General features: G+C 70.0%; 57 protein-coding genes (1 of these 57 cut by a window edge). 23 read left to right on the plus strand and 34 right to left on the minus strand.

The features are described from left to right. Together G9C85_RS17285 and G9C85_RS17290 are read left to right on the plus strand one after the other, a co-directional pair. Positions 1-239, plus strand: partial view of a class I SAM-dependent methyltransferase family protein gene (locus G9C85_RS17285; protein ID WP_166042293.1) — the 3' portion only. Its footprint begins 952 nt before the window's first position; the window shows 239 of its 1,191 coding nt (coding positions 953-1,191); the start codon falls outside the window, past its left edge; it ends in the stop codon at positions 237-239. Positions 240-431: 192 nt separating this feature from the next. Next, positions 432-728 carry a hypothetical protein gene (locus G9C85_RS17290; RefSeq protein ID WP_166042296.1) on the plus strand — a complete coding sequence of 99 codons (297 nt, stop codon included), beginning with the start codon at positions 432-434 and terminating at the stop codon, positions 726-728. A 279-nt stretch (positions 729-1,007) separates the two neighbouring features. On the opposite strand, the gene G9C85_RS17295 is transcribed toward G9C85_RS17290, so the two are convergent. The 3 genes from G9C85_RS17295 to G9C85_RS17305 all read right to left on the minus strand — a co-directional run bounded on the left by G9C85_RS17295 (position 1,008) and on the right by G9C85_RS17305 (position 3,513). Then, on the minus strand, positions 1,008-2,834 hold the full coding sequence (locus tag G9C85_RS17295) for an ATP-dependent DNA helicase (RefSeq protein WP_166042298.1): 1,827 nt from the start codon (positions 2,832-2,834) through the stop codon (positions 1,008-1,010). An 84-nt stretch (positions 2,835-2,918) separates the two neighbouring features. After that, on the minus strand, positions 2,919-3,245 hold the full coding sequence (locus G9C85_RS17300; RefSeq protein ID WP_166042300.1) for a hypothetical protein: 327 nt from the start codon (positions 3,243-3,245) through the stop codon (positions 2,919-2,921). A 31-nt stretch (positions 3,246-3,276) separates the two neighbouring features. Further along, on the minus strand, positions 3,277-3,513 hold the full coding sequence (locus G9C85_RS17305; RefSeq protein ID WP_166042302.1) for a hypothetical protein: 237 nt from the start codon (positions 3,511-3,513) through the stop codon (positions 3,277-3,279). 168 nt (positions 3,514-3,681) lie between these two features. Here G9C85_RS17305 and G9C85_RS17310 point away from each other — a divergent pair, with 168 nt between their 5' ends. The 4 genes from G9C85_RS17310 to G9C85_RS17325 all read left to right on the plus strand — a co-directional run bounded on the left by G9C85_RS17310 (position 3,682) and on the right by G9C85_RS17325 (position 7,054). Beyond that, the gene (locus G9C85_RS17310) at positions 3,682-4,281 is read left to right on the plus strand and encodes a hypothetical protein (RefSeq protein WP_166042304.1); all 600 of its coding nucleotides are present in this window, start codon (positions 3,682-3,684) and stop codon (positions 4,279-4,281) included. Between the two features lie 92 nt (positions 4,282-4,373). Continuing rightward, the gene (locus G9C85_RS17315; protein ID WP_166042306.1) at positions 4,374-5,294 is read left to right on the plus strand and encodes a YkgJ family cysteine cluster protein; all 921 of its coding nucleotides are present in this window, start codon (positions 4,374-4,376) and stop codon (positions 5,292-5,294) included. A gap of 78 nt (positions 5,295-5,372) precedes the next feature. Beyond that, complete coding sequence (locus tag G9C85_RS17320) at positions 5,373-6,302, plus strand: NAD(P)H-binding protein (RefSeq protein ID WP_166042308.1); 930 nt, start codon at positions 5,373-5,375, stop codon at positions 6,300-6,302. Then, complete coding sequence (locus G9C85_RS17325; RefSeq protein ID WP_166042310.1) at positions 6,299-7,054, plus strand: hypothetical protein; 756 nt, start codon at positions 6,299-6,301, stop codon at positions 7,052-7,054. Before G9C85_RS17320 ends, G9C85_RS17325 begins: the two co-directional genes overlap by 4 nt. A gap of 22 nt (positions 7,055-7,076) precedes the next feature. On the opposite strand, the gene G9C85_RS17330 is transcribed toward G9C85_RS17325, so the two are convergent. Continuing rightward, entirely contained in the window at positions 7,077-7,250 is a 174-nt protein-coding gene (locus tag G9C85_RS17330) for a DUF5786 family protein (RefSeq protein ID WP_166042312.1), read from the minus strand. 212 nt (positions 7,251-7,462) lie between these two features. Between G9C85_RS17330 and G9C85_RS17335 the strand changes: the two genes are divergently transcribed. From G9C85_RS17335 to G9C85_RS17350, 4 genes are all read left to right on the plus strand, one after another. Further along, the gene (locus tag G9C85_RS17335; protein ID WP_166042314.1) at positions 7,463-8,479 is read left to right on the plus strand and encodes a DUF5784 family protein; all 1,017 of its coding nucleotides are present in this window, start codon (positions 7,463-7,465) and stop codon (positions 8,477-8,479) included. 353 nt (positions 8,480-8,832) lie between these two features. Next, on the plus strand, positions 8,833-9,717 hold the full coding sequence (locus tag G9C85_RS17340; protein WP_166042316.1) for a tetratricopeptide repeat protein: 885 nt from the start codon (positions 8,833-8,835) through the stop codon (positions 9,715-9,717). Beyond that, on the plus strand, positions 9,717-10,010 hold the full coding sequence (locus G9C85_RS17345) for a DUF424 domain-containing protein (protein ID WP_166042318.1): 294 nt from the start codon (positions 9,717-9,719) through the stop codon (positions 10,008-10,010). Before G9C85_RS17340 ends, G9C85_RS17345 begins: the two co-directional genes overlap by 1 nt. A gap of 158 nt (positions 10,011-10,168) precedes the next feature. Continuing rightward, positions 10,169-10,765 carry a DJ-1/PfpI family protein gene (locus tag G9C85_RS17350; protein ID WP_166042666.1) on the plus strand — a complete coding sequence of 199 codons (597 nt, stop codon included), beginning with the start codon at positions 10,169-10,171 and terminating at the stop codon, positions 10,763-10,765. Between the two features lie 91 nt (positions 10,766-10,856). Here the strand turns inward: G9C85_RS17350 and G9C85_RS17355 are convergent, their stop codons facing one another. From G9C85_RS17355 to G9C85_RS17370, 4 genes are all read right to left on the minus strand, one after another. Continuing rightward, on the minus strand, positions 10,857-11,174 hold the full coding sequence (locus tag G9C85_RS17355) for a hypothetical protein (RefSeq protein ID WP_166042320.1): 318 nt from the start codon (positions 11,172-11,174) through the stop codon (positions 10,857-10,859). Positions 11,175-11,176: 2 nt separating this feature from the next. After that, positions 11,177-11,521, minus strand: a complete 345-nt coding sequence (locus G9C85_RS17360) for a winged helix-turn-helix domain-containing protein (protein ID WP_166042321.1) — start codon at positions 11,519-11,521, stop codon at positions 11,177-11,179. A gap of 70 nt (positions 11,522-11,591) precedes the next feature. Next, positions 11,592-12,842 carry a hypothetical protein gene (locus tag G9C85_RS17365; RefSeq protein WP_166042323.1) on the minus strand — a complete coding sequence of 417 codons (1,251 nt, stop codon included), beginning with the start codon at positions 12,840-12,842 and terminating at the stop codon, positions 11,592-11,594. A 106-nt stretch (positions 12,843-12,948) separates the two neighbouring features. Continuing rightward, a complete protein-coding gene (locus tag G9C85_RS17370) occupies positions 12,949-16,155 on the minus strand; it encodes a hypothetical protein (protein ID WP_166042324.1) in 3,207 nt (1,068 codons plus the stop codon). Positions 16,156-16,474: 319 nt separating this feature from the next. Between G9C85_RS17370 and G9C85_RS17375 the strand changes: the two genes are divergently transcribed. Together G9C85_RS17375 and G9C85_RS17380 are read left to right on the plus strand one after the other, a co-directional pair. Continuing rightward, on the plus strand, positions 16,475-17,722 hold the full coding sequence (locus tag G9C85_RS17375) for an aminotransferase class V-fold PLP-dependent enzyme (RefSeq protein ID WP_166042326.1): 1,248 nt from the start codon (positions 16,475-16,477) through the stop codon (positions 17,720-17,722). 101 nt (positions 17,723-17,823) lie between these two features. Then, on the plus strand, positions 17,824-18,483 hold the full coding sequence (locus G9C85_RS17380; protein WP_166042328.1) for an HD domain-containing protein: 660 nt from the start codon (positions 17,824-17,826) through the stop codon (positions 18,481-18,483). Position 18,484: 1 nt separating this feature from the next. Here the strand turns inward: G9C85_RS17380 and G9C85_RS17385 are convergent, their stop codons facing one another. Together G9C85_RS17385 and G9C85_RS17390 are read right to left on the minus strand one after the other, a co-directional pair. Beyond that, entirely contained in the window at positions 18,485-20,206 is a 1,722-nt protein-coding gene (locus G9C85_RS17385; protein WP_166042330.1) for an LVIVD repeat-containing protein, read from the minus strand. A 117-nt stretch (positions 20,207-20,323) separates the two neighbouring features. Next, complete coding sequence (locus tag G9C85_RS17390) at positions 20,324-21,718, minus strand: LVIVD repeat-containing protein (protein ID WP_166042332.1); 1,395 nt, start codon at positions 21,716-21,718, stop codon at positions 20,324-20,326. A 157-nt stretch (positions 21,719-21,875) separates the two neighbouring features. On the opposite strand from G9C85_RS17390, the gene sufU reads away from it, so the two are divergent. After that, positions 21,876-22,325 carry a Fe-S cluster assembly sulfur transfer protein SufU gene (gene sufU, locus G9C85_RS17395; protein WP_166042333.1) on the plus strand — a complete coding sequence of 150 codons (450 nt, stop codon included), beginning with the start codon at positions 21,876-21,878 and terminating at the stop codon, positions 22,323-22,325. A gap of 177 nt (positions 22,326-22,502) precedes the next feature. Here sufU and G9C85_RS17400 read toward each other — a convergent pair whose 3' ends face one another. From G9C85_RS17400 to G9C85_RS17415, 4 genes are all read right to left on the minus strand, one after another. After that, positions 22,503-23,456: an alpha/beta fold hydrolase gene (locus G9C85_RS17400; protein WP_166042335.1), complete on the minus strand. Its 954-nt coding sequence runs from the start codon at positions 23,454-23,456 to the stop codon at positions 22,503-22,505. 206 nt (positions 23,457-23,662) lie between these two features. After that, entirely contained in the window at positions 23,663-24,694 is a 1,032-nt protein-coding gene (radA, locus tag G9C85_RS17405) for a DNA repair and recombination protein RadA (RefSeq protein ID WP_166042336.1), read from the minus strand. Positions 24,695-24,952: 258 nt separating this feature from the next. Beyond that, the gene (locus G9C85_RS17410; RefSeq protein WP_166042338.1) at positions 24,953-25,159 is read right to left on the minus strand and encodes a hypothetical protein; all 207 of its coding nucleotides are present in this window, start codon (positions 25,157-25,159) and stop codon (positions 24,953-24,955) included. Between the two features lie 3 nt (positions 25,160-25,162). Then, complete coding sequence (locus G9C85_RS17415; protein ID WP_166042340.1) at positions 25,163-25,789, minus strand: hypothetical protein; 627 nt, start codon at positions 25,787-25,789, stop codon at positions 25,163-25,165. A gap of 474 nt (positions 25,790-26,263) precedes the next feature. On the opposite strand from G9C85_RS17415, the gene G9C85_RS17420 reads away from it, so the two are divergent. Continuing rightward, positions 26,264-27,118 (plus strand): hypothetical protein, encoded by an 855-nt coding sequence (locus G9C85_RS17420; RefSeq protein WP_166042342.1) that lies wholly within the window; start codon positions 26,264-26,266, stop codon positions 27,116-27,118. An 89-nt stretch (positions 27,119-27,207) separates the two neighbouring features. Then, entirely contained in the window at positions 27,208-28,371 is a 1,164-nt protein-coding gene (locus G9C85_RS17425; protein ID WP_166042343.1) for an acyl-CoA dehydrogenase family protein, read from the plus strand. 134 nt (positions 28,372-28,505) lie between these two features. Here G9C85_RS17425 and G9C85_RS17430 read toward each other — a convergent pair whose 3' ends face one another. Continuing rightward, entirely contained in the window at positions 28,506-28,694 is a 189-nt protein-coding gene (locus tag G9C85_RS17430) for a hypothetical protein (protein ID WP_166042345.1), read from the minus strand. A 25-nt stretch (positions 28,695-28,719) separates the two neighbouring features. Beyond that, entirely contained in the window at positions 28,720-29,625 is a 906-nt protein-coding gene (locus G9C85_RS17435) for a hypothetical protein (protein WP_166042347.1), read from the minus strand. A gap of 256 nt (positions 29,626-29,881) precedes the next feature. Between G9C85_RS17435 and G9C85_RS17440 the strand changes: the two genes are divergently transcribed. Beyond that, positions 29,882-30,871: a phosphotransferase family protein gene (locus tag G9C85_RS17440; protein ID WP_166042349.1), complete on the plus strand. Its 990-nt coding sequence runs from the start codon at positions 29,882-29,884 to the stop codon at positions 30,869-30,871. Positions 30,872-30,912: 41 nt separating this feature from the next. Here the strand turns inward: G9C85_RS17440 and G9C85_RS19040 are convergent, their stop codons facing one another. After that, positions 30,913-31,512, minus strand: a complete 600-nt coding sequence (locus G9C85_RS19040; RefSeq protein WP_240148956.1) for a thiol-disulfide oxidoreductase DCC family protein — start codon at positions 31,510-31,512, stop codon at positions 30,913-30,915. 46 nt (positions 31,513-31,558) lie between these two features. On the opposite strand from G9C85_RS19040, the gene G9C85_RS17450 reads away from it, so the two are divergent. Next, positions 31,559-32,302, plus strand: coding sequence for a DNA polymerase sliding clamp (locus G9C85_RS17450; RefSeq protein WP_166042350.1), 744 nt, complete (start codon positions 31,559-31,561; stop codon positions 32,300-32,302). Positions 32,303-32,359: 57 nt separating this feature from the next. On the opposite strand, the gene G9C85_RS17455 is transcribed toward G9C85_RS17450, so the two are convergent. Continuing rightward, positions 32,360-32,797: a hypothetical protein gene (locus tag G9C85_RS17455; RefSeq protein ID WP_166042352.1), complete on the minus strand. Its 438-nt coding sequence runs from the start codon at positions 32,795-32,797 to the stop codon at positions 32,360-32,362. Positions 32,798-32,891: 94 nt separating this feature from the next. Between G9C85_RS17455 and G9C85_RS17460 the strand changes: the two genes are divergently transcribed. After that, complete coding sequence (locus G9C85_RS17460) at positions 32,892-33,098, plus strand: hypothetical protein (protein WP_166042354.1); 207 nt, start codon at positions 32,892-32,894, stop codon at positions 33,096-33,098. A gap of 493 nt (positions 33,099-33,591) precedes the next feature. On the opposite strand, the gene G9C85_RS17465 is transcribed toward G9C85_RS17460, so the two are convergent. The 10 genes from G9C85_RS17465 to G9C85_RS17510 all read right to left on the minus strand — a co-directional run bounded on the left by G9C85_RS17465 (position 33,592) and on the right by G9C85_RS17510 (position 43,999). Beyond that, the gene (locus G9C85_RS17465; RefSeq protein WP_166042356.1) at positions 33,592-34,197 is read right to left on the minus strand and encodes a hypothetical protein; all 606 of its coding nucleotides are present in this window, start codon (positions 34,195-34,197) and stop codon (positions 33,592-33,594) included. A gap of 56 nt (positions 34,198-34,253) precedes the next feature. Continuing rightward, entirely contained in the window at positions 34,254-35,615 is a 1,362-nt protein-coding gene (locus tag G9C85_RS17470) for an MFS transporter (protein WP_166042357.1), read from the minus strand. Between the two features lie 124 nt (positions 35,616-35,739). Further along, complete coding sequence (locus G9C85_RS17475; protein ID WP_166042359.1) at positions 35,740-36,285, minus strand: redoxin domain-containing protein; 546 nt, start codon at positions 36,283-36,285, stop codon at positions 35,740-35,742. Positions 36,286-36,371: 86 nt separating this feature from the next. Beyond that, a complete protein-coding gene (locus G9C85_RS17480) occupies positions 36,372-37,448 on the minus strand; it encodes a 3-oxoacyl-ACP synthase (protein WP_166042360.1) in 1,077 nt (358 codons plus the stop codon). After that, positions 37,441-38,634: a branched-chain amino acid ABC transporter permease gene (locus tag G9C85_RS17485; protein ID WP_166042668.1), complete on the minus strand. Its 1,194-nt coding sequence runs from the start codon at positions 38,632-38,634 to the stop codon at positions 37,441-37,443. Before G9C85_RS17485 ends, G9C85_RS17480 begins: the two co-directional genes overlap by 8 nt. 352 nt (positions 38,635-38,986) lie before the next feature. Beyond that, the gene (locus G9C85_RS17490; RefSeq protein ID WP_166042669.1) at positions 38,987-40,042 is read right to left on the minus strand and encodes a branched-chain amino acid ABC transporter permease; all 1,056 of its coding nucleotides are present in this window, start codon (positions 40,040-40,042) and stop codon (positions 38,987-38,989) included. Continuing rightward, positions 40,042-40,722 (minus strand): ABC transporter ATP-binding protein, encoded by a 681-nt coding sequence (locus tag G9C85_RS17495; RefSeq protein WP_166042670.1) that lies wholly within the window; start codon positions 40,720-40,722, stop codon positions 40,042-40,044. Before G9C85_RS17495 ends, G9C85_RS17490 begins: the two co-directional genes overlap by 1 nt. Positions 40,723-40,802: 80 nt before the next feature. Next, complete coding sequence (locus G9C85_RS17500; protein ID WP_166042362.1) at positions 40,803-41,651, minus strand: ABC transporter ATP-binding protein; 849 nt, start codon at positions 41,649-41,651, stop codon at positions 40,803-40,805. A 4-nt stretch (positions 41,652-41,655) separates the two neighbouring features. Further along, a complete protein-coding gene (locus G9C85_RS17505; RefSeq protein ID WP_240148957.1) occupies positions 41,656-43,044 on the minus strand; it encodes an ABC transporter substrate-binding protein in 1,389 nt (462 codons plus the stop codon). 250 nt (positions 43,045-43,294) lie between these two features. Beyond that, positions 43,295-43,999, minus strand: a complete 705-nt coding sequence (locus G9C85_RS17510) for a helix-turn-helix domain-containing protein (protein WP_166042366.1) — start codon at positions 43,997-43,999, stop codon at positions 43,295-43,297. A 188-nt stretch (positions 44,000-44,187) separates the two neighbouring features. Between G9C85_RS17510 and G9C85_RS17515 the strand changes: the two genes are divergently transcribed. Continuing rightward, complete coding sequence (locus G9C85_RS17515; RefSeq protein ID WP_166042368.1) at positions 44,188-44,991, plus strand: DUF429 domain-containing protein; 804 nt, start codon at positions 44,188-44,190, stop codon at positions 44,989-44,991. Positions 44,992-45,039: 48 nt separating this feature from the next. Here the strand turns inward: G9C85_RS17515 and G9C85_RS17520 are convergent, their stop codons facing one another. Together G9C85_RS17520 and G9C85_RS17525 are read right to left on the minus strand one after the other, a co-directional pair. After that, a complete protein-coding gene (locus G9C85_RS17520; RefSeq protein ID WP_166042370.1) occupies positions 45,040-46,701 on the minus strand; it encodes an AMP-binding protein in 1,662 nt (553 codons plus the stop codon). Then, the gene (locus G9C85_RS17525) at positions 46,698-47,549 is read right to left on the minus strand and encodes an alpha/beta fold hydrolase (RefSeq protein WP_166042372.1); all 852 of its coding nucleotides are present in this window, start codon (positions 47,547-47,549) and stop codon (positions 46,698-46,700) included. Before G9C85_RS17525 ends, G9C85_RS17520 begins: the two co-directional genes overlap by 4 nt. An 88-nt stretch (positions 47,550-47,637) precedes the next feature. Here G9C85_RS17525 and G9C85_RS17530 point away from each other — a divergent pair, with 88 nt between their 5' ends. Further along, positions 47,638-48,135: a MaoC family dehydratase gene (locus G9C85_RS17530; protein WP_166042374.1), complete on the plus strand. Its 498-nt coding sequence runs from the start codon at positions 47,638-47,640 to the stop codon at positions 48,133-48,135. A 223-nt stretch (positions 48,136-48,358) separates the two neighbouring features. Here the strand turns inward: G9C85_RS17530 and G9C85_RS17535 are convergent, their stop codons facing one another. Continuing rightward, positions 48,359-49,468, minus strand: coding sequence for a hypothetical protein (locus tag G9C85_RS17535; protein WP_166042376.1), 1,110 nt, complete (start codon positions 49,466-49,468; stop codon positions 48,359-48,361). A gap of 158 nt (positions 49,469-49,626) precedes the next feature. Next, on the minus strand, positions 49,627-50,307 hold the full coding sequence (locus tag G9C85_RS17540) for a class I SAM-dependent methyltransferase (protein ID WP_166042378.1): 681 nt from the start codon (positions 50,305-50,307) through the stop codon (positions 49,627-49,629). A gap of 264 nt (positions 50,308-50,571) precedes the next feature. Between G9C85_RS17540 and G9C85_RS17545 the strand changes: the two genes are divergently transcribed. The 3 genes from G9C85_RS17545 to G9C85_RS17555 all read left to right on the plus strand — a co-directional run bounded on the left by G9C85_RS17545 (position 50,572) and on the right by G9C85_RS17555 (position 52,178). Continuing rightward, positions 50,572-51,024 (plus strand): DUF2391 family protein, encoded by a 453-nt coding sequence (locus tag G9C85_RS17545; RefSeq protein WP_166042381.1) that lies wholly within the window; start codon positions 50,572-50,574, stop codon positions 51,022-51,024. A gap of 161 nt (positions 51,025-51,185) precedes the next feature. Continuing rightward, entirely contained in the window at positions 51,186-51,764 is a 579-nt protein-coding gene (locus G9C85_RS17550) for a hypothetical protein (protein ID WP_166042383.1), read from the plus strand. An 18-nt stretch (positions 51,765-51,782) separates the two neighbouring features. Continuing rightward, positions 51,783-52,178 (plus strand): nucleoside triphosphate pyrophosphohydrolase, encoded by a 396-nt coding sequence (locus G9C85_RS17555; RefSeq protein WP_166042385.1) that lies wholly within the window; start codon positions 51,783-51,785, stop codon positions 52,176-52,178. A gap of 44 nt (positions 52,179-52,222) precedes the next feature. On the opposite strand, the gene G9C85_RS17560 is transcribed toward G9C85_RS17555, so the two are convergent. Both G9C85_RS17560 and G9C85_RS17565 read right to left on the minus strand, forming a co-directional pair. Then, positions 52,223-53,053, minus strand: a complete 831-nt coding sequence (locus G9C85_RS17560) for a hypothetical protein (protein ID WP_166042387.1) — start codon at positions 53,051-53,053, stop codon at positions 52,223-52,225. A gap of 233 nt (positions 53,054-53,286) precedes the next feature. Next, positions 53,287-54,831: an MATE family efflux transporter gene (locus G9C85_RS17565; protein WP_166042389.1), complete on the minus strand. Its 1,545-nt coding sequence runs from the start codon at positions 54,829-54,831 to the stop codon at positions 53,287-53,289. Positions 54,832-55,102: the final 271 nt, after the last annotated feature.

A 55,102-nucleotide genomic window follows, 5' to 3' on the forward strand; every position in this document is an offset into this window, starting at 1 on the left:
GCGGCCGCGAGCAGGAGGCATTCGACTACCTCGACGCCGCGCTGTCCGCGCTCGAACCCGGCGGCGTCGTGCACGTCCACGCCGCCGTCCACGAGTCCGACCTCCCAGACGGCCCCGCCGACCGCGTCCGCGACGCCGCCGCCGACCACGGCCGGGACGCGACCGTCGACGCCGTCCGCCGCGTCAAGTCCCACAGCGAGGGCGTCGCGCACGTCGTCGTCGACGCCACCGTCCACTGACTTCGGTTCTCGTCGAGCAGTCCGCGGACCCGCGTTCGTCCCCTGTCAACGCACCGCGTTTCGGTCGTTCAATGCTTCACGAGCGCCGTCGAGCGCGTCGCTCGCGGTCGCACGAACGGTCGCCTGAACCGTCGTGAACGGCGCGAACGACCCCGCCCCTCTTTCGTCGCCACGCCCCGAGTCCGGACCACGATGCGTCCAGAACGAGACCGGTCCGCCGTCCTCGGCGAGGCCGCCACGGTCGTCGCACTGCTCTTCGGCTTCCGACTCGCCGGCGAACTCGCCGCCGGCGTCCTCGAGTGGCTCACCGGCCCGCTCGACGGCGTCGTCGGCGAACTCGCCGCCGCAGTGACGGGCGCGCTCGCCGCCTCCCTTACGTGGGCCGGGATCGTCGTCGCCGCCGCGTACATCTACCTCCGCGTTGCCCGCTACCGGCAGACCACGCCCGACCCCGAGGAGCAGTCCCGCGCGTACGGCACCGACGCCTGACTCGGTATCGAGACCCGACGCGTCCGACTCGCTCCCGGACACGTCCGAATCACTCCCCGAACCGTCCGAATCGTTCAAACCGGTGCGGACAGAACACGCCCGTATGGACCGACAACAGGTGATCGCCGTCATCATGGTCGGCATGATGGTGCTCTCCGGCGTCGCGTACGCCATCACCCTCATCTGAGCGGCGTCTCTCGTCCGACCGCCGATCCTCGTCCGACCGCCGGCTCTCGCCCAATCGTCGTCCGACCGGCGCACTCGCCGCGGCCGGGCCGCCTAGTCGTGATTCCAGACGTCCGCCATCTCCGAGCCCTGCTTGCGCGAGCGCCGCCGTCCCCGCGAGTAGCCGTCGCTCCCGTCGCCGCCGGTCCCGTCGCCGTCGCCACCGCCGTTGCCGTCGCCACCGTCACCGCTCCCGCCGGTCGTCGTCGACGAGGACGACCGCCGGCCGCCGCCCATGCCCGCGAGCGCCTCGCGAGCGGAGAGGTCCGGGAGCGACGGCGTACTCATGCGGTCGACCTGCGCCGCGAACCAGTCCGGCATGTCCGTTCGCGCGCGCTCGAACAGGTCGAGCAGGCTCGCGTCCGCGACGTACGTGTGCCCGACGTCCTCCGGCGACCGCACGACCCTACCGCAGGCCTGAATGACCGTCCGGAGCGCCGCGCGGTAGTACCACGCCCACTGGCCCTGCTCTAAGCGATGTGCGACGCGCGAATCGCCCGTGTTGAGGTAGGGGGCCTTGCAGAGCACCTGCCAGCGACAGAGGTCGCCCTCCAGGTCCAGCGCCTCCTCCATCTTCACCGAGAGGAACAGCTCCGGGTCGCTCCGGGCCTTCCAGACGTCCAGTTCCGCGTCCCGGTCCGCTTTGCCGTGCGCTCGCACGCGCTCGCCGACGCCGAGGTCCCGGAGGTGCTCGCGCAACTGCTCCTGGATCGCGTAGCTGTGACAGTGCACGAGCCCCTTCTCGTCGGGGTGACGCTGCATCAACTGGACGATCAGTCGCGCGACCTTCGGGATGGTCTCGTCGCGGTGCTCGTACGTCATCTTCCCCTGCGTGACGTCGTACAGCGGTCGGTTCTCCACGGGGAACGTGTGCCCGACGTCGACGAGCGCGACCCGCGACGGGTCGAGGCCGACGCCCCGGCAGAACGCGTCCTTGTCGAGCATCGTCGCCGACAGGAGCGCGAACTTGTTCCCGCGCTCCCAGACGGTGTGGCTCAGGTACCGCTCGGGATTCATCGGCTTGACGTTCGCCGGCGATCCCTCGCCGTCGGCCTGGTCGACCACCCACTCCGTCGCGCTCTCGCGGTCGCGGTAGTCGTCCACGAACCACCCGAGTTCGGAGATGAGTTCCTGCAAGCGGTCGCGTTCGGCCGCCTGCTCGGGCGTCAACTCCTTCTCGACGAGCAGGTCGTCCTTCCGGCGGGTCGCGGTCCCGCGGAGGCTGTCAGCGAACCGCGCCGCACGCTCGACGTCCCCGTCGAGGTCCGGGATCTTCAGGTCGTCCCACATCGGGACGGTCTCCGGCGACAGTTCCACGGTCGCGTACATCTCAGCCCACTCCGCGAGCCCGTGGGCCTCGTCGATCACGACCACGTCGCGCTTGCGGAACACCTCCGAGCCCGCGGTCTGCATGAAGTACGCGAGCGTCATCGCCGCGATCGACCTGTTGGAGGCGATCGCGCGATCCGAGAAGTACGGACAGCGGTGCTGGATCGAGCAGTCGTATCCGGACTCGCGCACGCACGGCGCGCGGTCGACGGGCGTCTCGGTCTCCCCGGGGAGGATGCAGTCGTAGTTCGACTTCCCGCGGATGATCGAGAGGTCGTCGAGCAACGCGTCGCCCTCGACGTCGTCGAGCTGGCTGACCTGCGGCGTCGTGTAGTACGCACCCGCCGCCTCGCTCGGCGCGACCTCGTCCACCTTGTCGGCACAGCCCGCGATCGCTCGCGCGAGCAGGGACTTCCCGCTCCCCGTCGGCGCACGCACCAGGACGACGTCGTTCCCCGACTCGAACGCCGCCCTGATGTCCCGGAGCGCCTGCTCCTGGTTCCCGCGGTAGGAGGGCGCGGGGAACGCCTCGAAGATGCGGTCCAGGTCCACTATCGTACCCCGAGCACGCCGACCGCAAAAGCCCTTCTTCCTGCGGGCGGTCCGCCACCGCGCGCCGTCGTCCAGCGAGACCGGTCACTCGGCGTCGCCGTCGCGGCCGCTGTTGTCTCCGGAGTCAGTATCGTCGACGCCGGGCGGGTCCTGCCATTCGTTCGACTCCTCGCGGCGGTCCGCGCCGGTCGGCCCATCGGGACCTTGTGGGCCGCCGGAGCCGGCGAGCGCGTTCGCGACCGCCGCACCCAGGAGGATGGCGACGACACCGACGAACGCCGCGAGCGCGAGCGGCCCGACGTTCGCGACGAACGCCGCGAACGACCCCTCCACGGTCAGCAGTCCGCCGACGGCCGCGGCGAGCACGAACGTCACCGCGAGCAGGAGGACGAACCCTCTCGAGAACACCATACCCCACGTAGCGACCGGACGTCCGTGGACGTTACGGGTCCTCGCCGGCCGCATCGCCGTCCGCCGCGTCTCCGTCGACCGCGGCCACGTCCACCGCGTTTGGGTCGTCGGGGAGCGCCTCGATGCAGTCGAAGCAGAGGAACTCCTCGCGGCCGTCGTCGTACTCGAGGGTCATGCCGCCCGAGGGCCCGGGCGCGTTCCACATGTCGCCGATGCCGCCGGCGACCCGGACGCGCCGCCCGCAGCCCTCGCAGGGGTCCGTCGTCACGTCCGAACGTCCGGTCGCGTCGTGCAAGTGTCTTTCTCCGCACCGGCCGGCTCGGGACGCGACGCCGGGACGCCAGCGCGCGAATGCGACGCGTAGCGATCGCTCGACGTGCACTCGCAGTGACCGCTTGGGAACAGCGTTAACCGCCGTTCGAACGTATACTAATACATGGCAGACGACAAGCAAGGTCGAGAGAAACAGGCGGACGACGCCGACAGACGGCAGCGAGAGCGCGCCATCAGGACGGCGCTCGAGCGAGTCGACGAACCCGAGCCGCCGGTCGACCCCGCCGAGCTCGCGGGGTTCGAGGTGGAACTCGAGTCCGTCGAGTTCCCGGCGACGGGGTCCGACGTCGTCGCCGCCGTCGGCGACCGCGAGATCGAATCGGCCGACGGCACGTACACCGTCGAGGAACTGGTCCCGGACGCGGACGTCGAGACGTTCGACTCGCCCGAGGCCGTCCGCGAACGCGTCCAGCGACCGACGGTCGCCGGCGCGATGAAGCGCGTCGTGGAGGCGGCCAAGACGCTCCCGAACCAGGAGTTCCCGAACTCCCAGCGCGAGGGCTACGAGCGGACGTTCCGGGCGCTCGAGGACGTCGACGCCGACGACGACGACGAGGGCATCCGCACCATCGCCGACTGGATCGTCGAGCGGATCGACGAGAAGGAGAAGCTCCCGGGGAGCCGCGACGTGCGTCGGGAGGCGGCGAAGTTCACCCGGCGGAACGGCTATCCCGTCCGAAACGACGAATGGCTCGGCGTATAGACTGACCCCTGACGCGTCACGGGACCAGGTCGACTCCGGCGTCGAGCGACGGCCGGGGCAGGTATTTCCTCGCTGGCGTCGAAACTCGACGTATGCGCGTGAACTGCGAGGGCTGCGCTGGCTGTTGCGTCGACTGGCGCGCGCTCTCGGCGACGCCAGACGACCACGAGCGCGTCGGCCCGGACCGGCCGCTCGACGACGTCTACAACCTCGTGCCGCTCACTCGCGACGAGGTCCGCGCGTTCGTCGACGCCGGCTACGGCGACGCCCTGACGCCGCGAGTCTGGGCGCACGACGTCGACGGCGAGACCGACGCTGGCTCCGACGAGACCGGCGACGGCCGCGAGGACGACGGCGGTCGGTCGGTGCGCGTCGACGGGTTCGACGTCGCCGCGGTCGCCGGCCGGCCCGCGTTCTTCGTCGGCCTCCGGAAGCCACCGAAGCCCGTCGCACCCGTCGGCGTCGACGACGCCCACTGGCTCCCGACGTGCGCGTTCCTCGATCCCGAATCGCTCCAGTGCCGCATCCACGGCGACGACCTGTATCCCGACGAGTGCGCGACTTACCCCGGCCGGAACCTCCTGCTCGACGTCGAGACCGGGTGCGAGCGCGTCGAAGCCGAGTTCGGCGCGCCCGGCGACCGCCTCGTCGAGGACGCCGTGCCCGACGACGCCGACCCCCTCCTCGGGCCGCAGGCCGTCGGCGGGAAGGTATTCGCCCACCCCGACCCGGCCGCGTTGTCGGGCCGCGTCGAGCGGATCGCAGCGGGCGAGCCGACCGCCGCCGACCGCGCGGAGTTCGTCGCGACCGCCGCCGGCGCCAGCCCCGGCACCGTCCGGCGGAACGACGACGCCTACCGCGAGTACCGCGAGCGCGCGCTCGACGCCGACTCCTGGGTCGGGCAAGCCATCGACGACTGGACGGATCGCGCCGACCGCGACCCCCCCGACCCCGGCCTCGGCGAGGCCGTCGAGGACGACCGCGGCGCCCCCGGCACGCCCGGTTGGGACTGACGGAGAGCGCGCCGGCTGTCGGTTCCACGGCGTCCCGTTGGAGCCATCGTTAAGAGGGCGGCCGTCCCAGTCCGAGGCATGCGCGTGCTGGTGACCGGAGCGACGGGATTCGTCGGCGGCGAGTTGATACCCGCACTCATCGCGGCCGACCACGACGTCGTCGCGCTGGTCCGCGACCGCGAGGACTACCCGGGGACCGAGGTCGAGGTCCACGAGGGCGACCTCCTCGACCCCGAGACGCTCGACGGCGCGTTCGACGACGTCGACGTCGCGTACTACCTCGTGCACTCGATGCGCTCGGGCGAGGACTTCGCCGAACGCGACGAGCGAGCGGCCGAGAACTTCGTCGACGCCGCCGACGCCGCTGGCGTCGAGCGCGTCGTCTACCTCGGCGGCCTCGGCGAAGAGGGCGAGGACCTCAGCGAGCACCTCGCGTCCCGGCGAGCCGTCGAGTCCGTCCTCCGGAGCGGCGAGTTCGGGTTGACGACGCTCCGCGCGGCGATCATCGTCGGCGCCGGCTCCGTGAGCTTCCAGATGATAACGCAACTCGTCGGGCGGCTCCCCGTGATGATCACGCCCCGGTGGGTGAACACGCCGTGTCAACCCATCGCCGTGAGCGACGTCGTCGGCTACCTCACGGGCGTCCTCACCCGCCCGCACACCGCCGGCGAGACCTACGAGATCGGCGGGCCGGAGGTCCTGACGTACCGCGAGATGCTCGAACGCACCGCCGACGCGATGGGGAAACGCCTCTTCGTGATCCCCGTCCCGGTATTGACGCCCCGGCTGTCTGCGTACTGGGTGTCCATCGTGAGCGACGTCCCGAAGTCCGTCGCGTACCCGCTCATCGACGGCCTGAAGAACCCCGTCGTCGTCGAGGACGACCGGCTCGCCGAGGAGATCGACGTGGCGCTGACGCCGTTCGACTCCGCGGTCCGCCGCGCGCTCTCGCGGTCCGGGAGCGGCGGCGGCAGTCCACTCCAGGGCGGGAGGCCGGGCATACAGTGACCGAACCGGCCGACGACGCCGCCGTCACCGAGGATACCGAGTCGGTCAGGTACGGCGACGCGTGGGTGTACGAGAGCATCGTCGGGGCGCTCCCCGGCGTCGACGTGAGTTCGTCGACCGCAATCGGCATCCAGGTGCTCGCGTTCGAGGCCGGCGTCCTCCTCGTCGCCGCACTCTACGGGCTGTGGACGGGCGCGCTCGTCGGCACCGTCGCGGTCGCGGTCGCCGCCATCGGGAGCGCGCTCATGCTCGCCTACGCCCGCCGCATCCGCGAACTCGACGCCCCCGAGGCCTACCGGCGCCTCCTGTTCGGGTCGAACGTCGAAGTGGTACTCGGGGTGCTCGCGTTCGTCGCCGTCGTCACGCACCTGTTCGTCTACGACCCGCGCGTGGCGAGCGAGCCGCTCGTCGAGGTCCTCCTCGGCGCGGAGCCGCCCGTGCTCGCGACGTACCTGACGCTGCTCGTGCTCTGGGACGTCGTCTACCGCATCGGCACGTCGTGGTGGGCGGCCGTCGCCGCCGTCTGGCGCGCGTACGCGTTCGACTTCGACGCCGAGCGACGGCGCGCGTTCGCGAGAGTGGACGCGCTGAACGTCGCGTTCGCGGCGGTCCAGTTGCTGTTCGTGCCGTTCGTCCTCGACCGACCCGTGTTGCTCGTAGTGCTACTCGGGCACGTGCTCGCCGTCGCGACGGCGAGCGCGCTCTCGATCGGACTGACGCTCGCCGACGGCGGCGACGCGGCCGCGACCTGACCGGGCGTGCTCCCTGCGCGGCCTACTCGTCCTGGAGTTCCTTGAACTGGTCGAGGAGTTCCTCGGTGGAGTCCCCGGCGTCGTACTCGACCTCCCCGTGGTAGACCGTCCGCTCGTCGTCGAAGTCCGCGTCGACGTGCGTGGACTTCTCCTCGCGGCGTTCGTATTCGTCTTCGTCGTAAGCACCCATCGACATGGTAACCATCGTCATGCTATGGTATGTCGATATTTGAACCTGTCGGCGGTACGGGCTCACATAGCATGGACGGGTGGGGTGCGCTACCCGAACGCGACTCGGCCGCCGGGAGTCGACACGATCGTCAAGGGAGAGCGCGATCGGCGGGGAAACGCCGTCCCCGGCGAGACGATGCCGTGGCGCTCATGTGGGAGGGGAGCGTATCGGGGAGCGTGGCACGCCCGCTTCGCTTCCGGTACTCGCAGGGCCGCTGGACCGACCAGCAGGTCCGCCAGCAGATCCTCTCGCCGCTCGACGACAACCTCGGCGCGACGCTACGCACGCCGCACTACCGGCCGCCCGACGGGTGGACCGCGAACCGGTTCGAGATGGACAACGGCGACCTGGCGCTGTTCGTCTACGACGACGACGAGGCGTACTGGCTCGGGAATACGGAGACGCCGAGCACGCTCTGGCGGACCGACAAGCGCGACTGGGACGAGGTCCCGTACCCGATCCATCGGTGGGCGCAGCGCGAGCTGCTCGCGGACCTCGCGGTCGAAGCGCCGTGGACGACCGAGTACCCGCACGTCGCGTGGTTCTTCCTCCCCGTCCTGATGAGCAAGGACGGCCGCCATACGACGCGTGAGTTCCTCCACGACCACGCCTGCGGGTTCCCGGACGCCGACCCCGAGGACGCGCTCGCGTTCCTCGAACGCGTCCTGCGGACGGGCATCCTCGACGACGAACGGCACGTGATGGCGGGGAAGCTCGGGACGAGCGAGTACCTGGACCTGACGCGGATGGCGTCGGCGGTCGCGGAGTACGTCGCCGCATGGGTCCTCCACGAGGCAGGGTACGAGGTCGTTCCGGAGATCGACGTCGCCGGCGGGTACAGTCTCGACTATCGAGCCGTCGAACCCGACGGCACGAGCACCCTCGTGGAGGTGACGCGACCGCTCCCGCCCCAGGATCGCTCGGCGAACAACCCCGTCACCGCTGTCCGCGAGACCGCGCAGACGAAGACGACCGGCCAACTGGAGGCCCACGGTGGCGGCGTGACGCTGTTCGTGGACTGCTCGAGCTACCCCGACGACCAGTGGGCGGCCGTCCGCGGGGAGCGCCCGGACGTCCACCACCGGCCGGCGCTCGTCTACCGGACGCGCCCCGACGGCAGCGTCGAGGGGTACACGAAGGGCTCGGTCCCGCTCGACCTCTCGGCCATCGTCGACGTGCTCGCTACCGACTGATACGCACTCCGCGGGCGCTACCGACTGACGCGCACTCCGCGGGCGCTACCGACTGACGCGCACTCCGCGGGCGCTACCGACTGATACGCACTCCGCGGGCGCTACCGACTGATACGCACTCCGCGGGGTTTACTGTCCGTTTCCTGGGGTCGCAATGGGCTGTTTCGGCGTTGCGGTCCGTCATCCGCCCGTTCGGCGTAGGTGCTGGCCCGTGGCGATTCGGTTCTTTGCGGGTGTGGTAGGCTCTCGCTAACCCCCTTTGTTTCGGGTGGAGATGTCGCAGACTGCGTCGGGGTTCGCGTCGTCCGAGGGGAGCGAAGGGCTTACCCGCGTTCATCGCCAAAACCACTCTCATGACCGAGGAGAACCCCGACCGCGACCACGAGTACTCCTCCGGACAGGGGTTCGACGACCCCTACGCCGAGTTCGACATCGACCCGCCCGAACTCGACGTCGACCCGGACAAGGTCGACCCCGTGGACAGTCGCGTCGTCACGGACTTGCTCGACCGAGCGAACACGAACACCGACAGCGTCGACGCGAACGAACTGCTGGACGTCGGCCTGAACTACGTCGCCATCAACCGCTACGAGCAGGCCGTCGACACGTTCGCCCGCGTCGCCCAGTTCACGGACGACGACCGACTCGAACAGGAGGCGTGGGTGAACAAGGGCGCGTCCCACGCGGAACTCGAGGAGTGGGACGAGGCCATCGGCGCGTACAAGCAAGCGCTGGGCATCGACGACGAGAGCGAGCACGCCGCGAGCGCGGAGACGAACCTCGCGTACGCGCTCTGGGAGTCCGGGGACGTCTCCCGGGCGCTCGAGCACGCCGAGCGCGCCGTCGAGATCGACGACCGGTTCGCGCAGGCGTGGTACAACCGCGGGTTCTTCCTCGCGGAACGCGGTCTGTCCGAGGACGCCGTGCAGAGCTTCGACAACGCCATCCGCCTCGGGATGCGTAACTCCCAGATCCTCGAGGAGAAGGCGCGGGCGCTCGAGGACCTCGGCGAGGACGAGCGCGCGGAGGAGGTCGCCGAGGAGGCCGAGGCGCTCCGCGAGACCGCCGAAGAGCAGATGGTCGAAGAGATGGGCGGCGGCGCACCGGGTGCTGGCGCGGGTGCGAACGCCCCGGACGAACTCCGCGGCGAGGACCCCCGACCGGACCCGAACGAGGACTCCCGCACGGGCTCGGGCGACGACTCGCGGGGTGGCCCCGGCGGCGGTGGTCCGCTGTGATGCTGCTCAGCGAACGCGAGACCGACGAGGGCTTGCTCGTCGCGGCCTGCGACAGCGACGTCCTCGGGGAGACGTTCACCGACGGCGAGATCTCGCTGACCGTCACCGAGGAGTTCTACGGCGGCGACGAGGTGGACGCGGACGCGGTCGTCGACGCCCTCCAGCGGGCGGACGTCGCGAACCTCGTCGGGACGACGACCGTCGAGGCGGCCGTCGACGCCGGCATCGTCGACGACGCGGCGGTGCTCGCGGTCGAGGACACCCTGCACGCACAGGTTCTCCGGCTCGGATAGGGCGGACGCGAACGCACTCGATCGGCTCTACGAGGGCGGACGCGAACGCACTCGATCGGCTCTACGAGGGCGGACGCGAACGCGCCGGGTTTCTCCGTGCTGAGGACCGACCTCCGACTTTAACGTCTCGCGCCGCGTAGTCGTGAGTGGTGACACCAATGCCCAAGCAGATACTGATGATCGTCGGGGACTTCGGCGAAGACCTCGAGATCATGGTGCCGTTCCAGGCGCTCCAGATGGTCGGCCACGAGGTCGACGCCGTCTGCCCGGAGAAGGAAGCCGGTGACGCGATCAAGACCGCAGTCCATGACTTCCGCGGCGACCAGACGTACCTCGAGGAGCGCGGCCACGACTTCGAGCTGAACGCGACGATGAGCGACGTCGACCCGAGCGAGTACGACGCCCTCGTCGTCCCCGGCGGTCGCGCACCCGAGTACCTCCGGACGTACGACGAAGTACTGGAGACGGTTCGGCACTTCTTCGAGGAAGACAAGCCGGTCGCGTCGCTCTGTCACGGCCCGCAGATCCTCGCCGCCGCGGACGTCCTCGACGGCTACGAGATGACGAGCTACCCAGCCGTCCAGGCCGAGGTCAAGGCCGCGGGCTGCTCGTGGGTCGACGAGACGACGACCGACGGGAACCTCGTCACCGGCCAGGCCTGGCCCGACCACCCCGAGTGGCTCGCGCAGTTCATGGCCCTCCTCGGTGACGAGGTCACGCACGACGACGCCGCCGTGGCCGCAGACGACGACTGAACCGCTCTCGGTCCTCGGTCGGCCACCGAGCCGCGCTTTTCTCGCGCGCCGGATTCGACGAGGGGCGATCGATGGCGACCGCGGCAGGCGGCTACTCGCCGATGACGAGCGAGTACGCGATGGCGAGCAGGCCCGTGAACTGGAGGGCGCGAACGACGAGGAGGACGTAGTTCTGGTGGAGGAGCGAGATGACGTCGAACCGGACGAGCGCGGACCCGACGAGCGCGGTGAGGTACGCGGCGCCGAACAGGAGGATCATGCCGGTCGAGAGGAACAGCATCTGGCGGCTGCGGTCGCGGAGGACGCCGCGGAGCGCGAGCGCGGCGATGAACAGCCCGACGACCGCTGATCCGGCCGCGAGCACTAGCGTGAGGAGTTCGACGACCTGATAGGGAACGAGCGGTGCCATGGTCAGAACTTCCCCCAGAGGCGCTGCAGTTCGTCGGTCGTGTCCCGGTCCATCCGCGCGACGTCGTGTTCGAGCGCGCCGTCGCGGAGACGGACCTCGAAGCGGTCGAGACTCGCGACGTAGACGGCGTCGTGGTGGCCGTCGCGTCGAGCGCGCGTCTCCTCGCGCACGAGGTCGGCGGCGTCGAGGTCGTCGACGCGACGCGACACCGTCTGGAGCGACGCGTCGCAGTCCGCGGCGAGCTCGGTCTTCGACTTCGGTTCCACGCTCGTCGCCACGAGGATGCGCTGGGCGTGCTCGTCGGCGAGGAGGTCGGCGACGGTCGACAGGTCGGCGGGGTCGGTCATGATGCTGGTGTCGGTCGGCGGGGTCGGTTCGTACCGGTCGCTCGGTTCGTGCCCGTCGCTGGGTCGTCGGTCACGTAGTGCTGGCGTTCTCTGGATCATAGTGGAACAGGAGCGAGGTGCTGTGCTCGGCGTGGCGGTACGCGAACTCGACGTCGTCGCCGTCGGTCATGTCCGCGGTCGCGAACGCGAGTTCGTCACCGGGTTCGAGCGTCGACCCCGGCGCTGGCGGGTCCACGAGCGCGTCCGAGGGCTCGAAGTCGACGTGCTCGACGGGGACGGCCTCGCCCGCGTCGTGCCGGACCGTGATCGCGTCCGGGCGGTCGTCGACGCCCCACGTGACGAAGGGAAGCGAGCGGTAGTCGTCGGCGTCGTCGCCGTTCATGTACACGCTCTCGTCGAGGCGGAGCGCGACGCGCACGAACGGGTCGTCGACGGTGACGTCCACGCGCGTGGCTCGTCGGCCGCGCGTGATGCCGCTGATCTGGCGCTTGACCTCGCCGGCCGACGGCGTCTCGCCGTCGGCGAACGCGTGCTCGTGGACGAAGTACGCGGAGGACTCGTCGAACGTGAACCGCAGGCCGCTCTCGATTGCGCCGTCGAGGAGGCCGAACGCGTCCAGGACGGTCGGTGCGGCGCCGACGTGCTCGGTGTACGCGGCGAACGTCTCGTCGACCTCGTGGCGCCGGTCGACGCGGCCCGCGCCGGCGTCCGCGAGCACGCGTGCTTTCTCGCGCCGGTTCTCGCCGCTGGCGTGGACGAGGGCGTCGTCGGAGACGGCGACGAGCCGCTCCAGGTCAGTGCGGTCGTAGACGTCGTACCCGCGGAAGTCGTCCGCGCGCTCGTAGGTCGTGGCCGCGAGCGTCCGCTCGACGACCGATCGGTCGACGTCGGCCTCCGCGACGGTCCCGATCGGGTCGACGCCGACGAGTCGGTCGTACGCGTCGAGCGGGTAGCCGACGTAGTCCATCGTCGACTGGGCGACGCTCCGCCCGATGTCGAACGGCCGCCCGAGCTGGGCCGCGCCGAGGTCGCCGGGCGTGACGTACGTCCAGTTCCCGTACGGGTCGTCCTCGTCGTGACCCGGTTCGTCGATCGCCGGGAGTTCGGACACGGCCGGGAACCACCGCCGGTAGCTGGGGGTGGCGTCGCCGCGTCTCGGCACGTCGACGTCGCCGTAGCGGATCGTTCGACTCGCCGGCGGCAGGAGGTTCGTGCAGCCGGCGCTCGCGCCGGCGGTCGCCGCGGCGAGCGCGGCGCCGCTCCGGCGCAACACCGCGCGCCGGGACCGGCCGCCCCCACCGCCACCCGTTATCTGTCGCATCGTGAAGGCGCGTACTCGGCCCACCGAGATATAAGCAGGGAGTGGTGGTGACGGCGCTGGAACCCGAAGAAAGATTTAACAACCGAGATGTCAGTTCCGGTGGCCGTCACTCCCGGATGGAGTCGAGCACGCGCCAGGGAGAGAGCCTCGCGAACCAGGAATCGTCCGTACCGTCGGCGTCGCCGTCGGGGTCGGCGATCGGATCGTCGAGGGCGACGGCGACGGCGTCGCGGACGGGGTCCGGGCCGTCTTCGCGGAGGCGCTGGAGCGTCTCGTCGTGCGCGTCTGGCGCGAGGTGGCCGACGACGCGGACGGCGGCGGCCTGCACGCGCGGGTCCGGGTGCCAGAGTCGGTCGGCGACGCGGTCGACGTCGACGCGAGCGGCGGCGTCGGGATCGGCGCCGACGACTGTGGCGAGTGCGTAGAGTGCGGGCGCGACCACGGCCGGATCGTCATCGAGGGCGTCGTCGAGCGCGTCGTCGACGGACGCGACGGCGTCGGGGTGCCGGTCGGCGATGCTGGCGATCGCGCGAGCGGCGGCGGCGCGGACGACGACGGCGTCGTCGTCGAGCGAGTCGACGAGGTGCCGCGGGCAGGTCGCGTCGAGCGTGCCGGCGGCGAGCGCGCCGAGTGCGCGGACCCACGGCCGGTCGTCGTCGAGCCGTCGGACGAGCGCGGTCGCCGGCGACGGCCCCTCGCCGGACTCGCCGTCGGCGCCGGGAGACTCGACGAACGCGACGGCGTCGGCGAGCCAGTCCGAGTCGTCGCCGGTGACGGTCGGGAGCGCGTCGCGCGTGTCCGGCGAGACCGCGACGTCCGACGCGTCGATGTCCGCTAGATCGCCGAGGGCGACGCTCGCGAGTGCGACCGCCGCGCACCCGCGGACCCGGTCGTCGCCGGCCGTCGAGAGGAGCGCGGCGACGTCGGCCGCGACCGGGCTGGCGTCGTCCGGGCGGGAGAGCGCGTTCCGCGCGAGTTCGCGAGCGGCGCGCTCGCGGACCGCCGGGTCGACCGCGTCCGCGTAGTCCAGCAAGACGCCGGTCGCGCTGGTCGCGTCGGCCCGCGCCCTCGCGGCCGCGGCGAGAGCGCGCGTGGCGCGCCGGCGGACGATGGCGTCCGTACCGACGGCCGCTCCCGTGAGCGCGGGCGGGTCGGCGAGCACCGGCTCGAACGCCGCGACGCCGGCGAGCGCGAGCGTCGCCCGCGGGTCGCCCTCGGACGCTCGCTCGAGGAGGACCGAGAGCGGCGTCCGGTCGTCGGTCGCGAGGTCGGCGAGCGCGCGCACCGCCGTCGGGCGGACGGCGTCTTCGGTCACGGCCGCGAGGAGCGCGTCCGTCGCCGCCTCGTACCCGGGCGGCGAGAGGTCGACGTGCCTGAGGCCGCGGGCGGCGCGGCGGCGTTCGGCGGCCGGTTCGGTCGCGACCCCGTCGATCAGGAGCGCGACGACCGGTCGGACGCCCTCGCGTTCCGCGACGGTGGTTCGAGCGACGGCGTCGAGCGCGCACGCGACGCACTCGCGGACCGCCGCGGTGTCGCCGAGCCCGTCGACGAGAGCGGGGACGGCGTCCGCTCGCCGGACCGCGTCCGGGGCGACCGTCGCGACCTCGCCGAGCGCGCACGCCACGCCCTCGCGGACCGCGGCCAGGGGGTCGTCGAGCGCGTCGACGAGCGCGGGGACGGCGGCGACGAGGTCGTGCGGCGTCTCGTCCGCGATGCGGACGAGGTCGGCCGCGGCGGCGGTGCGGACGGCGGCCGCGTCGTCGTCGAGTCGCGCGACGAGTCGACGGAGTGCCGGGGAGAGCTCGACGGTCGTCGCGTCGTCGGCGGCGTTGGCGAGCGCGCGAGCGGCGTGCCCGCGCACCCAGGCGTCGTCGTCGACGAGCGAGTCCGTGAGGGCGTCCACGTCCGCGTCGACCGGGCCGTCGCGGGCGACGGCGGCGAGCGCCTCCGCGAGCGGCGCGCGGACGCCCGGTTCGGTGAGCGACGGCTCGATGGCGTCGACGTGCGGTGCGACCACGCGAGGGGAGACGTCCGCGACGGCCGCGACGGCGACCGACAGGGGTTCGCGGACCGCCGGGACGTCGTCGAGGCTCGCGACGAGCGCGTCCACCACGGACTCGAGCGCGGTCGGGGTGGCGTCGGCGAGCGCGACGACGGCGCCGGCGACGGCCTCCCGGACGTCCACGTCCGCGTCCGCGAGCCCGTCGGCGAGGTCCGCGACGACCGGCGCGACGGCGTCGGCGTCCCGGGCCGCGATCTCGGCGAGCGCGGTCGCGACCGCGCGCCGGACCTCGACCTGGCGGTCCGCGAGGTGGCGCGCGAGCGGCGTCGGCGCGTCGACGACGGCCGCGCGGTCGGTCCCCGCGACCGCGGCGAGCGCGCGGGCGGCGTCCCGTCTGACCGCTGGGTCGGTCGCGTCGAGGTGCGCGGCGAGCGCGTCCGTGCAGTCGGCGACGAGCGCGGGCGCGACCGCGGCGACGGCGGCGAGCGCGGACGTCGCCGCCCCGCTGATGCGTCGGTCGTCGTCGCCGAGCGCCGCCACGAGCAGGTCCGCGTGATCGGCGACCGCGTCCGGGTCGGTCGCCGCGACGGTCGCGAGCGCCGCGGTCAGGCTCCGGCGGACGGTCGGCGGGGCGGCGACGGCCGCCGCCGCGACGGGCGTCGCGACGTCCGCGACCGCCGCCGGAGCACCGGATGCGAGCGACGCGAGCGCGTCCGCGGCCGCGACCGGGGCGACCGAGAGGGCGTCCGCGAGCGCGTACGCCGCCGGTGCGACCGCGGCGGGTTCGGCGTCGGCGACGGCGGCGAGCGCGCGAACCGCGGCCTCGCTCCCGGTCGCGCCGACGCCGGACGCGAGCGCCGGCGCGACCGTCGCCACGGCGGCCGGGTCGTGGTCCGCGATCGACGCGAGCGCGTCCGCCGCACCGTCCGCGGCGGCCGTGCAGTCGTCCGCGAGCGCCGCGGCGAGCGTCTCGACGTCGACCGCGACCGCGCCGGGGTCGGCCGCGGCGAGCGTCGCCACCGCCGTCGCGCAGTGCGCGCGTACCGGCACGTGGTCGTCCTCGAAGCGTTCGAGGAGCGCGGCGCGGGCTCGCTTCACGTCCACCGGCGAGTCGACCGCGAGCGCGGCGAGCTGCCCGGCGGCGTACTCGCGGACGGCCGGGTCGTCCGCCGAGAGGAACGCCGCCAGTCGTTCGACGCTGACGACGACGCCGACGTCGTCCGACGCCGCGGTGGCGTCCTCGCTCGCGTCGGCCGGTGGCAGCCCCGCCTCGACCCCGCCTCGTCCCGCGTCTCCCTCCGCGCTCGTCACCGCGTCCTCAGGGGAGAACAGGGGCGCCCACCTCGGTTACCGGCTCGTCTTCGTTCACCATCCAGCGAACCATGATTAGATACCCAATCCCAACCACCGACAGCACTTAATCATTCGCTGTTCTCGGGGTTCTTACACCATTGAAACACCGATATAGTTCCCGGTGATTGCTATGAATTACAGACCGGTTGGTTACCACTCGCTCTCGGCCGCCGTCGCCCGCGGGCGATTCGTCGCCAGCGGTGCGACCGGCCGCACGACCGACGCGTCACGGCCGGTACCGAAGGACAATAGTTCGCGCAGGCGCTAGGCAGACCTAATGAGTACGCAGGACGCCGACGGACTCGACGTGGCGGCCATCCGCGAGGACTTCCCCATCCTCGAGCGCGAGTTCAACGGCAACGACCTCGTCTACCTCGACAACGCCGCGACCTCGCAGACGCCCGACCAGGTCGTCGACGAGATCGCGCGGTACTACCGCGAGTACAACGCGAACGTCCACCGCGGCCTCCACCAGCTCAGCCAGGAGGCGTCGATCGCGTACGAGGACGCTCACGACACGGTCGCCGAGTTCGTCGGCGCGAGCGGCGGCCGCGAGGAGATCGTGTTCACGAAGAACACGACCGAGAGCATGAACGTCGTCGCGTCGTCGTGGGGGCTCTCCGAGCTCGGTCCCGGCGACGAGGTCGTCCTCACGGAGATGGAGCACCACGCCGCGCTCGTCACGTGGCAGCAGGTCTGCAAGAAGACCGGCGCGGAGTGCAAGTTCATCCGGACGACCGACGACGGCCAGCTCGACATGGATCACGCCCGCGAACTGATCGGCGAGGACACGAAGATGGTCTCGGCCGTCCACGTCTCGAACACGCTCGGGTGCATCAATCCCGTCGGCGAACTCGCCGACCTCGCGCACGACCACGACGCGTACGTCTTCGTCGACGGCGCGCAGGCCGCGCCGAACCGGCCCGTGGACGTCGAGGCCATCGACGCCGACTTCTACGCCTTCTCCGGCCACAAGATGTGCGGCCCCACCGGCGTCGGCGTCCTCTACGGCAAGCAGCACCTCCTCGAGGCGATGGAGCCGTACCTCTACGGCGGCATGATGATCCGGAAGGTCACCTTCGAGGACTCGACGTGGAACGACCTCCCCTGGAAGTTCGAGGCCGGCACCCCCCCGATCTGCGAGGGGATCGCGCTCGGGTACGCCATCAACTACCTCGAGGACCTCGGGATGGAGAACGTCCGGCGCCACGAGGAGCGCCTCGCCGCGTACGCGTACGACCGCCTCACCGAGATGGACGACGTCGACGTGTACGGGCCCAGCCCCGAGCAGGGCCGCACCGGCCTCGTGTCGTTCAACCTCGGGGACGTGCACGCGCACGACCTCTCCAGCATCCTGAACGACTACGCGGTCGCCATCCGCGCCGGCGACCACTGCACGCAACCGCTGCACGACGAACTCGGCGTCGCCGCCAGCGCCCGCGCGAGCTTCTACGTCTACAACACCGAGGAAGAAGTCGACAAGCTCGTCGAGGCCATCGAGGGCGCACGCGAACTGTTCGCCTGACGGCGCTCGCAGTACGTCACGACTGACGCGGACCGTCCGCGACCGTCACGGAACCGTCCGAGACCGCGTGCCTTTTCGTCGTCGCCGCCGGTCGCTCCCGCATGGACGAGACTGCCGTCCGCGACGCCGCCCGCGAGTACTTCGACGGGCTGTCGCCGTGTCACGACGTCCAGCACGTCCGCCGGGTCGTCGCGACCGCGAAGCGACTCGCGGACGCGACCGAGCGCGGCGAGCACGGCCCGGCTCGCGACGTCGACCGGGACGTCCTCGTCGCCGCCGCGTGGCTGCACGACGTCGGGCGAGCGAAGGAGTCCCGCGGCGAGATCGACGACCACGCCGCGTGGGGCGCGAGCGAATCCCGTACCGTCCTCCGCGACCTCGGCGAGCGCGACGACGCGTTCCTGGACGCGGTCGCGCACTGCGTGCGCGCCCACCGGTTCTCGAACGACGTCGAACCCGAGACCCTCGAGGCCGAACTGCTCTGCGACGCGGACAACCTCGACGCGACCGGCGCCGTCGGCGTCGCTCGCGTCTTCGCGTACGCCGGCGAGTACGGGAACACGCTCCACGACCCCGACCTGCCGCCGGCGGCCGACGACTCGCCCGCCGGCGAGACGTCGTTCAACCACTTCCACAAGAAGATCCTCGAGCTCGCGGACCGAACGTACACGCCCGCCGGTCGCGCACTCGCCGCCGACCGGCAAGCGTACGTCGAGGAGTTCCTCGACCGCTTCGAGCGCGAAGCCCGCGGCGACGCCTGACTCACGCGTCGTCCGCGCCCTCGCCGTCGCTCCCGTGACCGTCGCCGTCCGTGTCATTGCCGAGGAGTCGCCAGAGTCCGAATCCCCCGCCCGCGATCGCGGTGAGTGCACCGAATCCGGGGATCGACCCAGAGTCGTCGGCGACCGTCGTTCCATCGCCGGTACTCGTCGTGGTCTCGCCCCCGCCGTCCGCCGTCGCCCCACCGTCGCCGTCCGTCGTCGCCCCGCCGGTGCCGCCAGTCGTCACCGTGCCGGGATCGGTCGACGTGTCCGACGCGGTCGACGTGTCCGGCGCGGTCGTCGGATCCGTCGTCGTGGTTCCAGCGCCCTCGCCCCCATCGTCCTCGAGGTCGGGGAACGCGCGGCGTTCCATCGTCCGCGCCGGTTCCGCGTCCTCGCCGTCGGGCTCCGGGAACACGTAGAAGCGCGCCCCCTCGCCGGCTCGCTGTTCCTCGCGCGAGTTCCGGGGGTCAGCGTAGCTCGCCGCGACGAACCCCGATTCGACCGGTTTCGCCGCCCAGAATGCCGTCGTCTCCGGGTCGCGCCACCCGCCGAGGAGCCGTGGATTCGCGAGGTCGCCGACGTCGTAGACGCGCACGCCGCCGCCGTACCACGACGTGTAGAGGCGGTCGCCGTCGATCCCGAAGTTGTGGGACGTCCACTGGGCGTCCTCGTCCTCGTCCGGGCCGGGCTCGGGCGGCCGGAGCACCGTCCGGAGCGCCGGCTCGCTCCCCGAGAGGTCCCAGCATTCGATGCCGCCCGGGCCGCCGTCGCGGTCGGTCTCCTCGGCGTCCCAGGCCTCCTTCCCGACGAACAGCGCGGACGCGTCCGCGTTCGGCTGCACGTAGTGGCTGTTCCCGGGGAGTTCCCGGAACTCCGGGTCGATCTGACCGAGTCCCGCGAGGTACTCGGGGTCGTGCCCGCCCAGGCGCGCGATCGCCGACGGGTCCGTCGGGTCCGAGACGTCGACGAGCCACGTCCCCGCGTCCCAGTACGCCACGTACAGCACGTCGTCCTGGACGTAGACGTCGTGCGTCTGCCGGTAGTTCCGGCCGGCCTCGGCCCACGCGTCGTCGGCGTCCGCGGCCTTCCAGCGCGCGACCTCCTCGGGGTCGTCGTCGCGCACGTCGTATATCACGGTCGGCGACCCCGATTCGCCGCTCCCCGTGAGGTAGACGAACTCGCCGTCTATGTACGAGTTGTGCGGCCCGAACGACGTCCCGTGGAACGCGACGCGCTCTGGGTTCGCGGGGTCGCTCACGTCGTAGAGGAAGAACCCCGAGAGGGACCCGCCGTACCCGTTCGGCCCGGAGACGAGCAGGCGGTCGCCGGACACCTTCACGTCCATGATGGACTCCATCGGCCCCTCGCCGTCGTGCGTGAGTCCGCGCTCCTCGTACAGCACGGTCGGGTTCGCGGGGTCGCTCGCGTCGACGACGCCGAACCCGTCGACGAGCGAGCAGTACGCCGTCTCGCCGTCGTCGTCGACGACCACCTCCGCGACCCCCTGGAGGTCGAGCGCGCCGGTGGGTTCGAGCGTCGATTCCGTCCCCTCTCGGCGGGACGTAGTGCGGGCAGTGCTACCGTCGCTCGCGGTTCGGGCGGCGGGAGCGCTACTCTCGATGCGGGCATTTGCGGTGCCGACGCCGGCGGTCCCGAGCGCGGCGAGACTCGCGAGCAGGTGGCGACGACGGACGCGACTGGTGGTGGAGGGCCGTGGCATGACGTCGCATTCAGTCCGGCGACGCAAAAGCGTCGCGCTGGCTCAAACGCTCGTTTGTGCCTCGTTCGAGAGCCAGCGTGCCCGTTCGCGGAGCCAGCACCTGCTCGAGCGTCCGGGTCACTCGTCGTCGTCAGCGGCCGCGTCGGCGTCGTCGGTCGCGTCGGCGGGGTCCGGGAACGGTCGGCGATCCATCGTTGGGGCGGGGACCGCGTCGTCCTCGTCGGGGTCTGGGAAGACGTAGAGTCGTGCGCCGTCGCCTTGGCGCTGGGCGCGCAGCGAGTACTGTGGTTGCAGGTAGCTCGTCGCAACGAATCCCGATTCGAGTGGGCGTGCGGTCCAGAACCACGTCCGCTCGGGGTCGCGCCACTCGCCCAGCAGCAGCGGTTCTGCGAGGTCGGCGACGTCGTAGACGCGGACGCCACCGCCGTGCCAGGACGTGTAGAGGCGGTCGCCGTCGACGCCGACGTTGTGCGCCGTCCACCCCGACCCCGTGCGGTCGCCGCGGGGCGCTGGCGGACTGAGCACCGATTCGACCGACGGCTCCACGCCGTCGACGTCGAGCGCGCGGAGGTCCCAGCATTCGATGCCGCCGGGACCGCCCTCGTGGAGCGTCGTCGGGACGTCGTGGGCTTCCTTCGAGACGAACAGCGCGGACGCGTCCGCGTTCGGGAGGACGGAGTGACTGTTCCCCGGGAGTTCGTCGAACTCCGCCGACAGTCCGTCGAGGGCCGCGAGGTACTTGGGGTCGTGCCCGCCGAGTCGAGCGATCGCCGTCGGGTCCGTCGGGTCCGAGACGTCGACGACCCACGTTCCGGCGTCCCAGTACGCGACGTACAGCACGTCGTCCTGGACGAACACGTCGTGGCAGTTCCGGTACGTTCGCGGAACGGTCCCCCAGGCGTCGTCGGCGTCCGCGGCCGTCCAGCGCGCGACCTCCTCCGGGTCGTCGTCGTCGTGTACGTCGTAGACGACGACGGGTTCGCCGAACTCGCCGCTCCCCGTGAGGTAGACGAATTCGCCTTCTACGAAGGCGTTGTGCGGGCCGAACTCGAGGTCCTGGAACGCGACGCGCTCTGGGTCCGCGGGGTCGCTCACGTCGAACAGGAAGAACCCCGAGAGGAACTCCGGCGGCGCGCTCGGGCCGGGGACGAGCAATCGGTCGCCGGACACCTTCACGTCCATCACCGAGACCATCCGCGAGTACGCGTCGCCGTCCGCCCGCAGGTCGCGGTCCTCGTGGACGACCGTCGGATCGAAGGGATTGCTCGCGTCGACGACCGCGAACCCGTCGCCGAGCGCGCAGTACACGGTCTCGCCGTCGTCGCCGACGACCGCCTCCGCGACCCCGTCGAGGTCGAGTCGCCCCGCTGGCTCGACGGTCGGGAACGCCCCGGGCGCGCGCCCGGCATCGCCCGTAGTGTCGTCGACGAGCACGCTCGCCGACCCGGCCGCTGCGAGTCCGGCGAGGACGCACCGCCGCGACCAGCGGCCCGATGCACCACGCTGGCTCATACGCGCCCATACGACCGCTCGCGACAAACGTCTCCCTGTCAGGTACCGACCGGTTGACGACGTCTCCACGACGCGCCCGCGACGCGACTGCGACGGAGCCCTCGTTTCGCATGCTGCGGAACCCTTTTGCGGCGCACGACCCTACTCGGAGGCAACGATGGGACTGGGATCGGACATGTACCGACAGCAGATCCTCGATCACTACAAGAACCCGCGCAACTACGGGGAGATCGAGGAGGCGACGTTCACGCACGTCGGCGAGAACCCGATGTGTGGCGACGAGATCACGGTCGACGTCGTCCTCGAGGACGACGACGAGACCATCGAAGCGGTCGCGTTCCGCGGCGACGGCTGCGCGATCTCGCAGGCGAGCGCGAGCATGCTCACGTCGAAGCTCCGCGGGAAGACGCTCGACGAACTCGACGAGATGGACCGCGACGACGTCATCGACATGCTCGGCGTCGACATCTCGCCGATGCGCGTCAAGTGCGCAGTCCTCGCGGAGAAGGTCGCACAGGACGGCGCCGCCATCTACCGGGGCGACATCGAGGACGTCGACGTCACGCGAACCGAAGAAGACGACGCCGACGTCCCCGACGACGCCTGACCAGTCACCTTTTCGCCCACGTTTTGCGACCCGTGAGCGATAGCGAACGGGTCGACAAAAGGTGGTCGCACGTCACGCGAACCGAAGAGGACGACGCCGACGTCCCCGACGACGCCTGACCAGTCACCGTTTCGCCCGCGTTCTCCGGCAGCGATCCACGAGCGGAGAGCCGCGACGCTAGGCGAGTCCGTCGACGAACTCTCGGATAGCGGCAGTGACGAATCTGGGGTCGTCGACGATGGAGCCGTGGCCGCCACCGGGAACGACGCGGACGTCGACGTCGGCGTTCAGGAGGGTGGCGGCGAGGCGCGTGGACATCTCCCTGAGGACGCCTGGTATCGCGTCGCCGTAGAGCACGAGCGTGGGCGCGGTGATGGCGGCCGGATCGAGGTCGCTGCGCGGGAAGGCGGCGCAGGCGTCGGCCGCCTTGACGAGTTCGCGGTGCGCGATGGGCGGGTCGGCGGCCATGAGGTCGAGGATGGCGTCGCCGTTCCCCGCGGAACCGGGCGCGAGCGTCTCGTAGACGCGCATCTGGAAGCGGTTCAGGGTCTCGTAGGCGACGACGCGGTCCAGCCGGGCGAGTACCTGGACGAATCCCATGACGAGGCGGCCGCGGACGCCGAGCGGCGTCGTGCTGAACGTGTCGACGAGCGCGACGCCGGCGACGTCGTCGGGGTAGGTGGCGGCGTACTGCTGGACGACGGCGCCGCCCATCGACGATCCGACGATGACGGGGCGGTCGACGTCGAGCGCGTCGAGGAGCGCGCGCAGGTCGCTCGCGTACAGGTGCATGTCGTACGACGTCACGTCGGACCCGCCCGTGTGGCCGTGGCCGCGCGTGTCGTACGCGACGACGTCGTAGTCGTCGCCGAGGGCCGCCAGCTGGGGCGCCCAGACCGTGCCGCTCATCCCCAGCGGGTGAACGAACACGACCGGTGGCCCGCTCCCACGCCGGTAGTAAGCGGTGTCGACGTCGTTCGTCCGGACGGTCCCGCGCTCGAGGTCGTCGAGCGCGTCGAACGTCGCGAGGAAGTCGACTGATTCGGTGGCTGGCGACCCGTCGGTCGTCGCGCCGGACACGACCGCGTCGTCGGTCGACCGGTCGGGGTCCGCGGAGTGCAACTCGTCCATGGGAACGATACGCACGCCCCGGGGATAACGATGTCTCGCGGACGGCGGCCCACGTCTCCGACGGGCGACGGCTGCGCTTCGTCGACCCTGACCGCGACGGCGACCGTACTTCGTCGACCCCGACCGCTACGCGTGGACGCGAGGACGCTTCAAAAACGAGGACTTCGACCGGTTCGAACGACGCCGCAGCGTGGCGACGGCCGCGATTATTCCGGCTCGAGACCCTTGTCGGTGACGCGCATCACGGACTCGGCGTCCGCGAGGTTCGGCGCGTCGACGAGCCGCACGATGCGCTTGTCGTTCTTGGACTTCCGGAGGTACATCCGGAACGTCGACTTGTGGCCGAGGATGTTCCCGCCGATCGGCTGCGTCGGGTCGCCGAAGAACGAGTCCGGGTTCGACGCGACCTGGTTCGTCACGAGCACCGCGCAGTTGTAGAGGTTCCCGACGCGGTCGAGGTCGTGCAGGTGCTTGTTCAGCTTCTGCTGGCGTTCCGCGAGCTCGCCACGGCCGACGTACTCCGCGCGGAAGTGCGCGGTCAGCGAGTCGACGTTCAGGAGGCGCACCGGCCAGTCGGTGTCCTCGTGCTCCTTCGCGAGCTCCTGGGCCTTCTCCGCGAGCAGCATCTGGTGGTTCGAGTTGAACGCCTTCGCGACGTGGATCTTCTCGAGGACGTCCTCCATGAGTTCGTCCATCGCGTCCTCGTCGTCGGGCGTCCCCTCGATGCCGCGGTCGTCCATCGTCGCCTGGATGAGTTCGTCGTCGAGTCCGCGCACCATGTCGTCGATGCGCTCCGGGCGGAACGTGTCCTCGCTGTCGATGAAGATGACGCTCCCGCGGAGGCCGCCGTGCTCCTTGGGGAGCTGGACGTTCACGGAGAGCTGGTGCGTGACCTGGGACTTCCCGGCCCCGAACTCGCCGTACACTTCGGTGATCGACTGGGTCTCGACGCCGCCGCCGAGCATGTCGTCCACCTCGTCGATCTGCCAGGAGAGCTTCCCGATCTCGTTCCGTCGCTCCAGTACCTGCGCGCCGCTCTCGAATCCGCCGATGTCCGCCTGCTCGCGCGCCGCCTGCACGATGTCCGACGCGGTGGACTCGCCGACGTCCGCCTGGTTCGAGAGTTCGCCGCTCGCGGCGACGGCGACGCCCTGGAAGGACGTGTAGCCTGCGTCGCGGAGCTTGTCTGCCGTTGCCGGACCCACACCCGGGAGTTCTTCGAGGTCTGCGTCTACCATACACGCTACTGGCGCGGGAAGGGGTATAAACCCTCGTTAACAGGAGAGTGAAAGTGAAAACGCGGATAGGGAACCCGTTCGTCGAGGGGTCGACGCGAGGATTCAAACGAGAAGAACAGATTCGCCACTGGACAGCGACGTGCCACAGCGATCAGCGAGGGCGGCGCGATTCGCGCGCGGGCGGCGCCCACGCGGAGTGGAGACCGACGACGGGAGAGAATGGGCCGAAGTGGCGGGAAGAGTGCCCTCGAAAGCCGCCTACTTCTGCGTGATCTTGAGGGACCCCCAGAGAAGGAAAATGACGGGGGCGAGAAAGCCCTCGACGAACCCGGGGAGGACGAACGACCGGGTGCCGAGAAAGTCGGCGATGGCAGAAGTGAGGAGAGCGAGTCCGGCACCGACGAGAAGGAGCGACAGGCAGTTCTCAGCGAGGGAATTGGCTTCGGGGAAGACGTCGAGCGACATCGCTCACTCCCAAGGGTGGCGACCCTCCCGCTCGGGCCAGTAGGGGTACCAGTACTCCTTGTCGGGTTCGATGCCGAGTTCCGTCCCGAACTGACTCTCGAGCTTGAACTCGACGCCGCTGTCGCGCTCGCTCGTGCCGTTCGGCACGAACGGGTAGTACGCGCCGCGGCGGAACGAGTACACCCAGTACGCGTGCTCGGGTTCGGTGCCGTCCCCATCGACGTTCTCGAACGCGAACAGCGCGGCGAGCAGTCGCGACCCGTAGTCGCGCTCGACGAGCGTGTCCGCGGCGAAGTGCACGCTCGTCACGAGGTCCTCGGGGTCAGTGTCGTCGTGGAGGACGACCCAGTTGTAGCCGTGGCTGTCCTCGTGGAAGTCCGCCTCGGTGCCGGTCTCCTCGCCGCCGGCGTCGAGGATCGCCTTCACCTCGTCGACGGTGTCGGCGAAGTCCGTGCTGTCGACGTCCGCGAAACAGAGCGCGGCGTCGCCCGTGGACTCCCATCCGAGTTCCGCGCCCATCGTGATGTACGCCGTACTCATCCCGAAGAGGTCCTCCGGGTCGGCGCCCCGCGAGGCGTCCGCCTCGGCGCGCGACCCCAGCACCGCACGTAGCGAATCCAGCAAGCCCATGCTCGAACGTGGCACCCCAGGCATCTTTGCCCTGACGGACGCCGGCGGTGGCGTCGGTCGGAACGCGATGACCGCGATCGAGCGTCCGATGCTATCGTTCTTTAAGTCAGTCTGGTCTCAATGGGTCATAGTGAGGCAGTGGACGCCGGCCCGCGGCGTCCTTCTCCGCGCAACCATTCGTCTTCGAGCAGCCGCTTCGTCGCCGAGCAACTACTTCGTCGACGGGCGACGACGCGACGGTCGCGCTCGGGCAGGGTCCCCGGTCGACCTTTAAGTCAGTCTGGTCTCAATGGGTCATAGTGAGGCAGTCGGCGCCGCCCGGCGGCGTCGTTCGTTCTCCGATGGACTCGTCCGCCAGCGTCGGGTTCGCTCGTCGCTCCGGACCGAGAGGCGCGTCGAGAGACCCCCCGAGGACGCAGGTGCGTGGTTCCAGAAGCGTTGACTTTTCATACTGGAACGCCGTTACCGATACTAATGGCAGCGAGTGCGATAGATGCGATCAGGCAGCCCGAGTACACGGGCGAGAATCGGTGCATGGCGTGCACGGCGGTCAACGGCGTGCTCGCGGTTGCGTTCGCGGGCGCCGTGGGCGCCGGGGCGGCCGCCGCGAGCGCAGAACCGTTCGTCGCCGCCGGAGCAGCGGGCGCCGTCCTCGCGCTCTCCACGGCGAGCATCTGGCTCCGGGGCTACCTCGTCCCCGGCACGCCCGAACTCACCAAGCGGTACATGCCCGAGTGGCTGCTCGCGTGGTTCGGGAAAGCGCCCGCAGACGCGAGCGGCCTCGACGGCGCGAGCGACGCCGTCGACCCGAGCGAGGTCGAGGTCGACCCCGAGCGCGTCCTCCTCGACGCCGGCGCCGTCGAACCCTGCGAGGACGTCGACGACCTCTGCCTGAGCGACGCGTTCGCCGACGCCTGGCAGACCGAGATGGACGCCATCGACGACATCCAGGTCGAGGACGCACTCGCCACGTTCGGGTTCGACGACAGCGACTACGAGCTGAGCCGGCGCGACGACGCCGTCCTCCTGAACCGCGGCCCGCACCGCATCGGCCAGTGGCCGAGCGAAGCCGCACTCGTCGCCGACGTCGCCGGTGCGCGCGCACTCGCCGACCGCTATCCGGACTGGGCGGACATGCAGCCCGTCGCCAAGGGTCGCGTCCTCAACGGTCTCCGCGTCTTCCTCGAGACGTGCCCGGACGGCTCCGCCGCCGAGTTCCGCGAGGACACCGTCGAATCCTGCTGCTCGAGCTACGACGTCGTCACCGTCGAATGCGCGGGCAGCGGCGAACGCCTCTTCGAGCAGCGCGTCGACGACCTCCCCGCCTGAGACCGAGGACCGGTTCCGACCCCGAGGACGGACCGTTCCCGGGCTTGAAAAGTAGGAGCGCTTTTCACGAGGTAGACCGCAGTGATCGTATGCTCGATTACGTCGGACTGGAGGCGGACCTCGGCGAGGAGGAACGCCTCATCCGGAACACGGCACGTGACTTCGTCGAGGACCAAGTGCAGCCCGACATCGCCGACCACTGGGAGGCGGGGACGTTCCCGATGGACGTCATCGGCGAGATGGGCGATCTCGGCTTCTACGCACCGAACCTCGACGGGTACGACCTGCCGAACGTCAGCGAGAAAGCGTACGGGCTCCTCATGCAGGAACTCGAGGCCTGTGACTCCGGCATCCGGTCGATGGCGAGCGTCCAGGGCGCACTCGTCATGTACCCGATCTTCGCGTTCGGGAGCGAGGCCCAGAAGGACGCGTGGCTCCCGAAGCTCGGTCACGGCGAGGCCGTCGGCTGCTTCGGCCTCACGGAGCCGAACCACGGCTCGAATCCCTCCGCGATGGAGACCCACGCCGAAGCCGACGGCGACGGGTACGTCCTGAACGGCTCGAAGACGTGGATCACGAACTCCCCGATCGCGGACGTCGCGGTCGTCTGGGCGAAGGACCGCACCGACGACGACACCCCCGTGCGTGGGTTCCTCGTGGAGACCGACAAGGCGGGTGTGACGACGAACAAGATCGAGGACAAGCTCTCGCTCCGCGCGTCGGTCACGGGCGAGATCGCGCTCGACGACGTGCACGTGGACGCGGACGACGTCCTCCCCGGCGTCCGCGGCATGAAGGGCCCGCTGGCGTGCCTCACGCAGGCTCGCTACGGGATCGCGTGGGGCGCGGTCGGCGCGGCGATGGACTGCTTCCAGACCGCCCTGGAGTACTCGACGGACCGCGAGCAGTTCGGACAGCCCATCGGCGGGTTCCAGCTCCAGCAGCGCAAGCTCGCAGAGATGGCGACCCAGATCACGACCGCGCAGTTGCTCGCGCACCGCCTCGCGGACCTCAAGGAACGCGGCGACCTCCGCCCCCAGCACGTGTCGATGGCGAAGCGCAACAACGTCCGGATGGCTCGCGAGACCGCGAAGACGGCCCGCGAGATGCTCGGCGGGAACGGCATCACGGGCGACTACTCGCCGATGCGGCACATGGCGAACATCGAGACCGTGTACACGTACGAGGGCACGCACGACATCCACACTCTCATCCTCGGCGAGGACCTCACCGGAATCGCGGCGTTCGAGTAGCGTCGCAGGCGCTGCGGGAACGTTTGTATCGTCTCGGCTATCGGGTGTGGTCGTTGGCGTCGGGTGAACCGTGGTTGCTGGCGGTGTCGACCGGAAGCCGGAAGGACGGAAGCGGGAAGGGCGGCAGGGGGGTGCTAGTCGAGGTACTGCTTGGCGAGGAGGCCGGCGAGCGACAGGACGCCGACGGTCATGAGGCCGTAGTAGACGGCGTCGCCGGCGGTCGGGACGAGGAAGTAGGCGGCGCTCCCGAGGAGGGCCGCGACGACGACGAGCGCGAGGACTGCACCGTCGATGCTGCCGCCGAAGTCGATTGTCGTTGTCATAACTGTAAGTTGAGACGTCAGTTACTTAGTTGCAATGGACGCACCCGGTGCAGGCGTACCCGGTGCCGCCGCACATCGCCATGATGCAGAGTGCACAGCCGGGTCCGACGGCGGAGCAGGACGCCATGCAGGCGCCACAGCCGCCGGTCGCCATGAGGCACCGCCAGCACCAGTCCGGGCCGCACTTGCCGTTGTGGTTGGCGATGGAGATGCCGTCGTCGTCGCTGTCTGACGTGGTCGAGTACGAGAAGGCGTCGACGTCGGATTCGGTGTAGATGCTGCCGCCCGAGACCTCGACGGTGCGGACGTCGTCGTTCTCGTCGATGTACTTGAGGACGAACGCGTTCGCGGCGGACGACGCGTAGGCCGAGACCGTCTCGGGGTCGAGGTCGAGGTCGTCGAGCATCGTGCGGAGTTCGCGGTCGGTCGCGACGCGCGTGAGGACGACGTCGTCGTCGAGTCCGGTGAGGATGGCGGAGCGTTCGTTCGGGAGCGATCGGTGCTCGTCGGGGAGCAGGCCGCGTGCCCGGACGTCGTCGAAGCGGAACGCTGCCTCGGTGGTGCCGGTCTCGTGAACGCCGTACGCGATGCTCCCCACCTGTGTCGGGACGTACGTGACGTGTATCGTGACGTCCTGGTTGGACTTCGTGGTGCTGGCGGCACGCTTCGAGAGGACCTTCGGGGAGCCGAGTTCGTCCAGGATGGACTGGACTTTCGAGTCGTCGAGTGCGGCCTCGACGTCTTCGTCGGTCGCTCGCCCGGGCGGGGTGGCAGTGGCGGTGCCAGCGGCGGCGGTGCCAGCGGCGGCGGTGCCAGCGGCGACGGCGCCACCGGCGACGCTCATCTGCTGGAGGAACTTTCGTCGAGTACCGGATACGTCTTCGAACGTGGAAGTTCTGTCGTCCGTCATGTTGCGTTCGGTGATGTCCACCGGGAACAATTAAAACCAGTGAAAGTAATATAATTTTTATATTTTAGAGTTCGTCCGAAGAGTGTCGAGGTATCCGTCCCGAACTGAGCGTCACAGTTTTAGTAGATAATCTGCGCGGTGTGTTCGGGCTCGAAACAAAATCAGTGACCCCGACATCGCTCGTCGTTCCAGTCCAGTCACGGCAGCCGGGGGCGAGCGACCGCTGTCGGTCGCGACGCCCCGAACGCACTTCGGTCCACGGGCACTCGTTGGAGTGATGCGCGACGGCGTCGAGCGGGCGTTATCGCGTGCGTTCCCGGAGCGTGCGGTGGCGGAGACGTCGCGGGTATCGGGGTCCGACCGCCCGGGGAACGAGACGGTGCGCGTGCGGTTCGCCGACGACGTGGTGGCGTTCCTGAAGGTCGCGGTCGACGGCGGAGCGACGGCGCGCGAGCGGCTGTCGCGGGACGCGGCGGCGACGCGGTACGCGCGCTGGAACGCGGACGTCCGCGTCCCGGAGGTCCTCGCGGTGGATGCGTCTGGGACGCCCGCGTACGTCGCGACCGCGGCGCTGTCCGGGACGGCGATCGCGACGGACTGGCCGGTCGACTCGACGGTGGCGCGAGCGACGGTACTGCGCGCGGTCGGGCGAGCACTCGCTGGCGTGCACGCCGCCGCCGACTTCGACGAGCACGCTCGAATCCGCGGGGGGAGCGACGACGGAGAGCGCCTGGACCTGGAGCCCGGACCGTGGTCGACGGTGCTCGAGGACGCGATGACCGCACGCGCCGACGCGCTGTTCGCGGACCGGTTCCGGGACCGACTCCCGGACGTCCTCGCAGCCGTGGACGCGGCGAGCGACGGCCTCGACGCGGCGCCGGCGACGCTCGTCCACGACGACCCGCGGCCCGAGAACTGCCTCGTCGACTCCGACGGCCCCGGGCTCGTGGACTGGGAGACCGCGCTCGTCGGCGACCCGGCGCTCGACCTCGTCCGCGCCGAAGCACAGTACGTCGAGCGCGCGGCCATCGCGGACGCGGACGGCGGCCGATTGCGGCGCGCGCTCCGCGCGGGCTACCGCGACCACGCCGGCCGACTCCCGGACGGGTTCGTCGAGCGTCACCCGCTGTACCGCGTCGTGACGTTCCTCGACGCGGTGCGGACGTTCGAGCACTGGGCGCCGGACGCGAGCGAGGACGTCGACGACCTGGCGGCGTGGGTGCGCGGCGAACTCGACGTGCGACTGGACGCCGTCGACGGCGAGTAGGTCCCGTCCGCGACCCCCGAAGTGGTCGCGTCGACGCGGGGTCAGTCCCGTGATGGTGGTTTCTTCGACCGGACTCGCCCGAACCAGTCGCGGTGGTCGGCGACGAACCGATAGACGGGGTCGCGGACGCGACTGCGTGCACCCTCCGGGAGCGTCGCGAACGCGCGAGCGGCGGTTCCCTCGGTCGTGTCGAGGTGCGTGGCGACGAACTCCGCCGCCTCGCCACAGGAGTACGTGTCGTCGCCGTCGAAGACGTGCATGCAGTCCTCGTACTCGTCGGGGAGCCGCTCGCGTTCCGCGGGCGACAGCTCCGAGAACCCCAGGAGGTGAAAGTAGCCGTGAACGTCGGCGTACTCCGCACTCCACGTGCAGAACCCGCAGTCGTCGTCGTACACGATCGTCGGACGGCTCATGACCGCTCCTACGCTCGGGGGCTTCAAGAGCGCCACGACCTCGGCCTCGGCGACTCGTTCGTGGCGCGGACGCCGGCCCGTTCCCGGCGCCGTCGGCGACCCGTTTCTGGCGCCGACCGCGACCGCCTCCGGGTTCCCGTAGCCGACCGCTTCCATCGTCGTCCGCGGGCCGTCGCGACCGGGCGCGCTGGCGGCCGCGAACGCCGCGCGCGCCCCAAGCCCGTGCATCGGAAAGGGTGTCTTTTTAGGGGTCGGTTTCGTACGACGAGACAATATGTTCAAGGCCATCGTGAGCGCGGATACGCTCAAGACGACGCTCGATTCCGTGAGCGTCCTGGTGGACGAGTGCAAGATCCACCTCGAGGAGGACGGCCTCGAGATCCGCGCCGTCGACCCCGCGAACGTAGGCATGGTCGACCTGGACCTTTCAGCTGACGCGTTCGAGTCGTACGAGGCCGACGGCGGCCTCATCGGCGTGAACCTCTCCCGGCTCGAGGACATCGCTGGCATGGCCGACGCCGGCCAGCTCGTCAGTCTCGAGCTCGACGAGGAGACGCGCAAGCTCCACATCCAGATCGACGGACTCGAGTACACGCTCACGCTCATCGACCCCGACTCGATCCGCCAGGAACCGGACATCCCGGACCTCGACCTCGCCGCAGAGGTCGTCGTCGAAGGGAAGGACATCAATCGCGCCGTCAAGGCCGCCGACATGGTCAGCGACCACATCGCACTCGGCGTGAACGGCAGCGACGAGTTCTTCTACATCGACGCCGAGGGCGACGCGGACGACGTCCACCTGGAACTCACGCGCGACGACCTCATCGACCTCTCCGCCGCCGACGCACGCAGCCTGTTCTCCCTGGACTACCTCAAGGACATGGACAAGGCCATCCCGAAGGACGCGGAGGTCACGATGGAACTCGGCGAAGAGTTCCCCGTGAAGATGCACTTCGACATCGCCGAGGGCATGGGCCACGTCACGTTCATGCTCGCGCCCCGCATCCAGTCGAACTGATCGACGGTCGATTCTCGCGGTTCTCCTCTCGACGACGCGGACTTCGGTAGCGCCGGGTTAGTCCTCGGCCGCCCAGGTCGCGCGTTCGGCGGCGGTGTAGCCGGCGACGCCGGTGGCGAGCGAGCCGATTGCGGTGAAGGCGACGAGGGCGACGAGGAGGCTCTGGTCGTCGCCGTGACGGAGCGCGTGCATCGCGGCCCCGGTACCGAGGAGGATGGTCGCGGTCGCAGCGGCGGCGAGTGCGGCACGGCCGTAGTCCCGGAACATGACGGCGGCGCCGCCGAAGTATCCGGTGGCGAGCGCGAAGTGGGCGCCGGCGAAGAACGCGGCCATCGCGTAGAAACCCGCCGGGAGCAGTATCGCGAACTGGCCGCCGACGCCGAGGACGGTGACGAGCGCGACCCGCCGGACGCCGAACCGGGCGACCGCGGCGTACGTCGGCGTGGTCGGCCACTCCGGGTTCGACCACGCGCGCAACGACTGGAGGACGGCCATGCGTTCTCGTACTGCTCGGTGGAACAAAAAGCTATCACTCGTCGGTTCAGTCGCAACACAAACCACTAAATCGCTCGTTCGTGTTCGTCGGCGCATGGACACGATGCTCGTCAGAGCGGGTGCACTGCTCGCGGTGGTCGGCGGCACGCTCGCGGTGTACGACTCGATAGTCGCCGCCATCGGCGAGCCGGGCGTCTCCATGGCCAGCGGGCTCCTCATGCTCGCCGCGAGCGCCATGATGACTATCGGGTGGGTTCGTGAGGCGGGGTCGACCGAGCCGGCAGGTAGTACGAACGAATAACCGAGACCGAACCCGTCCCCGGGCCCTCCCTGCCGCTCTCGCGGTCGTTCAGTTGCCGGGGGACGCACTCGGACTGCTCGACAAATCGTCGTTCTACCTGCTCTTCGCGTTCTGCGTGAGTTTCGCACTGGATGGGTTCCTCTACGCGAACCGCGCGAACCTCTGAACGCCCGTCGCGAGGGTCGTCCGCCCGGCATGGTGAGGCGCGCGAGCCGGCCGCGTCGTCGAGCCCGCAGCGGCGAGACGGCGCGGGTCGACGCGTGCGAGGGACGAGTGCGACGACGAACGCAGAGAGTCGTCGCACGAGTCGGTTGGGGAGGACGAGGCGCGGTGCGGTCGCGGTGGCGTCGCGGGGCGGCCCCACAGGCACCGGCTGTCGGCGCAGTCCCGTGGTTCGCGCCCGTGACCAGCACCGTCGATACCACCGAACCCCCACTCGTCATCCCCGCAACACCGTCGTGAATTGCCCGCGGTTGCCACCCCCACGGTAGAATCAGACGCGCCTGTCGATGACCGCCTTCGCCGCCTTCGCCTTCTCCTTCCAGCCGTAGCCCTGCTCGTGGACGTGCCGCTTCGACGCCACGAGTTCCTCCGGCGATTCTTCCTCGAACCCGCCGCGCTGCCACGTCCCGGATTCTTTCAGCCAGTCGACGACCTTCTCCTTCGTCTCGGGCCACGTGAGCCCGATCATCTCGTAGTACGCGACCATCGCGAACACGCTGTTGTCGTGCGCGCCCGGCACGCTCCCTTCCTCGTAGATCGTCTTCACGGGATCGTGGGGCGGATGCGCGAGTCGCTCGCGGTACTCGTCGGGGGTGACGAGTTCGAGGACTTCGCGACCGCTCTCGTCGGTCGTCTCGTCGACCCTGCGCGTCGTCTGCAGTTCCTGGAGGACGGCCTGGTGGAGCGAGTCCCAGTCGCCGTGCGCGGCCGCCCGCAGTTCGTCCTCGCCCTTCGCGCCGTCGGCGAGCGCGGCGACGACGTCGGTGTACGCCTTCTCGACGTCGAACCACGGCGTGCCCGTGAACTTGCAGTCGAAGTCGTGGAGGTCGTTCGTGCTCCGACAGCCCGGGCACGGGTACTTGAAGTAGCGCGCCACGAGCCACGAGTAGCGGCCGCTGGCCTATGAGCGTACCGCTCTCGGTCGCGAGGGAGCTAGCCGGCGGTCGCGCGCTCGCGGCGCTCGCGGCGCGCGACCACGACGAGCGCGGGGACGAGGAGGATTGCGCCGGCGACGAACGGCGACCAGCGCGCGCCGAACTCGTAGAGCCCCGCCATCACGGGCGGCCCGACCGTTCGGCCGAGGCTGCCCGCGCCCTGCGTGACGCCGAACGCCGACCCCTGCTCGGTCGCGCTCGCGCTCCGGGAGACGAGCGCGCCGAGCGCCGCCGACAGCAGGCCGTTCCCGAGCGGGACGAGTGGCAGCAGGAGGACGAGCGCGACGACGCCGGGCGCGAGCCCACCCACGGCGAGCGCGGCGAACCCACCGATGTCGGGCGTGAACGGGAGGACGGCCGCGCCGACGGCGAGGACGCCGAGGCCGACGACGGCCATCCGCCCGTCCCCGATGCGCCGGGAGACCCGCGGGACGAGCCCGCCCTGGACGACGACGCCGAGCACGCCGATGTACGTCAAGAACGCCGCCGCCTGCGGTTCGACGAACCCGAAGACGTCCGCGAGCCACGGGATGAACGCGACCGTGACGCCGGAGAACGCGACGTTCACGAGGAAGAACGCGACGACGAGCCCGCGAAGTCGGTCGTCGGCGAGCGCGGCCCGGAACTGCGAGACGAGCGTCGTCGGCGCGGGCCCGCCCGTCGGGGCGTCCTCCGGGACCGCATCGGTCTCGCCGCCGCCGTCGTCGCGGATGCTCGCCGGATCGGGGAGGAATCGCCACGCGACGGCGGCGCCCGCGAGCGAGATCGCGGCGGCGGCGAAGCTCGGCATCGAGAACCGCGTCACGGGCACGAACCCGGGGAGGACGCCGCGCGCGAGCTCGAGGACGGCCGGGCTGGCGAGGACGCCGCCGAGCGCGGGCCCGACGATGAACCCGACGCTGAACGCCGCGCCGAGGACGCCGAGCGCGCCCGCGCGGTCCGCCGGGGGCGTGATGTCGGCGACGTACGCCTGCGCCGTCGCGATGTTCCCGCCCGCGGCGCCGGCCCCGATCCGTGCGACGAACACGAGCCAGAGCGCACCGGCGACGCCGAACACCGTCCACGCGACCGCGCCACCGAGCAACGAGACGACGATGACGGGCCGTCGACCGTACCGGTCACTGATCCGGCCGAGGAAGGGCGCGCTCGCGAACTGCGCGAGCGAGTACGACGCCGCCAGCAGCCCGATGAAGACGTCGTTCGCGACGAACGACCGCACGTAGAACGGCAGGATGGGGATGACGATCCCGAACCCCAGGAGGTCGAGCACGACGACGAACACGATCACCGCGAACGCGCGTCGCCGACGCTTCGGGACGTCGGCGAACCGGGCGCTCGCGGCCGCCGCTGGCGCGGACATACTCCAAGCCGTCGGGGAGCGAGCCCATAACGGCTTGGTCGAACGCGGCGGTCTCAGCCAGTTGCGAGACCGCGACCGAGGCGGTCTCGGTGGCGGTCGTCGTGGACCATTTGACGGCCCGGCGTCAGGTCGTGGGGTCGACGTCCATCACGTCGAGGTCGGCGTCGTCGGGGACGAGCGAGTCGTCGATCGCTTCGAGTTCGTCGACGGCAGCCGTCACGTGAAAGAAGTCCGGCCTCTCGAACGCGTCGTCCGTCGACCACGCGTACCGAACGGTCCGGTCGGGGTCGACCACGAACACTGCTCGCTTCGGGACGCCCCGGTGCCCCTGGTGTTCGTCATACCGGACGCCGAACGCGTCGGCAACGCTCGCGTCATAATCGCTGAGCAGCGGGAAGTTCAGATCGTGCGCGTCCGCGAACGCCGTGTGCGAGTGCGTGCTGTCCCCGGAGACCGCCCAGACGTCGAGTCCGGGCGTGAACTCGAACCACTCCGCGTCCCTGATCGTGCACAGTTCGGTCGTACAGACCGGACTGAAGTCGAATGGGTAGAACAGGAGGAGCACGGCGCGACCGTCGTCGGTGCTCTCCTGAAGGCTGTACGTGTCGGTCGTCCCCTCGGTCACCCCCGGAAGCGCGAATTCGGGCGCATCGTTCCCAACTGTTAGCACACCAAAAAGATGGCCTCGATAACGTATAAGCGCTCACCCAACGGCGGCGAACCGACCGCGATGAGGACTCCCGGTGGAGCGGCCGGTCAGTCGAGCCACTCGATGACGGTCGCCGCCCACGTGTAGCCGGTGCCGGCGGCGAGGAAGAGGACGACGTCGCCGCCTTCGAGTCGCGGCGGGTCGCTCGCGAGTGCTTCCTCGACCGCGAGCGCCTGATCGACGCTCTGGACGTGCCCGTACTCGTCGAGGTAGTAACTGGCAGTCGAGACGTCGACGCCGAGTTCGTCGAGGAGGTACTCGTGGAACGACCGCTTCATGTGCGTGACCGCGACGAAGTCGAGGTCGCTCCGGTCGTACCCGCTCGCGTCGAGCGCGTCGTCCGCGACGTCGAGGTAGTTCTGCAGACTCACCTCTCCGAGCCGTTCCTTCATGCCCTCGGGGTCGGGGACGTCGAGCGTGTGCATCGGCTCCTCGGCGTCGACGGTCTCGCGACTCGGCGGGTGCTTCGACCCGCCGGCGGGCATGACGACGTCCATCGAGAACGAGCCGTCCGTGATCGCGGCGGACTCCCGGACGAGCGCGCGAGCGCGCTCGCTCGCCGGGCGGTCCGCGGCCACGTCGGTGTCGGACGCCGGCTGCGAGGCCGTTTCCACCACGAACGCGCTCGCGCCGCTCCCGAAGTTGAACATGAACGACGAGCGCTCGTTCCCGTAGTCGACGAGGTCCTCCTCGCGGCTCGCCGCGACCAGCAGCGCGCGCTCCACGTCGCCCGCGCGGATCTGCGCGGCGACCTGCCGCAAGGCGATCGGAGCGCCCGCACAGAGCGTGTAGCTCTCCGTCGCGTACGCGTTCCCGGCGCCGATGCGGTCGGCGACGTTCGCGGCCGCGGACCACACGACGTGGTCCTTGTACTCGCTCCCGTGGTAGCACACGAGGTCGAGGTCCGCGGGGTCGAGGTCGGCGTCCGCGAGCGCGCGCTCGGCCGCCTTCGCGCTCATGTCCGTCGCGTGGTCGTCGTCGCTCGGACAGACGCGCTTCTCGCGCAACCCCATCTTCTCGACGACGACGTGCTCGGGGATTCCGGACGCGTTCGCGATCTCCTCGCCCGTGACGACCTCGTCGGGGACGTACGTTCCGAGGCCCGTGAGTGCGACCTCAGTCATCACCGCCCTCCGCGTCGGCGTCCGCACTCGCGTCCGCGGGCCGAGCGCCGTCCGCCCACCGCTTGATGCGGGCGGCGGTCTGGTCGGCGACGGTCCCGCCCATGCGGTCCCGGAGCGTGCCGAGCAGGCCGTTCGGGACGTACAGCACGAACAGCACGAACACGAGCCCGACGTAGAGCTCGGCGTGCCCGTTCAGGAACGTGTCGACGGCCTCGCCGACGGTGACGCCACCGACGGTCTCCGTCGCCATCGTCCCGTCGCCGAGCGTCTCCTGGAGCCACGGCAGGAGCCCGCCGCCGCTCCCCGTCTTCGAGAGGAACTCCTCGATGCTGATGTGGAACAGCCGCCCGAAGATCGGGCCGGCGAGCGTCCCAAATCCGCCGATGACCGACGCCAGCAGGGCGTCGCCGGCGACGAGGAAGTACAGCGAGTTCTCGGGGCTCACCGACCGCCGGAAGCCCGCGAACAGGCCGCCGGCGATCGCGCCGAAGAACGCGCTCATCGCGAACGCCGCGAGCTTCACCTTGTAGACGTCGTACCCGATGGCGCGAGCGCGCTCCTCGTTCTCGCGGATCGCGATCATCACGCGCCCGAACGGCGAGTGGATGATGCGCTGCATCGCCGCGTACCCGAGGAGAGCGATCAGGCCGACCATGTAGTACGACACCTCGGTCCCGCCGAGGTCGACGGTGACGTCGATGAACCCGAGGAAGTCGAACCCGAGCTTCGCCATGTCCAGCCCGTACACGACCGAATCGCCCTGGAGCTGGCCGATCGCGAGGTTCAGCGAGTCGACGAACGGCACACCGACCTCGAACCCCTCGGGGTGGTCGAGGACCGCGACGCCGTCCCGGGGGTTCTCGCCGACGAAGTTCCACGACCCGAACAGTACGTACAGGATCTGACTGAACCCGAGCGTGATCATCGCGAAGTACACGCCCGACAGCCGGAACGAGACGAGGCCGACGAGCACGGCGAGGACGGCGGCGACGACCGCCATCAATAGCAGCGTCACCATGAACGGCGTCTGGCTCCCGAGCAGCGGGAGCTTCCCGTTCGCGACGAGGATGACGCCGTACGCGCCGAGGCCGTAGAACGCCGCGTGCCCGAACGACAGGTAGCCGGTGTACCCGGAGATGAAGTCGAAGCTCGCGGCGAACAGCCCGAAGTAGAAGATCGCGACCATCGTCTCCACGCGCGGGAGGACGGCGACCGCGGACAGCGCCCAGTACTCGGGCGCGTCCGCCAGCACGGGGACGACGGTGTACGTCGCCGGGTTCGTGAAGAACGCGTGCACGAACGGGTAGAGCGCGAGCACGACGAGGACGGCGACGTGCGCGGCCGTCGACCGCGCGTACCGCGCGAACGCGGAGTCCTCGCCGAACACTCTCGCGACGGTCCCGCCGATGAACCCCTTCCGCGTCGGGCTCGCCGCTGGCGGCGCGTCCTCGGTCGCGCCCTCCGCGGGCGACGTCTCGCCGCCGTCCGCTACGTGCACGCGGTCGTTCGCGTCGTCCGACGGCGCGGAGCCGGTGGGGCTAATGGCCCCCCACCTCCTGGACGCCGTAGAGCCCCTGTGGCTTCACGACGAGGACCGCGACGAGGATCGCGAACACGACGACCTCCGGCAGCCAGCTCATCGTGACGAGGACGTTCTGGAACCACCACGTCATCGTCGCGTCCGCGAGCCCGACGACGAGCGCCGCGACGACGGTGCCCTTGAACGTCCCGAGGCCACCGACGATGACGACGACGAACGCCGGCAGGAGCGCCTCCGCGCCGACGGTGACGCTCGCACCCCAGCCGGGGTCCCACATGAGGAGCGCGCCGGCGACGCCCGTGAGGCCCGCACCGATGCCGAACACGACCGTGAACACGCGTCGGACGTCGATGCCGAGCGCCTCCGCCATCTCCGAGTCCTCGCTGCCCGCGCGGATGAACAGCCCGTACCGCGTGCGGGTGAGGAACAGCCAGACGGCGGCGACGACGACCACGCCCAGCACGATCTCGAAGAGATCCATGCCCTCGACGGTCAGCCCGAAGTACGTGTGGTTCTCGCGGAACCAGTCCGGCCTGGTCCCGAGCGCCTCCTGCCACGCGCTCCGGGGCTGGAGCCCGTAGAAGTCCACGATCATCCGCACGACCTCGTCGATGACGAGCGTCAACCCGAACGTGAGCAGGATCTGGTAGAGCGGCGGCCGGTCGTACAGCGGCCGGATGAGCTTCGTCTCGACGACGCCACCGAGCGCGGCGACGGCCGCGAACGCGACCACGACCGCGACGAAGAACAGCGCCACGCGCGTCGCGATACTGTCGCCACTGCTCACGACGAGCACCATCACGAGGCCCGCGACGTACGCGCCGACGATCGTGAACGACCCGTGCGCGAAGTTCAGGACGCCCATCAACCCGAAGATGAGCGTCAACCCGACCGCGAGCAGCGCGAACACCGCCGCCTTCGCGAGCCCGTCCACGAGGACGCCCGCGAGATTCGACGGCGAGAGGAACTCGACGAAGTCCCCGACGATCGCCACGATCGGGACGCCAGCGAGTCCGTCGAGGAACGCCGCGAAGACGACCGTCGCGACGTCCATCACGCTAGATACCTCCGGATGCGTTCGTCGTCGGCGGTCACGCCCTCGGTACTCCCGCTCTCGACGACGCGTCCGTTGTCGACGAGGTAGAAGCGGTCCGCGAGGTCCATCGCGAGCGGGAAGTTCTGCTCGACGAGCAGGAGCGATGCCTCCTCGCTGACGCGCTGTAGGGCGTCCGCGACCGTCTGCACGATCTGGGGCGCCAGCCCCTCGCTCGGCTCGTCGACGAGCAGGAGGTCGTTCTCGCCGACGAGGCCGCGCGCGATCGCAACCATCTGCTGCTGGCCGCCCGAGAGGTCGCCGGCCTTCCGGTCGCGGTGCTCGCGGAGTTCCGGGAACGTCTCCAGGGCCTCCTCGAGCTTCGCGTCGACCCGCTCGGCTTCCTTGACCGCGACGCCGACGTTCTCCGCGACCGTCAGCTCCTCGAACATCCGCCGGTCCTCGGGAATCCACCCGACGCCGCGGTGCGCGAGCTCGTGCGTCGGCTCGCCCGTGACGTCCTCCCCGCGCAGGCGAACCGTGCCTTCGCGCGGCGGCGTCAACTGGAGTGCGGCGCGGAGCGTCGTCGTCTTCCCGACCCCGTTCCGGCCGATGAGCGCGACCGTCTCCCCGCGGTCGACCGCGAGACTCACGCCCTCGAGGACGTGGCTCTCGCCGTAGTACGCGTGCACGTCCTCCATCTCGAGGAGCGGCGCGTCCTGCGGCTCGCCGTTCTCGACCGAACTCGGCGACGCCGCGTCGTCGCTCCCGTGCTCGGCGCTCACGCCGCACCACCGCCGGCCGTGGCCGCGTCGTCGTCGCTCCCCGCGTCGTCGCCGGCACTATCGCTTGCAGTCACATCGTCTTCGCTCCCGTATCCACCGAGGTACGCCTCGCGGACGCGCTCGTCCGCCCGGACCGCTTCCGGCTCGCCGTCCGCGATGAGCGCGCCGCGATGCAGGACCGAGATGCGGTCCGCGAGGTCCATCACGACGTCCATGTTGTGCTCGACGAGCAGGACCGCGTGGTCCTGCGCGATGTCCCGGATCAGCTCGACGACGTCGTCGACGCTCTCGCTCGACACGCCGGCAGCCGGTTCGTCGAGCAGGAGCAAGTCCGGGTCGCCCGCGAGCGCGATCGCGAGCTCCAGGCTGCGCTTCTCGCCGTGACTCAACGCCTGCGCCGGCCGGTCCGCGAGCGCGCCGAGGCCGACGCGGTCGAGGATCGCCGCCGCCTCCTCGTGGTACGCCTCGAGGCCGTCGGCGTGCCGCCAGAACCGGTGCGTGTCCGACCCGTGCGCTTGCGCGGCGACGCGGACGTTCTCGCGCACCGTACTCGTCGGGAAGATATTCGTCACCTGGTAGGATCGGTGGATGCCGGCCTGGGCCGTCTCGTGCGTGTTCAGGCCCGTGACGTCCAGCCACTCGCCGTCGTCGCGGAACTCCACGGTCCCAGCAGACGGCGCGAGCGACCCCGTCAGGAGGTTGAAAAAGGTCGTCTTCCCCGCGCCGTTCGGGCCGATGAGCGCGACGGTCTCGCCAGTCGACAGCGAGAAGTCGACGTCGTCCACGGCCGTCACGCCACCGAAGTGCTTCTCCAGCCCGTGCGTTCGCAGTAGTTCCTGCCCCATCGGCCTACAGCGAGCAGTCCATGCTTCCCCGCGGGATCGTCGTCTGGTCCTTGTCGACGCGAGCGACCGGCGCGCTCGGCTGGATGCTCGCCCCCCAGTACTCCGACCACTGGTCCTCGGTCGGGACCGGGTACGCGACCGTCATCTCCGACCGCGCCTGGTTGTTGTACTCCTGGTAGATGTACCCGTTCTCGCCCTTCGGCGTGTCCGTCACCGTCATCCCACTCATCGCGTCCACGAGGTCGACGCCGTCCGTCGACCCCGACGCCTGCACCGCCTGATGGAACGACGACGCCGCCGTGAACGTCCCCGACGTGAACAGGTCCGGGACCTTCCCGTATGCGGACGTGTACATGTCGACGAACGCCGAGTTGATCTCGTTGTCGTACTGGTTCCAGTGATAGCGCGTCGTGAACGGCCCGATCTTCGCGTCGCGGACCTTCTGCTCGGTGAGTTCGCCGTCGATGAGGTTCTCGAGGAGCCCCCCGACGACCGAGTTCGTGATCTCGGTCGCGAACCCGCCGAAGATGCGGACGTCGTAGTTCGCACCCGCGGTCATGAAGTTCGGGAGCGTCGCGACCGTGAACCCGCCGACGACGCCCTGTGCGCCCGCGTCGACAGCCTGCTGGAACAGGCCGTCGAACTCGTCGTACCCCTGCGGGACGAAGCGCTCGCCGACGATCTCGACGTCGTTGGCCTCCAGGACCTCCCGGTAGTTCTGGACGACCGCGCGACCGAACGAGTAGTCCGCACCCATCAGGAACACGCGCTCGACGTCCGTCTCCTCGGCGACGTACTTCCCGCCCGACCGCGCGTCCATCGCGGTGTTCTCGTTCGCGCGGAACACCTGCGGCGAGCACGTCTGTGCGCTCGACGTGATGCTCGCCGACGCCGCCGGCCCCGCCATGTACGGGATGTCGACCTCGCTCGTGTTTATCACGGTGTCGACGACGCGCTGTGCGGCCGCCGAACTCGAGCACCCGAACAGCGCGTCGACGCCCTCGTCCTGCGCGAGGTTCGTCGCGACGGTCTGCGCGCGGTCCGCGGAGAACTCGGTGTCGCGGAACACGAGCTCCCACGTCACGTCCCCGTCCTCGACCGTCGTCGTCCCCTCCGAGACGCCCGTCAGCGGGTCGCTATCGGTCTTGTACGCGAGCCCCGACAGGAACCCCCAGATTGACTGCATCCCGTAGTACTGGAGGTCGCCGCTCATCGGCTGCATCACGCCGATCTTCACGGTCCCGCTCGCTGAGACGTCCGCCTGCGTCGTCGTCTGCCCGGTCGTTCCACCGCCGTCGGTCTCCGTACCGCCGTCGGTCGCCGTCTCCGTTCCGTTCCCCGTAGTACACCCGGCGGCGCCACCGATTCCCGCCGCGGCGATCGCTCCCAGCATCCGTCTTCGTGACACGTGCACGCGACTCATGACAGGAACACTGTGGCACGCACAGCGGCAAAGATTGCGACGTTAACGTGTTAACATCAGCCCAGCGACTCGTCCACCATCGTCGAATCGACTCCGCCAGCGTCGAATCGACTCCGCCAGCGTCGAATCGACTCCGCCAGCGTCGAATCGACTCCGCCAGCGTCGAACTCGCGTCCGTCGACATCGGAGTCCGACACGGTCGTCGAGTTCGGCGTCCGACTCAGTCGTCGAGTTCGGAGAGCGCGTCGACGACGCGCTCGACCATCTTCCGCTCGCCGCGGCGGAGGTTCTTCGACACCGCGGGCTTGGAGACGTCGAACTCCTCGGCGAGGTCGCCGAGGTTCGTCTGCCGCGGACTCTCGAAGTATCCGCCGCTGGCCGCGGATTCGAGCGTCTGGCGCTCCACGTCCGAGAGATCGCGGCAGCCGTCGACGAGCGTCATCGCCGCCGCCGCGTTCTGCACGACGTCGTTCATCTGCGGGAGGGTCACCTCGTCGCGCTCGACGACGTCGAACTCGTTGTCCTTCTCGAGTTCGCTGAGCGTCCCGTCGGCCTTCGACGCCTGGTCGAAGCCGACGTGCCACGTCTCCGAGCCGTCCGCGATGTAGAACGGCCCCGTGATGTAGCCGTCGTTCCCCCGAATCGTCCCCATCGCCTCGGTCTCCCCCATGACGGTCTTGAGGTGCGCGACGTCGTCGCGCTTCGCGAGGAGGTCGACCTCGTGCATGTTGTCGTGCGTCTGGAGCGCCGACAGCCCGTTGTCGAGCGCGCCGCGGTCGGCGGCCTCGACGACCATCCGACACTCGAGTTCCTCGGCGACCGGGTGGAACTCCCAGTGCGCGGCAGCGAACTCGACGTCGTGGTCGGTCGTGGTGTCGATGAACGGGCAGTCGTACTGCTCCATATCCATCGCGAGGTCGATCATGGTTAATGTGCTACCGTTACACAAGCATCGTCGCGTTCGTTCATAAGCGTTTTCTTCCAGATGACCGGGGCGAAGCGTACGAACTCGACGCGAAGCTTTGGTTTCCAAGTCCCAGTCGACGACCGCGGACGCGACCATCGACGCGAGTGCCGCCACCACTATCCGGCCCGACCGCGAACCGCCGCCCGATGCCGACCGACCACGTCGCCGTCGGCGTCGACGCAGCCCCCGACGGCTGGGTCGCCGTTCGAATGCGCGACCACGAGTACGAACGAGTCGACCACTACACGGACGACGAAGCCACGGAGAGCGCGTTCCGCGACCTCTGGGCGGACCACGCCGACGCGGACGTCGTCCTCGTCGACGTCCCCATCGGACTCCCCGAAGATATGGCTGCCAGAGCGCCCGAGCGCGAAGCTCGAAACCGCCTGGGAGCACGGTCCCGGAGCGTGTTCAACGTCCCAATCCGTCCGATCCTCGAATCCGAAACGTACGCGGACGCGAACGCAACGCAGAAGGACCGCGAGCAGGACGGCCGGGGGCTGATGAAGCAGACGTTCAACGTCGTCCCGCGCATCCGCGAGGTCGACGAAGTGCTGCGGGCGAGCGACCTCGACGCGACCCAGGACGTCGTCCGCGAATCCCACCCCGAGGTCTGCTTCTGGGCGCTCGACGACGAAGCGCCGATGACGTACTCGAAGACGGGGCACCCGGCGGCCGCGCACTGGGAGCGCGTCGGCGTGCTCGCGTCCGTCCACGCGAACGACCCCCTCCACGACGACGAGGACGCGTTCCACGACGCGCTCGCGACCGCCGGAAACGAACTGCTCGGGTGGGACGGGCCAGCGCTCTCGAACGACGACCTCCTCGACGCGTTCGCGCTCGCGGTTACCGGAAGCACGCTCACCGGCGACCTGCAGACGCTCCCCGTCGAGCCGGTCACGGACGACGAAGGGCTGCGGATGGAGATGGCGTACGCGACACTGCCGTGAGGATTCGATCCGTCCACGTGACTCCATCGCGCGGACTCGAATCGACGCCTACGCGCCCTCGCCGAACCGCTCCTCGATTGCGCCCCGGTCGATCTTCGACGGGCCGCTCGTCGGCATCTCGTCGACGAACGCCAGGTGCGCGGGTATCTTGAACCGCGCGAGCTTCCCGTCGCAGAACGCCTCCAGGTCCGCGAGCGTCAACGATTCGTCTCCCTGCACGACCGCCTTCCCGACCTCGCCCCACGTGTCGTCGGGGACGGGGACGACGACGACGTCGTCGACCTTCGCGTGCTGGCTGAGGACGTCCTCGACCTCCGCCGGGTAGACGTTCTCGCCGCCCGAGACGAACATCTCCTTCTTCCGGCCCTCGATGTGGACGTAGCCGTCCGCGTCGACCCTGGCGAGGTCGCCCGTCGACACCCAAGCCGGTTCCGCGCCGCCGTCGTCGGCCTCGCCATCGGCGTCGTCCGTCCCGTCGCGAGCGCCGAACGTCGCTCTCGACTCCTCGGGCGCTCGCCAGTAGCGGTCGCCGGCGTGCGGGCTCGCCAGCTCCAGTTCGCCGACCGCGCCCTGGTCGCGCTCGCGGCCGTCGTCGTCGACGACGCGCGCGTCGACGTGCATCGCGGGCACGCCGACGCTGTCGGCCTTCTCGCGTGTCCAGCCCTCGGGCATCGCGAAGTTGTTCGGCCCGCACTCCGTGAGGCCGTACCCCTGCGAGAGGTCGACGCCGCGATCCCACCACGCCTCCATGACGCTCTGCCGGCACGGGCCGCCGCCGGACTTCGCGAACCGCAGCGTCGAGAGGTCCGCCTCCGCCCACCCGTCGGCCGCCGTCATCATCCGCAGGACGGCGGGGACCGCGACCAGCACGGTCGCGTCGTCCTCGTCGACGATCCCGAGCACCTGCTCGGCGTCGAACTCGCGCGCGATCACGACCTCCGCGCCGAGGTGGAACAGGGGGACGGTGAGGACGTTCCATCCGCCCGTGTGGAACATCGGGAACACCATCGGCGTCACGTCCTCCGGGCGCAGCCCCCACGCCGTGATCGTGTTGAACGAGTTCCACGCGATGGAGCCGTGCGTGAGCACCGTCTCCTTCGGCGTCCCCGTCGACCCGCCCGTGTGCAGGAACACGTGCGCGTCGTCCATCCCGAGGTCGGGACCGTCGAACGCCGAGGTGTCGTCGGGAACCGCCTCGTCGAAGGCGTCGTACCGCGAGTCGCCGAGCCCCAGGACGGGGCCGTCGTAGTCGCAGGCGTCGTGGGCGAGCGCCGCCGCGACGTCGTCGTCGAACGCACCCTCCACGACCACGAGCGACGGCGCGACGTCCTCGAGTAACTCGGCGAGCTCGCGCTCGGCGAGCCGGTGACTGAGCGGCGCGAGCACGCCCCCCGTCTTCCCCGTCGCGAAGAACAGGTCGACGAGCGCGGGGCGGTTCCGGGAGACGACCGCGACACGGCCGCCGACCGCAGCCTCGCCGACCGCGTCTGCGTTCGGTGCAGATTCGGCGGCATCGCTGTCCGCACTGACGCCGTGCGCGGCGAGCAAGCGCGCGGTCGCGTTCGCGCGCTCGTCGAGTTCGCGGTACGTGAACGCCTCGCCCGTCGTCGCGTCCCGCAACCCGACCGCGTCCGGCGACAGCCGCCGACGGCGCGCGCTCCAGTCCCCCACCCAGTCGTACGGCCGCGACCCGTGCCCGTGGACCGTCATGCCTCTGCGTCCCCGACTCCGTTCCCGGCCTCGTCCGCCGCCTCGATGCGGTCGACGTGCGCCCGGAGGCCGTCGGTCACGGCGTCCGGTTCCTCGACGAAGAACAGGTGCGAGCCGCCCTCGTACAGTTCCAGGTCGCTTTCCGGGAGGTGCTCGTGGACCTGTCGACCGTTCTCGACGGGTAGCACGCGGTCGCCGGTGCCGTGCAGGACGAGCGCCGGCACCTCCACCTCGCCGAGCCACGGCGTCGAGTCGAACGCCAGCACCGCCTCCGCCTGCATGTTCCGCGCCGCGTCGCTCGCGTCCGACGCCAGGCGCCAGTCGACGACGTCCTCGATCAGGTCCCGATTTCCGGTCCAGAACGACTCCGTCATCGCCGGCCGCATCTTGTGCCTGATCGCTTCGCGCTCGTCCGCGTCCGCTGGCACCGAGAACATCCGCGCCTGCGTCTCCTCCGGGATGGGGACGGACTCCGGACCGCCGTGGCTCGTACACAGGAGCGTCAGCGACGTCGCGCGGTCGTAGTCGCGAGCGTACCGCTGCGCGGTCATCCCACCCATGCTCGCGCCGACGACGTGCGCCGACTCGACGCCCTCCGCGTCGAGCACGGCCTCCAGGTCGCTCGCGAACGCCGCGATCGAGTACGCCCCGGGATCCTCGGGCGCATCGCTCTCGCCAGTCCCCCGGTTGTCGAACGCGATCGTCCGGTACGCCGAGAGGCGCTCGCGCTGGAACCGCCACATCCACCGCCCATAGCCCAGTCCCTCGCAGAACGCGACGACGGGCGCGTCCGGCGGCCCGTCGACGTCGTACGCGATACCCACTCCATCGTTCCGAACCCGTGGCATACCATCACAGTCAGCCACGAGCACCCTGAATCTCCTGATTTACATGTTAACCCGATAGGCTAATTGCGACCGAGTAACAGGGACGTACATGCCAGTTGCGTCCGTCGGCGACACCGCCGGCGCCACGAAGACGATCACGCGAACGGACATCGAAGCGTACGCCGACCTCGTCGGCGACACGAACCCGATCCACGTCGACGACGACTACGCCGAAGCCACAATGTTCGACGGCCGCGTCGCCCACGGCATGCTCTCCGCCGGCGTCGTCTCCGCCGCCCTCGCCGACCTCGCGGGCGACGTCGTCTACCTCTCCCAGGACCTCCAGTTCGAGGCGCCCGTCCACCCCGGCGACACCGTCACCGCGACCGCAGACGTCGTCGAGGACGTCGGAAACGACCAGCTCCGCGTCCAGACGACCGTCGTCACCGGCGACGACACCGACGAGCCGACGACCGTCCTCTCCGGGGACGCCATCGTCATGAGCGTCCCCCACGATCCCCAACCGGCCGAACCCGAGTCTACCGGCTCCGAATCCGAACCGGCCGATTCCGAATCCGAGCCGGAAGCCGAGACCTGCGACGACTGAGTGCCAGGTTCCACTCGAAACCGTCTCCCCACTTTTCGACCGACACCGAGCGAGTACCGACCGACACCGAGCGAGTACCAGCCAACATCGAGCGAGTGCCGACCGACACCGAGCGAGTGCCGACCGACACCGAGCGAGTACCAGCCAACATCGAGCGAGTGCCGACCGACACCGAGCGGTTACTGACCGTGGATTCACCGGTTTCGAGACCGCGTCGTGGACCTCAGCGGTCGTGCCGTCGTTCCTCCTCGTGCTCCGCGTCCGGCGGCCGTGCGTCGAACGGCCCCACGAACAGCGTCGACCGCGACAGCGTCGCCAGCCGGAACACGTACGCGATCAGTAGCGTGAACGGCGCCAGCGCCACCGTCACCGCCGCACTCACGAACAATAGCTGCGCGTCGACGACCCACACCTGCCCCGGGAACACGTCCGGCGCGTACACCTGCGACGCGACGTACGACGCCACGACCGCCGGCAACCCCACGTACAGGAGCGCCTGGGACAACCCGATGTACTCCTCGCGCAAGTACACCGTCTTCATGTACTCTCGCGCCACCGTGAAGAACTCGAACAGGTCCTCCAGGTCGTCGAACGCTTCGTCCAGAGACTCGAACTCCTCACCGGGATCCGCCGGTGCAGACGCCTGCACCAGCCCGTGTAACTCCCGCACCGACCGCACCTTCTCCGTGATCGCAAACCGCAGCGACGCCGAGACGACGTCGAACTCCCCGAACTCGCTCGCCTCGACCAACTCCCGGACCGCCGCCGCCTCCGCGACGACGTCCCGCACCAGCAAGCTCGTGCGCTCGGCCAGCTCGCCGTCCTCGCCGTCGTACCGGCTCACCGCCGTCTCGAGTTCGGACGAGGACTCCGCGATCTCCGCCAGCAGCAGGTCGAGGAACGTCGACGCCGACGCCGGACTCACCCGCACGCCCGTGAGCTCCGCGACCTGCTCGCGCAACTCCACGGACTGCTCGTAGCGCTCGCGCTGCTCGCCGACCGGCCCCAGTCCCGGCGACAGCACGAGCTGGTTGATCGAGAGCACGATCACCACGACCGAGACGATCGACTTCATCAACTCCACGAGCACGCTCCCCGGCGACACGCCCGTCGTCAGGAACGACTCGACGCCCCCCGGCCCGAACGTCCCAGCGAACAGGATCGTCGCAAACACTCCCGACAGGAGTAAGGCAGTCACGAGGACGCGGTCGGCGTCCAGGAGGAACCATCGCTTCGCCGACAACCACCGTCGCCCCAGCGCGCTCTGGGGCGGCCGCACGTCCGTCGCGTCGTCTATCTTGCGGATCGGCTCCGGTTCGCCGTCCTCGCGCATCGTACCCGAACCCAGTACCAAGGGCGGCTTTAGTAGCCGGTACGTACCGCACCGAGTCCACGGTCGAGCAGCCGTGCAGCCGTGCGACCGTGCGGCCTGCAGCCGTGCGGCTGTGCGGCCGTTGGACTGTGCGGCCGTTGGACTGTGCGGCCGTGCGGCTACGGGGCGACGCCGACGGTCAGCAGCGTCCCGTACTCGCGGTAGCGCTCCGTCATCGCCTCGCGCGTCTCCCAGTCGTCGGAGGGGAACTCGCTCTCGTCGGGGATCTCGATGTCGCGGTCCGGAATGGTGTCCTGCTCTGCGACGACGAAGCCCGCGTCGCGGAACGCCGCACGGTACTCGTCGCGACTCCACCGCGTCATCTCGACGCCAATCGAGTCCTGCCAGTCGTGACTGTGGACGTTCTCCTCGTAGTAGTTCACCGCACAGTAGAACGTCCCGCCCGGTCGCAGCACTCGCCCGACCTCCCGGAGCGTCTCCTCGGGGTCGCTCGCGTAGTAGAACGCTTCCATCGTCCAGACGTGGTCGACGCTGTCGTCCGCGAACGGCAGACTCCCGAAGTCCCCGACGACGTACCCGACGTCCGCGTCGTCCGTGTACCCGCGCGCGTTCCGCGTCATCTCCGGCGACCCGTCCAGCCCGTACACCCGGCCCGCGTCGTCGGCGTCCTTCAACGCACGTCCGGCGTACCCGCTCCCGCAGCCCAGGTCGAGGACGACGTCCCCGGCCTCCACCGGCATCCGCGCCAGCGCGTGCTTCGCCGTGTGCCAGTGTCGGTCCTCCATGCCCTTGTCGCGGCCGTCGGCCGCCCACGCGTCGAACTCCTCGCGAACGCTCATGGTCGACTCCAGACGCGCCCCCGTCAAAACCCGTTCGCTCCAGCACTCGCTCGATCCAGGCCCGGCAAAGTTACCCCACGCAATCTGACGAAGTTACCCCACGCAATCTGACGAAGTTACCCCACGCGATTCGACACAGTTACCCCACAGTTGGAACGGGGGCGTTCGAATCGGTTCGAGTCGATTCGAGTCGGTGCGAGTCGGTTCGGGGGACGTCGCCCCGTTCCCCGAGGGTTTTTCTACGGCGGCGGCGTCGCTCGCGGCATGGTCGGCCGACGGAAGCGGTACGCGCTCGCCGACACCGCCCAACAGCTCGTCGGCGGGTTCCTGCTCGCGGGCCCGTTCGTCGTCACCGAGGAGGTCTGGGTACTCGCGTCGAACATGACGGTCCTGCACGCACTCGTCACCACCGGCATCGTGTTCGCGATCGGGTACGGCGCGCTCTACAAGGCCGACGACGAACGCGACCCCGACCAGGAGGCCGAAGTCGCCGGCATCCCCGTCCGATTCGTCTCCCTGATGCTCGTCGCGTTCGGCTCCGTCACCATCCTCGCGCTCGCGTTCTCCGCCCCCACGACGTTCCTCGTCGGCGAAGACGCGATCCTCGGCGAGACCGCACCGAGCACGATGGACCTCGCGACGAACACGCTCAAGGCTGTGAGCGTCGGCGCCATCTTCAGCGTCGTCGGGGCCGCCACCGCCGACAGCGTCTTCTAAACGCCGACAGCGCCGACGGCGCTATTTGAGCCCCGAAACCGGCGACAGCGTCTGCCGCACGTTGTCGCAGGGAGCAGTCGTCGCGTCCCAGCCATCCCGTGCTAGCGAACCGCAAGCGGGCACCCGAACGCCTAAGTCTATCCCGCCGGTTCCACCCGACTATGGACTACACCCTCGCCGTAGACGGGACCGAGGACACCATCCCCGGAGGCACAGGCATCCTCCTCGTCCACCCGTCGACAGGCGAAACCGACCGCATCGACACCGACTTCCTCCGCGACGACACCGACCACTTCCTCGTCATCTCCACGCGAACCACCGCCCGAGAAGTCCGACAGAAACTCGACTACTACGACGTCGACGAAGACAAGGCCGTCATCCTCGACACGCTCAGCGTCGAGCGCGGCTACTCGCGACGCTCCAGCGACAACGTCCACTACGTCTCCGCGCCCGACGACCTGGACGGCATCGTCGAGCAAGCCGAACGATTCCTGCAAGCGTACGACGGCAAACTCCGCCTCAGCGTCGACTCCATCACCGAACTCGCGTACTACGCCGGCGAGGAACAGACCGAGGACGCCGTCGGCCGCCTGCTCGACCTCCTCGCGGAGTACGACGCCGTCGGCCTCTTCCACCTCTCCGAAGAAGTCCACGACGACGACGTCGTCGCCTCCTACCGCGACCGCTTCGACGTCGTCGTCGACCTCGACGTCGACGGCAACGTCGAACTCACCGACTGACCGAATCGGTTCTACATCATGTCCGACAACACCGATAGCGACCGCGACGAGTACGTCGGCGAGTACGATAAGCTCGTTCGCGACGACATCCCGTCGGTCGTCCGCGAGGACGGCAACAAACCGGTGACCCGGCGCGTCGACGGCGACGAGTACGAGCGCTACCTCGCCGCGAAGCTCGTCGAGGAAGCGACGGAGTACGCCGCCGCGCTCGGCGACGACAACGACACCGAGGCCGACGACGAGGACCCGATCTCGGAACTCGCGGACGTCCACGCCGTCCTCGACGCGATCGTCGCCGCCAGCGACCACTCGACAGAGGCCGTCGCGGCCAGGGTCAGAGAGAAAGCGAGCGACCGCGGCGGGTTCGCGGACGGCGTCGTCCTCGAACGCATCGTCGCCGGCGACGACGACTGAGCGAACGTCGCCGACGACGACCGAACTCGAGACGCCCGTCGCGGTCAGTCCTCGAGCGCGTCGAACGTCTTCGCCGCCCACTTCACCGCGAACGGCGCGCCGCGCTCGCGGTACGCATCGGTGTCGAGTGCCGCGAACGGCGACGGCACTGTCAGGTCGTGCTTGATCGCGCTACAGGCGAGTTCCGCGGCGTCCGCGAATTCGGTCTCGCCGCGCGCGACCTCCCGCGGCAGGCCCTCCAACCGCGTGGACAGGTGCTCGCCCGCGTCCACCCACGCCTCCCCGAGATCGGCGCGCTCGTCGTCCGCCTCCGTCCACTCCAAGAACGCGTCCCGCGAGTGCAGGCCGAGCCAGCCCTCGTACAGCGCGTTCGCGAGCTGATAGGTCGCGTTCGGGCCGAGCGACGTCGCCGCCGCCAGCTCTCGGTACGCCGGGCCGAAGAACGGCAGGAAGTGCTCGGGCGCAGCCGCAACGCCCTCGACGTCCGCTCGCGCAGCCGATGCCTCCACGCCCAGTTCGACGAGTGCCTCCGCGACGAGGAAGTCCACGAACGACGCAGGCGACCCCTCGACGCGAGCCTTCACGATCACGACCGGCGGCGTCGTCTGGCGTGTCCACGTCACGCTTCCGTCGCCTGGCATCCCGACCGTGAAGTCGCCACCAGCGAACCGCCGGAGGAGCGCGGGCGCGTCCTCGGGCAGCCACTCGTCGGGGTACGTCGACGGCTCCAGGGCGTCGACGAGCAACCCGAGGTCCTCCGCTTGCGCCGGCGGCAGCGTCTCGAAGTCGCCGTCCGCGTCGAGACACCGGGCGCTCGGCGCCCACGTCGCCCGGACGCGTTCCACGGCCGGCGACAGCGAGCGGTCGGAGAACATCCTGTCAGGTCGACAGCGTGACGGCCATCAACGATAGCGCGAGCACGGCCGACACGCCGACGGTCACGAGTACGATCTTCGTAGCATCGCTCATGCACGCATCGTCCGACCGCTCGGGCTTACCGTTTTCGAACCTCCTGCCCGACCAGCGTCCGGCGACCGCCAGGTCGCCGGTTCCGTCCTGATGCGTCTACGCGTGCTCCTGCCCGAATAGTAGACGGCGACCGCGATGGCTAGCCGGATGCGTCCGCGCCGACGTCGGACGCTCGCGCGATGGCGCGCCACGCCCCGGACTTGAAGCGGACGGCGTTCACTACGGCGCGAAAGTGCATGTCCAGCAGGATTGCCGCGTACACCGCCGGGACGCCGAGGCCGATGCCGGGCGTGAACCCGACGCCGAGGATGCCGACGGAGAGCGTCGCCGGGAGCGCGAGGAACACCACCGGGAGCTTCAGGAGGTACGTGCCCGCGAGCGTCCCGTAGAACGGCCACGTCGTGTCGCCGGCGCCGCGGAGGCCGCCGCGCATCGTCCGCGACACCGCGAACGCGCCGACCCCGAGTCCGAACACGCGCACGAACCTGACGGTGTCCGCGACGTGCTCGGACCCGAACGCGAGCGAGATCGGGCGCGCGAGCACGACGAGTACGACCGCGATACACAGTTGGGTGGCCAGTGCTACGCGGAGCGTCGCCCACCCCGCTGCCGCCGCGCCGTCCCCGTCGCCCTCGCCGACGCGCTGCCCGACGAGCGTGCTCGCCGCCGTCGAGTACCCCCACGCCGGCATCATCGCGAGCAACATCACGCGCCGCCCGATCGCGTACGCTGCGAGCGTTCCCGTCCCGAACGCGCCGAGGACGAACAGGAACGGGAACCGGCCGAACGTCCGCGACAGCCGCGTCCCAGCGAGCGGCAACCCAACGCGGACGACCTCGCGCGCGATCGACGAGTCCCACACGTCGCCGCCGGCCCCGCTCGAAACCCCAGGAGCGTTCGAGCGGCCCGGGAGTGGGAGGCGGCCCGAAAGCGGGAGGCTGCCCGGGAGTGGGAGGCGAACCGGGAACCGCGACGTCGACAGGAGCACGAGGAACACGCCCGCGGCGAGCACGTTCGCTGCGACCGTCCCCCACGCTGCCCCCGCCACACCCATCGGCTCCACGGGGCCGAGCCCGAAGATGAGGACCGCGTTCAGGCCGATGTTCGTCGGGAGCGTGAGGAGTCGGACGTACATCGGCGTTCGCGTGTCGCCCGCGCCGGCGAGCGCGCGCGCCGCGGTCATGCTCCAGAACCGGAACGCGACCGACAGCATCACGATCCGGAGGTACGTCGCACCCATCGCGGTCACGGTCTCGTTCGGCGCGAGCACGGCGACCAGTGGCTCCGCGTACACCCACGCGACGGCCGTCATCGGGATCGAGAACGCGAGCGACAGCCACAGCGACACCGCGACCGTCGTGTTCGCCCGCCCGAACTGCCCGGCGCCGACGAACCGCGACACTGCACTGATCGTGCCGCTCGTGAGCGCGAGCGACAGTCCGAACGGGATGAAGTAGTACTGGAAGCCGAGTTCGAGCGCCGCGACTGCGGACGCGCCGACGGCCTGCCCGACCATCAGGAAGTCCGCCGTCCGCAGGAACGTCCGGAGCGCGCCCGTCACCATCACGGGCAACGCCAGGTCGAACGCCTCGTCGCCGTGCTCGCGGTCCACGATACCGAGCCGCGCGAGCAACGCCGGGAACGCGAACGCGATGCGGCGCGCTCCCTCACGGAGCCGACCCATCGAGAGTCACGGTCGTCGCTACCGACCCCACTCTCTTACCGATTACGTCCACCGAACGAGCGTCGACGAACTGCGACTCGCCCGCCACCTTATCAGCATCTCCAGACGAAACGAAGGGGTATCGCTGGTGAGTGACCACCCCCTCTCGTCCAGCGCGACGCGGAGAATTTCAATTTCGTAACAAGAAACGGTTCTAGAACAGGAAGTCGCTTCGATACAGAAGATGGTCGACCCGGATTCCCGGACGAACAGGCGACCTCGACTCGCGGCG

It is taken from the genome of Halorubellus sp. JP-L1, from assembly GCF_011440375.1.
GTDB lineage: Archaea > Halobacteriota > Halobacteria > Halobacteriales > Natrialbaceae > Halorubellus.

Bases quoted from the DNA above. Each gene is read 5' to 3' on its own strand.
- G9C85_RS17290 (WP_166042296.1), top strand. From the start codon at position 432: ATGCGTCCAGAACGAGACCGGTCCGCCGTCCTCGGCGAGGCCGCCACG.
- G9C85_RS17300 (WP_166042300.1), bottom strand. From the start codon at position 3,245: ATGGTGTTCTCGAGAGGGTTCGTCCTCCTGCTCGCGGTGACGTTCGTG.
- G9C85_RS17310 (WP_166042304.1), top strand. From the start codon at position 3,682: ATGGCAGACGACAAGCAAGGTCGAGAGAAACAGGCGGACGACGCCGAC.
- G9C85_RS17315 (WP_166042306.1), top strand. From the start codon at position 4,374: ATGCGCGTGAACTGCGAGGGCTGCGCTGGCTGTTGCGTCGACTGGCGC.
- G9C85_RS17320 (WP_166042308.1), top strand. From the start codon at position 5,373: ATGCGCGTGCTGGTGACCGGAGCGACGGGATTCGTCGGCGGCGAGTTG.
- G9C85_RS17330 (WP_166042312.1), bottom strand. From the start codon at position 7,250: ATGTCGATGGGTGCTTACGACGAAGACGAATACGAACGCCGCGAGGAG.
- G9C85_RS17340 (WP_166042316.1), top strand. From the start codon at position 8,833: ATGACCGAGGAGAACCCCGACCGCGACCACGAGTACTCCTCCGGACAG.
- G9C85_RS17345 (WP_166042318.1), top strand. From the start codon at position 9,717: ATGCTGCTCAGCGAACGCGAGACCGACGAGGGCTTGCTCGTCGCGGCC.
- G9C85_RS17350 (WP_166042666.1), top strand. From the start codon at position 10,169: ATGCCCAAGCAGATACTGATGATCGTCGGGGACTTCGGCGAAGACCTC.
- G9C85_RS17355 (WP_166042320.1), bottom strand. From the start codon at position 11,174: ATGGCACCGCTCGTTCCCTATCAGGTCGTCGAACTCCTCACGCTAGTG.
- G9C85_RS17360 (WP_166042321.1), bottom strand. From the start codon at position 11,521: ATGACCGACCCCGCCGACCTGTCGACCGTCGCCGACCTCCTCGCCGAC.
- G9C85_RS17365 (WP_166042323.1), bottom strand. From the start codon at position 12,842: ATGCGACAGATAACGGGTGGCGGTGGGGGCGGCCGGTCCCGGCGCGCG.
- G9C85_RS17375 (WP_166042326.1), top strand. From the start codon at position 16,475: ATGAGTACGCAGGACGCCGACGGACTCGACGTGGCGGCCATCCGCGAG.
- G9C85_RS17380 (WP_166042328.1), top strand. From the start codon at position 17,824: ATGGACGAGACTGCCGTCCGCGACGCCGCCCGCGAGTACTTCGACGGG.
- G9C85_RS17385 (WP_166042330.1), bottom strand. From the start codon at position 20,206: ATGCCACGGCCCTCCACCACCAGTCGCGTCCGTCGTCGCCACCTGCTC.
- G9C85_RS17390 (WP_166042332.1), bottom strand. From the start codon at position 21,718: ATGAGCCAGCGTGGTGCATCGGGCCGCTGGTCGCGGCGGTGCGTCCTC.
- sufU (WP_166042333.1), top strand. From the start codon at position 21,876: ATGGGACTGGGATCGGACATGTACCGACAGCAGATCCTCGATCACTAC.
- G9C85_RS17400 (WP_166042335.1), bottom strand. From the start codon at position 23,456: ATGGACGAGTTGCACTCCGCGGACCCCGACCGGTCGACCGACGACGCG.
- radA (WP_166042336.1), bottom strand. From the start codon at position 24,694: ATGGTAGACGCAGACCTCGAAGAACTCCCGGGTGTGGGTCCGGCAACG.
- G9C85_RS17410 (WP_166042338.1), bottom strand. From the start codon at position 25,159: ATGTCGCTCGACGTCTTCCCCGAAGCCAATTCCCTCGCTGAGAACTGC.
- G9C85_RS17415 (WP_166042340.1), bottom strand. From the start codon at position 25,789: ATGGGCTTGCTGGATTCGCTACGTGCGGTGCTGGGGTCGCGCGCCGAG.
- G9C85_RS17420 (WP_166042342.1), top strand. From the start codon at position 26,264: ATGGCAGCGAGTGCGATAGATGCGATCAGGCAGCCCGAGTACACGGGC.
- G9C85_RS17425 (WP_166042343.1), top strand. From the start codon at position 27,208: ATGCTCGATTACGTCGGACTGGAGGCGGACCTCGGCGAGGAGGAACGC.
- G9C85_RS17430 (WP_166042345.1), bottom strand. From the start codon at position 28,694: ATGACAACGACAATCGACTTCGGCGGCAGCATCGACGGTGCAGTCCTC.
- G9C85_RS17440 (WP_166042349.1), top strand. From the start codon at position 29,882: ATGCGCGACGGCGTCGAGCGGGCGTTATCGCGTGCGTTCCCGGAGCGT.
- G9C85_RS19040 (WP_240148956.1), bottom strand. From the start codon at position 31,512: ATGCACGGGCTTGGGGCGCGCGCGGCGTTCGCGGCCGCCAGCGCGCCC.
- G9C85_RS17450 (WP_166042350.1), top strand. From the start codon at position 31,559: ATGTTCAAGGCCATCGTGAGCGCGGATACGCTCAAGACGACGCTCGAT.
- G9C85_RS17455 (WP_166042352.1), bottom strand. From the start codon at position 32,797: ATGGCCGTCCTCCAGTCGTTGCGCGCGTGGTCGAACCCGGAGTGGCCG.
- G9C85_RS17460 (WP_166042354.1), top strand. From the start codon at position 32,892: ATGGACACGATGCTCGTCAGAGCGGGTGCACTGCTCGCGGTGGTCGGC.
- G9C85_RS17470 (WP_166042357.1), bottom strand. From the start codon at position 35,615: ATGTCCGCGCCAGCGGCGGCCGCGAGCGCCCGGTTCGCCGACGTCCCG.
- G9C85_RS17480 (WP_166042360.1), bottom strand. From the start codon at position 37,448: ATGACTGAGGTCGCACTCACGGGCCTCGGAACGTACGTCCCCGACGAG.
- G9C85_RS17485 (WP_166042668.1), bottom strand. From the start codon at position 38,634: ATGGTCGCGATCTTCTACTTCGGGCTGTTCGCCGCGAGCTTCGACTTC.
- G9C85_RS17490 (WP_166042669.1), bottom strand. From the start codon at position 40,042: ATGGACGTCGCGACGGTCGTCTTCGCGGCGTTCCTCGACGGACTCGCT.
- G9C85_RS17495 (WP_166042670.1), bottom strand. From the start codon at position 40,722: ATGGAGGACGTGCACGCGTACTACGGCGAGAGCCACGTCCTCGAGGGC.
- G9C85_RS17500 (WP_166042362.1), bottom strand. From the start codon at position 41,651: ATGGGGCAGGAACTACTGCGAACGCACGGGCTGGAGAAGCACTTCGGT.
- G9C85_RS17505 (WP_240148957.1), bottom strand. From the start codon at position 43,044: ATGCTGGGAGCGATCGCCGCGGCGGGAATCGGTGGCGCCGCCGGGTGT.
- G9C85_RS17510 (WP_166042366.1), bottom strand. From the start codon at position 43,999: ATGATCGACCTCGCGATGGATATGGAGCAGTACGACTGCCCGTTCATC.
- G9C85_RS17515 (WP_166042368.1), top strand. From the start codon at position 44,188: ATGCCGACCGACCACGTCGCCGTCGGCGTCGACGCAGCCCCCGACGGC.
- G9C85_RS17520 (WP_166042370.1), bottom strand. From the start codon at position 46,701: ATGACGGTCCACGGGCACGGGTCGCGGCCGTACGACTGGGTGGGGGAC.
- G9C85_RS17525 (WP_166042372.1), bottom strand. From the start codon at position 47,549: ATGCCACGGGTTCGGAACGATGGAGTGGGTATCGCGTACGACGTCGAC.
- G9C85_RS17530 (WP_166042374.1), top strand. From the start codon at position 47,638: ATGCCAGTTGCGTCCGTCGGCGACACCGCCGGCGCCACGAAGACGATC.
- G9C85_RS17535 (WP_166042376.1), bottom strand. From the start codon at position 49,468: ATGCGCGAGGACGGCGAACCGGAGCCGATCCGCAAGATAGACGACGCG.
- G9C85_RS17540 (WP_166042378.1), bottom strand. From the start codon at position 50,307: ATGAGCGTTCGCGAGGAGTTCGACGCGTGGGCGGCCGACGGCCGCGAC.
- G9C85_RS17545 (WP_166042381.1), top strand. From the start codon at position 50,572: ATGGTCGGCCGACGGAAGCGGTACGCGCTCGCCGACACCGCCCAACAG.
- G9C85_RS17550 (WP_166042383.1), top strand. From the start codon at position 51,186: ATGGACTACACCCTCGCCGTAGACGGGACCGAGGACACCATCCCCGGA.
- G9C85_RS17555 (WP_166042385.1), top strand. From the start codon at position 51,783: ATGTCCGACAACACCGATAGCGACCGCGACGAGTACGTCGGCGAGTAC.
- G9C85_RS17560 (WP_166042387.1), bottom strand. From the start codon at position 53,053: ATGTTCTCCGACCGCTCGCTGTCGCCGGCCGTGGAACGCGTCCGGGCG.
- G9C85_RS17565 (WP_166042389.1), bottom strand. From the start codon at position 54,831: ATGGGTCGGCTCCGTGAGGGAGCGCGCCGCATCGCGTTCGCGTTCCCG.